This is a genomic window from Pseudomonas sp. PSKL.D1, assembly GCF_028898945.1.
GTDB lineage: Bacteria > Pseudomonadota > Gammaproteobacteria > Pseudomonadales > Pseudomonadaceae > Aquipseudomonas.
Map to the genome: position 1 here is coordinate 2666418 of NZ_CP118607.1, position 57671 is coordinate 2724088.

Consider the following 57671-nt stretch of genomic DNA (forward strand, 5'->3'; position numbering starts at 1 on the left):
GGCGATCGACATCGACGGCGTTGGGCGCAGGTAATGCGGGTACAGCACCTCAAGGAAGGACTCGACGATTTCCGGAAACTCGTCATCGAGCTTCTTGTGCACGCGCGCAGACAGGAACGAGAACGCCTCGATCAGGCGCTCGGTATGCGGGTCTTCGCAGTTGTCGCCTTCAATCAGCAGCCGAGAAGCAATTTTCGGGTACTGGGCGGCAAACTCCTGGCCGAGGAAGCGCAGGTGCGACAGTTCCTTTTCGTAATAGGGCAGCAGTTCGTCGAGCATCAGTTGAGGTTCTGCACTTTGTATTCCTGGGTGTTGACCTGCAGCACGGCGTCAAACGACACCTGGCGGCTGATGTCCTGCAAACGCAACACGGCGTCTACGCGGAAGGTCAACATGCGGTGGCCATCCTGCTGGGCCAGCAGCTGCACGCGCACCCGGCGAAAACGCCGGTCGCCGGTGCTGATCGCCCGCTCCAGCTGTTGCTGGATGAGCCGGCGATCATGGGGGTCGAGCACGCTGCGGCTGATGAAGTCGGGCATGCCGTATTCAAGGATGGAACCCTCCAGCTGTTTAAAGCCTTCGAGCTCCTCGGCCACCAGGGACTGGCGAGTGTTCACCAGCACCTCGAGGTCGCGCACGATGCTGGCCTTGTACTCGGCCAGCGAGCAGGTGCGCTGCACAGCCGGCTCGGCCGACTGGAACGGGCGATCGTCCAGCAGTCGGTCAAGCAGCGAGGGCAGCAAGCGGGCCTGGTTACTCATGTGTCATCCCTGTACACGGTGCCTGAATCAGCCGCGAGCGCCTTGCGGCAGCTCGGCAACCAGGCGCAACGAGGCGGTCAGTTCATCCAGCTGGTAGTGCGGGCGCAGGTAGGTGACGGCCTTATACACGCCTGGCTTGCCTGGCACTTCGAACACCTCGGCGCGGGCTTCGCGCAGCGGGAACTTGGCCTTGGCCTCCTGGCTGGCGGTGTCGTCGAGCAGCACATAGCTGGCCAGCCACTGGTTGAGGAAACGCTCAACGTCCATGCGCGAGGCGAAGCTGCCGATCTTGTCGCGCATGATTGCCTTCATGTAATGGGCAATGCGCGATGTGGCGAAGATGTACTGCAGTTGCGCCGACAGGCGTGCGTTGGCGTTGGCGATGTCGGTGTTGTACTGCTTTTGCTTCTGCGCCGACTGGGTGCCGAAGAACGCGGCGTAGTCGGTGCCCTTGCAGTGCACCAGGGGGATGAAGCCCAAATCCGACAGCTCTTTTTCGCGGCGGTCGGTGATGGCGATTTCGGTCGGGCACTTGAGGGCGATTTCGCCGTCATCGGTTTTGAAGGTGTGGGTTGGCAAACCTTCAACCAGGCCACCACCTTCGACGCCGCGAATGGCCACGCACCAGCCGTAGCGGGAAAACGCGTCGGTCACGCGGGTGCCCAGGGCGTAGGCGGCGTTCATCCACAGGTACTTGTTGTGGTCGCGGCCGTCGACGCTTTCGACGAAGTTGAATTCTTCCACCGGCGCGGTATCCGGGCCATAAGGCAGGCGGCCGAGCACGTGGGGCAGGGTGAGGCCGACATAGCGCGAGTCTTCCGAGGCGCGGAACGACTTCCACTTGGCGTATTCGACGGTGTCGAAGATTTTGGCCAGGTCACGCGGGCCGGACATTTCGGTGAACGAGTCCCAGCCGAACAGCTCCGGCGAGGCTGCCGAAATGAACGGCGCGTGGGCCGCGGCGGCCACGTGCGAGATCTCTTCGAGCAGGTACATGTCTTCGGGGCTGCGCTTGAACTCGTAGTCGCCGATCAGCATGCCGAACGGCGCGCCACCAAACGTGCCGTACTCTTCTTCGTACACCTTCTTGAACAGCGCGCTCTGGTCGAATTCGCTGGCGGCCTTCAGGTCGCGCACCAGGTCTTTCTTCGAGGCGTTGAGCAGGTGGATTTTCAGCGTGGTGCTGGTTTCGGTCTGGTCGACCTGGTACTTCAGGCCGCGCCAGGAGGCTTCCAGCTGCTGGAATTCACGGGCGTGCATGATCTCGTTCATCTGCTCGGAGAGCATCGAGTCGATCTCGGCAATGCGCGCGTCGAGCACGGCGATCAGGTCTTTGCTCGGGGTCATTTCGCCCTCGAGTACCTGGTTCACCAGTTCGCCGATCAGGTCGCGGGTGCGGTTGCGCTCGGTGTCGGAGCGGGCCACACGGCTTTGCGAAATGATGCTGTCGAGCAGCGAAGCCTGCGGGGCGAAGTTTTCCACTTCGACCAGGTCGGTGTCCTGTTGCGGCAGTGTTTGCTTGTCGGTCATCGTCTGGCTCCTGCTTACTCTTTGCCGTCGGCGGGGGCGGCGGCTTCGCGGCCGAATTCCTTGCCCAGGGTTTTCAGTTTTTCGGTGTTCTGCAGCACGTCCATCAACAGCTCTTCAAGCTTGTCGTTACCGCCCATCTTGTTGCGCAGGTCGGCCAGCTTGTTGCGCACTTCCAGCAGCTTGCGCAGCGGCTCTACCTGCTTGACCACGTTTTGCGGCTCGAAGTCTTCGAGGCTGTTGAAGTTCAGCTCCACGCCCAGCTGGGTGCCGTTTTTGGCCAGGGTGTTGTCGACGCGGTAGGTCAGGCGCGGCTTGATGCCCCGGAGCACGCCGTTGAAGTTGTCGCGGTCGATGAAGACGAACTTGCGGTCCTTGAGCTTGGGCAAAGGCTCCAGCGGGTTGCCGGAGAAATCGCCCAGCACGCCGACGACGAAGGGCAGCTCCTTTTTCTCGATGGCATCGCCGATGTCCACGTCGTAGGTGATATGGACCCGAGGGGCGCGAACGCGGTCGAGTTTGTGCTGGGTGCTTTCCTTTTTCGCCATCGTGTTCTCCAGTGCGAGCAATTCGCTGCGAATCAGTGCGCGGCCCGTTACCGGGCGCTGCGCGTTACAGGCCTTCGATCGTCAGCAGCAGGCGCTGACGGATGTCGTCGTTCATTTCCAGAATGTTGTCGCGGCCCACCAGCTCTTCGAAGCTGGTGTTGCCGGCAATTTGCGTGCTGCTGCGAATGACCGAATCGTCGGGCAGTTGCGAGCGTACCGGCGAGCTGATGACGCAGAACGGCAGGTCGCCAAAACCCTTCAGGCGCTCGAAGCTCAGGCCGTAGCGCAGCCCTTCGAACAGGCGGCCCAGGCCCGGCGATTTGCTCAGGCAGTAGAACAACACCAGGTAGTGCACCACGAAGCGGTACAGCTCGGCGCTGCTGCGGTTCGGGTCTTTGATGACGTTGCGAAACTGCGCCAGGTCGAAGGCGTGAAAGCCCACCACCCAACGGGTGGGGCTGGTGATGCGGATGACCTGGCCGCTGGGCTGGAGCACTTTGTCGTACTCCAGCGGGAACAGTTCGGGGGTGGTGCTGATCAGGTTAAGCGGCACTTCAAGCTCGCTCACCAGCTGGAAGGGTGCGGCCGAGCCAATGCGCTCGTAGAGCTCGATCAGGGACTGGAAATGCCCTTGGGTTTCGCGCCCGCTGCTGCGCTGGGCGCCTTGCAGGTATTCGCCAAACAGGGTTTGCGGACGGATCAGCGGTGCCACGGTGGCAAGGTAATCCGCCGCCTGCGCCTTCAGCGCATCGGAGATCGCCCGCGTCTGGCTACGCAGCTTGATCAGTGCTTCGACATCGAATGTCTGTGTCATCGGTACATCGTCCATGAGCCTGCTTGATCGTCCTGAAACGCCAGTGGCGTGGACCTGAAAATCGCACCTAATCGGCTGCGGCAATTTGAGTGCTGGCACATGAATATCGAGTTGCCAGCAATGCCGAGTAGGGCACCCCGCTTTGGAAGAAGTTCCGGCGAGGGCGGCGATTTTTTCCCTGTTTTGTGATGCTGCGCAATGATGGCGCGATGCTATTGAGTGCCTGTTTCGGCTATTGGAGATAGGGGATTGCCCCCTAAAAACGGGGCGTTCGAGTGTTAAGAACGGTGAAGAAATCGTTTAGAAAAGTTTTTTTCAAAAAGTGAACCAGGTCGCATTTTCTGCCGCGTGGAAATAGCTTTCGCTTGTAATCGCAATGATGGCAATGCGACGGAATGCGCCGTACGTATGGTGTGCTCGCGTAGTTAACGAGCACGCGTTTGGATAGTTGCACCTGATGCGAAGATGCTTCTGGGTACCACTGCATTGCGCAAAATCCGAACACTTGCACATGGCCATTCGGGCTGCGCTGTCGCACAGGGAGCTGCGGCCACAAGCGTGTCGCGTACCTTGTAGATACTCTGTTGGCGGTCAAGCTTTTCTCAGGTGTTCAGCGCTGAAAAGCTTGGCCGTATCAAATGGCTCATCTCCACGCATGCATGCCCAGATGCCTGTCAGGTACTTACGCATGACGGCAGCGATGGCCTGCATTTTCTTCTTGCCCCTGTTGACCAGCGACTCGTAAAAAGCCCTCGCATAAGGGTCGCAGCGCACCGCGGTCAAGGCAGGCATGTACATGGCTGCCCGCAGGTACGCATTCCCACTTTTGCCGAGTCTGCCGGGCTTATCAATGCTCGTCCCCGATTGTGTCTGTCGAACATCGAGTCCCGCGTGGCGAGCTACCTGCGAGGACTTGAGCATTTGAGGAAGGGTGGTCAGTTCAGCGAGTGCAGCAAGTGCCGAGACTTCTCCCATCCCGGGACCTGCAAGTAGCTGCTTGTACTGCCGAGTAAGCGTCGGACACTGGGCGATCAGCTCGCGACCTGCCTTACGGAAGCGCTCAATTCGATTATCCAGTGAAACAATCGCTTCCTCTTGATCCTCGATCAGCATCGACACGGTCGTAGCCGTTGCCTGTAATGCATGCAGCTCGTTTTTTGCCCTGGTGCGGTGTCCCACCAATCGATTGATATGTCGACCCAGAGCTCGCAGCTCAAGCTGCACAGGGTTTGGGGGTGTCCACAAGCGTGGTGTCATACGCTCGCCGTACTCGGACAGCAGTTGAGCATCTATTGCATCGGTCTTGCTGTTCACCAGCATCAGTTTGGCGAAATTGTGGAAGCTCTTGGGGTTGATCACTGAAACAGGGAGATCGGCCGCATGTAGCTCAAGGGCCAAGTCCAAGTAATAGATCCCGGTCGCCTCCATCACGATCGACTTGGGCTTGAGTGCCAGCAGCTTTTTTACTGCAGCCTTACGGCCTGCCGGTGTTTGAGCGATATCCCACTGACCGGCAGGACGCCCATCTTTGCGCACCCCGGCGATCGAAGTACGTGAGCCGATATCGAGACCAACCCAGACACTCATTCTTCCCCCTCCCAAGCGAGTTAGGTAACAATGGCCTCCGGTTCCCCGACCTCGAACTTCATGCCGCTGCAACCTTGTAATGCGAAGTCCGACTTGTCGGCTTCTCGATACTCTTCGTAGTGGGCAATGAGGCGGGGGGCCTCTCTACATACAAGGTCAGGGCCATCCCTGCCTTCAGGAGCGGTCGGCCTCCCCGGAAGTGCTTCTTCAGCCTGACGAGCATAACCACTCTCGCCAGGCCAGACACAACATACAAGGAGCGGCTTCAGCCGCGATCACCGGCGTAGCCGGTGCCATGCACCGCGTCGCTTGTCTCGCGGATAAATCCGCTCCTACAGGGATCGCGCCAGTTTGTGAAAAATGAGCAAGACAGTTGCTCACAGTGCAGTTCCATCAGGGCGGATTTGACCGCGACCACCAGCACAGCCGGTGCCGTCCCACCACGCTAGTTCTCCGCCTCTCGTTGCGAGGAAAGGGGACGTTCAGCAAAATGGCCCCATGGACGAAAGCAACGCACAGCAAGGAGTCAGCATGATCGACCTGAGAAGCCCTGATACCACCCTGAGCGAGTATGCCCAACGCTACCGCGACCTCATGCCGGAGATATCGCCGCAACTGCAGCAGCGCATGGAATACATGCCCAACCCTGACGCAGCCCGGTTGCCGCGCATCAAGCCTGCCTGGCTCAACGACAGGCGCTGCACCCTCACCGACGAGCAAGCGCTCGACCGCGCACAAGGCGCGCTGCTGGGTTTGGCGATCGGCGACGCGGTAGGCACCACCCTGGAGTTCCAGCGCCGCGACCAAGGCCAGGTCAACGACATGGTCGGTGGCGGCCCGTTCCGCCTCGCGCCCGGCGAGTGGACCGACGACACCAGCATGGCCCTGTGCCTGGCGGACACCTACGCCGCCAAAGGCAAGTTCGACTACGCAGCCTTCGCCGATGCGCTGGTGCGCTGGTATCGCCGGGGCGAGAACAGCGTCAATGGCCGCTGCTTCGACATCGGCAACGTCACCCGCAATGCTCTGGAAGCCTGGGAAACCCACGGGCTTGGCTGGCTGGGTAATCGCGAAGCCTCGACAGCGGGTAACGGTTCGTTGATCAGGCTGGCGCCCACCGCCATTTTCCGCCGCCATTCGCTCTCGGCCACCTGGCGCGAGTGTGATGTCCAGAGCCAGGTGACCCATGCCGCGCTGGAGGTGTTGCAGTGCTGCAGCCTGTTCGGCGCGCAGTTACACCTGGCGCTCAACGGCGCGGGCAAGGAGGAGGCGCTGTCAGCCCAGGTACGGCCGCTGCAGCCACGGCCGATGATCATCAATGCGGGGGAATACAAGCACAAGACCCGCGAGCAGATTCGTTCTTCGGGGTATGTGGTCGACACGCTTGAGGCTGCCCTGTGGGCCGTGTGGCACACGGACAATTTCAAGGATGCGATCCTGCTGGCGGCCAACCTTGCTGATGATGCCGACAGCGTCGCGGCGACGGCCGGGCAGATTGCGGGTGCGTTGTATGGGGTATCGGGCATGCCACGTGAATGGGTGGCCAAGGTGGCGTGGTCACAACACATACGGGACCTGGCAAGCCGGGTATTCGAGCTGGCGCCGCAGGGCGATGAGCTTGACGATATTGTTTACGACAGCAATTGACAGTACTTGGGTATGGCAGGCCATGGATGGGTGGAGTAGTTACACATGTTCACGCTCGAACGGTTTTTCTCTCGAATATACGGATTTGTTTACCTGGCGCTTTTGGTGACTGTTTTCACCTATGGCGTAGGCCCGAAGTGGAGTGTCATTCCGGCGCTGATACTTTTCATGATATTGATCAAACACAGTTTCAAATGTGCATATCTGTCAGAGCGCTTCAGTGACTATGCCGTGCAGTGCCTATGGTTCAATCTGAGTGTGAGCCCGCTTTTCGCGTACCTGCTGACGCTTGCGATCACTTACAAGAAACTCAAGTTGGGTGCTTTGGAGTCATTGGCCCTCAGTGCGCTCCCGCTGTTGCTGGTGGCGCTGGCCTACGGGCTCGCCTGGGTGTGCGCGGGGAAAGTGGACACGCTGGTCGTGCAAGGAGATCGGATCGAAGTGATCGAGCGGGAACACAGCGGTGCGCCGTGGATGGGAGGTTTCGGCGCGGCACTCGGTGGCCTTATGTATCCAATCGTACAGACGTACAGTGAATCCATGCTGATACTGGTCTACGTGCTGATGGCCTGCGGGCTATACATGGTGTATTACCATCGACAGAACATTGCATCGTTCAAGGCACTGCGGGCGCGTGAGCGCCGGGAGAACAAACACTATACGTTCATGGAACTCGAGCACCTGCGGTCATTGCGCGCGCGGTCTTGGGTGGGGCGGGGCCTGGCGCTGGTGAAAAGGGTGGCGGGGCGTAGGAACGGTTGATTGCGGGGCCATGGAGTTCGTCTGATTGCGCTTCAAGCTTCCAGGTCCAACGTTACTGGTGTGGGTTGTCGCAGTGCCCCGTGACGTTTCGCTAGATGCCGGTGCCGCGACGGGTCCCTGGTTTGATGATCAACAGTTCATCCATCTCCCTGTGGCGACATTTGATGACAAATGCAAGTGCCGCATCAGGGGCATTCAGAAAACGTTCGAACGCTTCAGCGTCAATCGCATAGTACTCTTCGTAATCAACCAAGCCATTGCTGACAGGGAAAGACACGAAGTGCTGCTCGGCTTCTTCTTCGATGCCGATGGAGAACATGTGCTGCCGGCTGACGAACATGTCTTTGAATTTCATCGGATTCTCATTAGAGGGCGTAGGATTCATTGGGCGCCTCAAAATCGTCAGCGTCACCCGCAGCGTCCTGAAAGCACTGCATTGCTGCAAGCATTCTTACTGTCGCCCATCGGCCTGCATGCACAAAATTCGATCACCAACGCGCTTGCAGGGTTGATCGTGGTCATTGTACAAGTCAGGCTTGAAGCAATATTGTGGATTGTTGACCCAGTATACTTTCCAGGCTGAGCCTGATATCAGAAGTTTTTGGCACGGGGTGTACCCCTTTGCCCACAAGCCAAGCGTCACCAGTACTGCCAGCGCCGGTGCAATACAGATCATTGACCACAGTGTCAATTTATAGGAGGTGTGTTGAAATCGGAATAGGCGGGAACGGGGCGGCGGGTCAAATTTTTGCGCGTGCCAGCATGCATGTGCTGACGTAATGACAATAATTGGGGTAACCGTGCACATGGCAATAAGCATAAAGCCCAGATAGGGCGTCACCACGATAGGGGCATTATTCAAAAGGTTTCCAAATAATGGCAATACATCGCTTACCAGCCAATAAGCGGACAGCAAGCCTAATGCCAAGGTCGCTAAGCCCGTTGTAAAAGCGACCAAGCGAAATAGGAGCGCAGAACGCTCGTGGAGTTGGTGAGGTCGTGTCGTCATGGTTAAAACTTGGGTAAGTTGAAAGTTGGAAGTGATGGCAGTGACGGAAGCTCGGGTACCGAGGGCCATCCAGGCAGATTGAGGTCGCCAGGCTGGAGCTTTTTCAACGCCCAGCGCTTGGCGTCGTCGTAAAGTTTTTCTGCAATCTGGCCAGCTATATTGCTGACTTTTTCCTCTGCGTACCTCTGCATGTCATCGACGCTGATCCGGCTGGCCTGCTGGTGCAAATATTCCAAGTGGTCTACGGCGTATCGGAGGCCCGCTTTAACCGAATTTTTTATTCCATAATGGGTATCAAGTTCGTTCAGGCCCCAACCTACTGCAAATACAACGGCAGCCCCCAGGATCACGGGTGCGGCGGCAAAGGTAGTTAATGCGCCAATGGCCAAACCGAACGCATACCCGACTGCCGTAGCGATACCGGCTTTCACCAGTTCTACTCCAACCCCGCCGAACAAATCGCTCATCACGTGTTCATCAGCAAACATCCATTCAACGACTTCAATGGCGACCGCAACATAGCAGGAAAATTTAAAGCCTTTGATGGACGAGCCGCGCACGCCGTACTTGCCGATCCCCATACTGATCAACTTGGCGTTCTGCAGGCCGTAGCGCGGTGCATTAAGCGTTTTCCTGAGGCCTGGGTAACCCGTAAGGATCACGTACTGTTTACCGTTGCGTACCGTGTAACGCACTCTTGTTTGAATGCCATTCATGTCGCGAATGAAGCCGACCGTTTTTTTTGCGTCCCAAGCGGCCATGGCCGTGGGTACGCCCCATGTCGTGTTGACAAAGGTATGGGGGTAGCCATTCCAGGTAGATTTTGCGCCCTGCCACGCGCCGGTCAGCATATCGCCTTCTGTGCGTGCACACACTTGTGGCGATTGTGTGGCGCTGTGCGTGTGGGTTGATAGCAGCGCCTGAGCGTGGAAATCCTCAGCCGGCATGATCACCATTTCCAGCTGATTCTGGTCCATCTCCCTGTCCAGTTGGTTCAGCTGACTTTCACTCACGCTCATGGCGACGCTCCCTGTTCTCTGCTGTGTACTGCCTCATGGCCAAGGTCAGGGAGCCTACACCCCAGACCTTCGCCAGATCAAACCAAGAGACATATTCCGATGTAATTAATCGCAGAACTGTCTACTGATACTCAGCCCCTGATGGTGCTGTTGCCAGCGGCATTTGTCATTGTCGTGCGGCGGTATGGCTTACGGCCATCATTTGACAGCTCGCGCCGAGCACGTTTTCATGGTGAGCTTTCCAGCTTGATGCAGGATGCATTGATATGATTACGGACGCCCTCGAGTCGATGCTCAGCCAGCATCAACGTCTGTTCACCTTCGACTCACCATTGCCCCCCGAACAAGAGCTGCAACTTCTTAGTTTCAGTGGCCGTGAGGCGATTTCTGAGCTGTTCAGTTTCCAGGTACAGCTCATATCCCAAGATGCTCGCATCGAGCTGAAGAAACTCATCGGCAAGAAAGTCACGATGGGGGTTGCCCTCTCCGATGGCACTACCAGGTACATCAGTGCGCACGTCTCGGACTTCGTGCACACGGGTGCTGACGGTGGCCTTGCCAACTACACAGCTGAACTTGTGCCGTGGATCTGGATTCTCAGCCGCCGCCGCGATTCGCGAATCTTCCAGGACAAGACCACCGAGCAGATCGTCAAGGAAGTCTTCGCCTACTACCTGACCTTGGCCGAGCATGAGTTCCGCCTCAGTCAGCCGCTCAAGCCAATCAGCTACTGCACGCAATATCAGGAGTCGGACCTGAACTTCGTGCTGCGACTGCTTGAACAGGAAGGGCTGTTCTTCACCTTCGAGCACTCCAAAGATGGCCATCGCATGATCATCAGCGATGACAGCAGCATGCTCCCGCAGCTTGGGCGCCAGCCGGTGATCCGTTACCACAGTGCATCGGTTACCGAGACCGCAGACTCGATCACGGCATGGTCTTCTGCGAGACGGATGCAGCCAACGGGACTGGCGCTCAAGTCATTCGACTACAAGCAACCTGGCAATCCGCATCTGGTTCAGATGAACTCCGTCAACCAGCAGGGCGAGGTCGGCCAGTATGAGGTCTTCGAATATGAAGGCCTCTATGGCTACGCTGATTCCGACGAAGGAATGCGCAAAGCTCGGCGTCGACTGGAAGCGATGGAGGTGGACGGCAAGACCTTTCATGGTGGGAGCAACTGCCGAGCCATGGAGCCTGGTCATTACTTCGAGCTGAGCCAGCATTACGACCACGACAATGACGCCCCGGATGATCGGCAGTTTCTGCTGCTGTCGGTGAACCACTGGGGTCAGAACAATTACGCCAGCGACGGCGAAGCGGGTTACCGCAACAGCTTCAGCTGTATCCGCCGGAAAATCCCTTACCGTCCTGCGTTGCACACGCCGAGGGCGGGCATCAGCGGGCCGCAGACCGCCATCGTCGTCGGCCCGCCCGGCGAAGAAATCTACACGGATGAACTCGGCCGGGTGAAGCTGCAGTTCCACTGGGACCGCAACGGCGAATTCAACGACCAAAGCTCCTGCTGGGTACGCGTTGCCCAGTCCGGCGCCAGCGGCGGCTTCGGCAGCATCCAGATCCCCCGTGTGGGCGACGAAGTGGTGGTGGTATTCCTCGACGGCAACCCCGACCGGCCGTTGATCATGGGCAGCCTGTACAACAGCAGCAACACCCCACCGTGGTCGCTGCCGGCGAACAAGACCCAGAGTGGCTTCCTAACGCGTTCGATGAAAGGCGACGGCGGCACCGCCAACTTCTTTCGCTTTGAAGACAAGGCCGGCGCCGAGCAGATCATCATGCATGCCGAGCGCAACATGGATACCGAGATCGAGCTGGATGAGACCCACGATGTGGGGAACGATCGCACGATCACCGTGGGTGGCACACACACCGAAACGGTCAAGAAAGACACTGTCGTGCAGGTGACCGAGGGTTCTTACACCCTGCAGGTCGACAACCAGTTCATCCAGGTGGCGGCCAAGCAGCACATCATCCTGCAAGTGGGCGACAGCAGCATCACGCTCACCCCTGAAGGCGTCGAGATCAAGGGCAAGGTCATCCTCACCACCAGTACCGATACCACCAAGATCACCGGCGCCGCAGTGCGGATCAACGACTGAGGCCAGCGCCATGTACAAACCCTCGATCTACGACCGTATTTCGGCCAGGCGCGAAGCGGAGGAAGAGGCGCAGCGGTTGGCCAAGCTGGAAGCGGCCGCACGTGCTGCCGAACCTGTGCCCGAGCCGGAGCCAGTGCCTGTCGCGCTGCAAGAGGTCGCCAGCAGTTTCACCTTCGGCGGGTTCAACCTGCAGTTTCCGCAAGGGTTTCGTTTTCTCGACATACAGACCACCGTCGAGCATGAAGGCGCACCGGTTACCTTGAGCATTCGTCGCCGCAATGCGCGCCCGGCGCACACGCTGGAGCAGCTATTCGACGAAGCCATCGAAGCCCTGCGCGAACGCAACCCGAAACTGCGGGTGATCCGCCAGCGGGATTGCCATGTGGCCGGCAGCCCGGCCAAGGTGCTGGACTTTCACTTCAGTGTCGGCCATGAACCCCGCCATGGGCGGCTGGTCGGTGCACTTGTGCCCGTCGAAGGCAGCGCGTCACCGCAATGGCTTGATATCGCCAGCGTGATCGACCCGACCAACCCTGCGCTCAGCCAGTGGCTGGTCGAATTCGACCGCATGCTCGACGGCTTCGCGCTGCGCTGACCCCCATTTTGCTATCAGGAATTTTCATCGCATGGATTACGAGTTGCAGGAGGGCAGCATCGCGCTGCCAGAAGGTTTCGAGGACCGCACGGTCAACATGTTCGTCCTGGGCGCCAGCGTGCCCGCACCCTTGAGCATCACCATCTCGCGCGACACCTTGCTGCCGGGCGAAGCCCTGCAAGCCTACGTCGAGCGCCAGATCAAGATGCTGACCTCGAAACTGCGCGGCTACACCCGCCTGGGCAGCAAGGCCGTTGCGCTATGCGCCAGCGCGCCCATAGCCGGCATCCAGAACGATGCCTATTACGTGAACCAGGGCCGCCCGCTGTACCAGCGCCAGGCCGCGTTCATCATCAGCCCCGGGCGTGCGCTGATTTTTTCGACCACGGCGCAGGCCGACTTCAGTGCCCAGCAGAACCAGGACTGGGACAACCTGTTGGCCAGCTTCACGCCACGTAACCCGGTAGTCACCGGCGCCGAGCCCGGCGAACAGGAGTAACCCCTCATGTTCGAAGCGGCCAGGTTCGGCGACGACATATCGCACACCAGCGCGCTGGGGGGCTTCCTGATCGGAGCCGCCCTGGGCATTGCGCTGGTAGCCACGGTGGCCATCGCCACCTTCACCTGCGGGTTTGGCGTGGCCTTGCTGGCCGGCCTCGCAGCTGGTATCGGAGGCAGCTTGCTGACCGCTGCCGGAGAGGCGATAGGCAGTATGTTCTCGTCCCCCTCAGGGACGATAACCACTGCCTCGCCCAACGTCTTCATCAACAGCCGCAAGGCCGCACGGGTCGAGAAAAGCATCGGCGCCTGCGACAAGCACCCCGGCCCGGTGCAAATCGCCGAAGGTTCGACCAACGTCTTCATCAACAGCGTGGCGGCGGCGCGCAAGGGCGACAAGCTGACCTGCGGTGCGACCATCAGCGGTGGCTCGGACAACGTCATCATCGGTGGCGGCACTTACCGTTACCTGCCAGTGGACGACGAAATCCCGCAATGGTTGCGCACCACCGTGGATGTGCTGATGGCCATTGCCGGGGCCGCGGGCGGTATTGCCCAGTTGATCAAGGCGGGCAGCCAGGCCGGCATGAAAGCCATCATGCCCTGCGCCCTGAAGTTCACCGCCGGCTTCGTCGCCGGTGAAGTGGCCAGCCGCTACGTGGTCGAACCGGTCGCCCGCCGGGCCATCGGCGGCCTGGTCGGCAACCCGGTCGACCTCACCACCGGGCGCAAACTGATCCCTGATGAAATCGACTTCAGCCTGCCCGGCCTGATGCCCATCGAGTGGTCGCGCTTCTACGCCAGCGACCTGACAGTAAACAGCGTGCTCGGCCAAGGCTGGGTATTGCCGTGGGAGCAATGCCTGCGCCGCCAGGGTGCATTTATTTACCTCACCGACAACCAGGGGCGTGAAGTCCCGTTCGTGACCCTGCAACCGGGCGAGCGCATCTACAACCCGCACGAGCAGGTGTACCTGGTGTGCACCGAGGGCGGCCACTACCTGCTGCAAACCCTCGACAACCTGTTCTTCTATTTCGGCGAAGTGCCCGACACCAACACCGACGTGCCGCTGCAACGCATCGAAAACGCCCTCGGCCACTTCCTGCACTTCACCCGCACGGCAAAGGGCACGCTCACCGACATCAGCGCCACCGGTGGCACCCGTGTGCACCTGCACTACGACCACCCATTGGGCCGCCTGACCGACATCAAGCGCGTGGTCGACGACCAGGCCGTCGAAACGCTCACCCAGTACCGCTACGACGAACACGGCCAGCTGAACGCGGTGATCAACCGCAACGGCGACACCGTGCGCAGCTTCAGCTACGCCGAAGGCCTGATGGTCAGCCACAGCAACGCACTGGGCCTGGGCTGCCACTACCGCTGGGAAACCCTCGGCGACAAGCCCCGGGTGGTCGAGCACTGGACCAGCGACGGCGAGCATTACCAGTTCCGCTACGACCCGGACGCGCGCACCAGCTGGGCCACCGATGTCCTGGGCCGCGAATTGGAGGTGCAGTACAACGCCGACCACCGCGTGATCGCCAGCCGCGACTACGGCGGCGAGCGTTTTGCCATCGAGCTGGACGAGCAGGGCAACATGGTCGGCCTGGCCCTGCCGGACGGTAACCGCCTGCAATTCAAGTACGATGAATTCGCCCGCCTGCTCGAAGAAACCGACCCGCTCGGGCGCAAGATCGCCTATGAGTACCACCACCTGACCACGCTGGTGACCCAGGTCACCTACCCGGACGGCAGCACTTGGCAGGCGCGCTACGACGACAAAGGCAACCTGCTCGCCGAAACCGACGCCCTCGGCCAGATGACCGAGTACCTCAACAGCGACGACGGCCTGCCGCACACCATCATCGACGCCACCTACAAGTCCAAGTACCTGTGGTGGAACACCCTGGCCCAGGTCGAGCGCTATCAGGACTGCTCCGGCAAAAGCACCCACTACCGCTACGACGACCGCCAGCATTTGGTCGCCGTCACCGACGCCCTGAACCAGACCACCACCCTGGAGCGCAAACCCGACGGCGAAGTGCTGCGCATCAGCCACCCGGACGGCACGGCGGAAACCTTCAGCTACAACGTCTACGGCCAGGTGCTGAGCCACACCGACGGCAAAGGCCAGACCACCCGCCTGCTGCGCACCGCCCGCGGCCTGCCGAGCAGCCGCCAGGACGCCAAAGGCCAGCGGGTACGCTACGAGTACGACAAGGCCATCCGCCTGACCGCGCTGGTCAACGAAAACAACGCGGCCTACCGCTTTGCTTACGATGCGTCGGACCGCCTGAGCGAAGAAGTACGGGTCGACAACCTCACCCGACGCTTCACCTACAACGCCGGCGGCCACCTGACCCGTCTGGACGAAATCGGCTACGGCGAAAATGCCGAACGGCCGGAGCGCAGTACCGACTTCGAGCGCGACCCAATCGGCCGCCTGATCGCCAAACTCAACCAGGATGGCCGTCAGGATTTCCAGTACGACGTTGCCGACCGCCTGCTGAGCATCCACCGGCAACCCACCGGTACGGCCAAGCAACTGGGGATTACCGAGGAAACGCTCCAATACACCTACGACGTGCTCGGACGCTTGACCGAGGAAATCACCCCCGACGGCGTCCTGAAGTACGAATATGACCCACTCAGCAACCTGACCACGCTGACCCTGCCGGACGGCCGCAAGGTCAACCACCTGTATTACGGCAGCGGGCACCTGCACCAGCTGAACGTGGACGGCCAGGTGATCAGCGACATGGAGCGCGATGACCTGCACCGCGAGGTGTATCGAACGCAGGGCAAGCTCACCAGTTGCTTCGGTTACGACGCCATGGGGCGCAAGGCGTGGCAGTTTGCATCAACGTTGCCGGCCGACAAGCTGTCGCAGGTGCACAACACCGGCATCAACACCTCGTTGCTGGTGGAGCATGCCTACAACCCGATTCACCGCCGCTACCAGTACGACCCGGCAGGTGAACTGGTGCGCACGCTGGACAAGCTGCGCGGCGAGATCAAGTACGACTATGAAGCCAACGGCCAGCTGCGCAGCCGAGATACCGGCTCATTGATCGGTAGTGAAGAATTCCGCTACGACGCAGCGGCCAACCGGCTGGACTTCAACGCGCGTCAGTTTGAAAAGGTCAAGGACAACCGGATCAAGCAGTGGCGCGATCAGGAATACCGCTACGACCCGTGGGGCAACCTGATCGAGAAGCGCTCGGGGCACAGCAAGCTGCAGCACTTCCGGTATGACTGCGAGAACCGGTTGGTGCAGGGCGAGACGTGGGTGGCGGGGAAGCTGGAGAGCACCGGGCATTACCGCTATGACAGCCTCGGGCGGCGGGTGGCCAAGCACGTTGAGAGAAACGGGCAGGTCGAGCAGAAGCGCTTCCTGTGGCAGGGGCTGCGGATGCTGCGGGAGGAGACGCCCGGGCAGAACATCCTGTACCTGTACGAGCCGGGGAGCTATGCGCCGTTGGCCCGACTGGATCAATCGGAAGGGGAAGAGCAGAAGGTCTACTACTTCCATACCGACCAGATTGGTACGCCGCTGGAGCTAACCGACAGCGATGGCAAAATTGTTTGGCAGGCGACATATCGGTCGTGGGGTGCGATTGAGAGTTTGTCAGTCAGTGAGATTGAACAGAACCTGCGTTGTCAGGGGCAGTACCACGATTTTGAGACGGGGCTGCACTACAATGTGTTTCGGTATTACGATCCTGAAGTCGGGCGATTTGTTACGCAAGATCCTATAGGATTGCAAGGGGGTTACAATCTCTACGATTATGCTCCCAATACATTAACTTGGATCGATCCATTCGGCCTCTGCAAGAGTGCAGCAAGCGGTGACAAAGGACGAACTAAAGCGATGCATGACCTGGAGCGTAACGGCTTCAAGATTGTTGCTGAAGAAGTAACTATGAAAGTCAATGGGAGTAGAGTAAGAGCGGACTTTGTCGCTAGGGATGCTCAGGGAAATCTTCATGTATTTGAAGTCAAGCACGGGACGGGATCACTCACTAAAAATCAGAAAGCTGCAGGTGTGTTTGACATGAGTAATCCTGCCAATACAACGCAGCACCTCGGGGGTGGCGTAATAACGCCATCAAGCGGAACTGCGGCAAAACTAAAAGTTGATACTAAAAGTGCACGCGGAAAACTCCTTGGCGGCAAAGGAGCGGTGCATGATGCAGTATTTAATGTACTTAAATATCGGTGACTTATGGGTTCTGAGAATCGCTCGCATTTTGAGGCTGTGCTGCTGGAAGAGCTAAAAACTACTGCTATGCGGTTTAAAGGGGTTGTTGCATCCAAGAATAAGTTGAAGTTCAAGTATGAGAAAAAAATCGTAGCTGAGCTTTTCTTTGAACATCTTGCTCGCGTAGACGCATATGTGCTCGGTGGCATGGTATATGGCGGGCAAATTTTTGAGTGTGCCTCTAATTTTACGCCTCCTTACAAGAGTAATCTTTTTAACGAAAGTTGCTTTTCATTTATTTCTTCTGGGGAGCATTATAAGCGTTTCGGCAGAGAGGCTGGCGGCGCGATAAAAACGCCTGAGCCTCATGTTGCTAAAGAGGTTTGCGCACAAATTGTTGCTGTGCTGGAAGAGTTTTATATTCCACGAATTTTGGCTTGTATTACACCGTCGGAACGGACTGTGGACGATGTTCTGTCTGACCCTGATGAGTACGCTTACCCGGCGGTTTTCATACATTGTGCCGTGAAAATTGGCGAGTTGGCAATCGATAAGGCTTGCATAAATGAGGCGTTGGCCTCGAAGAAAGTTGTAAAAAATAAAGCTTATGATACTTCGTTGCTTGCGGATCTGGAGTGAGGGTTTCTGTATTGTGCTAGCAAGTAAGGCAGATAAGGTTAATTGGTGTTTCGATGGTCCAATGATTTGGTTTGGCCATGCTTTGTTTTTCGCTTCATTGAGTGCAGATGTGTGATGTGTTGATTTGATATTTATTTGAGCGACGGCAGATAATTTTAATTATTAATCTATAATTAAGACTTGCTCTTTAATAATGTGCGATTTACTCTGGCTTTATTAAATTTTTCTATAGAGCCAGAGCCAGAGCCAGAGCCAGAGCCAGAGCCAGAGCCAGCTTTGACATTGGATTTAATTCAGATTCGCAAACGGTCAAAGAGCGCGGCTGGACGAAATCGGCTACGGCGAACACGCCGAGCGCCCCGAGCGCCCCGAGCGCAGCACCGACTTCGAGCGCGACCCAATCGGCCGCCTCACCGCCAAACTCAATCACGATGGCCGTCAGGATTTCGAGTACGACATCGCCGACCGCTTGCTAAGCATCCACCGGCAGCCTACCGGTACGGCCAAGCAACTGGGTATTACGGAAGAAAAGCTGGCCTACACCTACGACCTGCTCGGACGGCTAACTCAGGAAATAACCCCCGACGGCGCATTGGCCTACGAATACGACCCGCTCAGCAACCTGACCACCCTGACCCTGCCGGACGGCCGCAAGGTCAACCACCTGTACTACGGCAGCGGGCACCTGCACCATCTGAACGTGGACGGCCAGGTGATCAGCGACATGGAGCGCGACGACCTGCACCGCGAGGTGTATCGAACGCAGGGCAAGCTCACCAGTTGCTTTGGTTACGACGCCATGGGGCGCAAGGCGTGGCAGTTTGCATCAACGTTGCCGGCCGACAAGCTGTCGCAGGTGCACAACACCGGGATCAACACCTCGTTGCTGGTGGAGCATGCGTATAACCCGATTCACCGCCGTTACCAGTACGACCCGGCCGGGGAATTGGTACGCACGCTGGACAAGCTGCGTGGCGAGATCAAGTACAGCTACGAAGCCAACGGCCAGTTGCGCAGCCGCGACACCGGCTCATTGATCGGCAGCGAAGAGTTCCGCTACGACGCGGCAGCGAATCGCCTGGACTTCAACGCGCGGCAATTCGACAAGGTCAAGGACAACCGGATCAAACAGTGGCGTGACCAGGAATACCGCTACGACCCGTGGGGCAACCTGATCGAGAAAAGGTCGGGGCACAGCAAGCTGCAGCACTTCCGTTATGACTGCGAGAACCGGCTGGTGCAGGCCGAAACGTGGGTGGCAGGGAAGCTGGAGAGTACCGGCCATTACCGCTATGACAGCCTCGGGCGGCGGGTGGCCAAGCACGTTGAGAGAAACGGGCAGATCGGGCAGAAGCGTTTCTTGTGGCAAGGGTTGCGGATGCTGCGGGAAGAGACGCCCGGGCAGAGTATTTTGTACTTGTACGAGCCGGGGAGCTATGCGCCGTTGGCGCGGGTCGATGCCAAGGAAGGGGAAGGGCAGCGGGTTTACTACTACCATACCGACCAGATTGGCACGCCCCTGGAGTTGACGGACAGCGATGGCAGTATCGTCTGGCAGGCCACGTATCGGTCGTGGGGAGCGATAGAGAGTCTGCCCGTGAATGACATTGAGCAGAATCTACGCTTCCAAGGGCAATACTTCGACGACGAAACCGGCCTACACTACAACACGTTCCGCTACTATGATGCCGAAGTGGGGCGCTACCTCAGTCATGACCCTGTAGGTTTGCTGGGCGGCTTCAACCTCTATCGATATGTTTCCAATCCACTAAGCAGCATTGACCCATGGGGATGGTGCGAAAAAAAGGGAATGGGAGTGAGTAAGTCGGGGCATCACGTACCCTCCGTACGAAAATCTAAAGGGCGGCCATTTGCAGTATCCAGATCAGACAAAACCCGACCTACACTGTTCCCGAAAGGGGATAATCCGGAGCATGATCACTGGTTATTACATGAGGCAGAGAGAGGCCCAATAGGCCCCCGACAAGGTGATTTCCCTGGTACAGATGATCAACTATTCTCTGCATATCGTGAGGCTTATAAAGACTTGGATCATATAAAAGTGGACGTGGTTTCTCCAAATGGTACTCACGTGCTGGGTGAAAATGTGACACCTCGAGCGGCGGTGGATCTGATTGAAAACTGGCTGAAGGAGAGTGGGTTGAGATGATGAATTATTCATTTTTAGATATTAAGAAGAAAATTGAGCAAGTCGATTTTTTTGAAGTTGTTGTATCCAGTGTAAGGGATTGGGATGAAGCGCTAGATGAGCGCGATAGTGATGATTTTGATGTTGCGTGGACGAACGCTTTTGAGGAGATGAAAGCATTAAGTTACTCGTCTGATACCGATGAGCAATCCTCTAAGTGTGTTCGAGAATTTGTATTCAAAAAAATCTATTCACTGACCGGAAGTGCTGAGGTCTCTGGTTATATTTCCGATGATATAGGGCTTGTGGTTGATGCAGCTTTGAAGTCGTGTGATAGTGAATGGGTGGAAAATATTTTTGAAGTTTACTGCTCTGGGCGCTTCCCAGTTTAGCAGTGTGGTGGTTTTTTAAGTTTTACTGGTGAAAATTTGGATGAATTATAAAGCTCGATTGATAGTGCGCGTAGCTAATGTTCCAGCTTGGCTGTGACTGTATTATGCAATGGTAATGTTTTGATTGGTTGCAAATTGATCTTTAAAATCTCATGAGTGATTGGCTGAGACGAAAGTTTCAGCCAGTCAAATTCAGCTTCGGCAACGCCCTCTGTCTGGGCATTCATGATGGTTTGCCGCACAACATCATCAATGCCAACTTCAAGTCCAAGTACCTGTGGTGGGATGCCCACACCCAGGTCGAGCGCTTTGACCACTGTTCGGGCAAGAGCACCCTCTACCGCTACGACGACCGCCAGCATTTGGTCGCCGTTACGGACGCGCTAAACCAGACCACCACGCTGGAGCGCAAACCCGACGGCGAAGTGCTGCGCATCAGCCACCCGGACGGCACGGCGGAAACCTTCAGCTACAACGTCTACGGCCAGGTGCTCAGCCACACCGACGGCAAAGGCCAGACCACCCGCCTGCTGCGCACCGCGCGCGGCCTGCCGAGCAGCCGCCAGGATGCCAAGGGCCAGCGGGTGCGCTACGAGTACGACAAGGCCATCCGCCTGACCGCGCTGGTCAATGAAAACAACGCGGCTTACCGCTTTGCCTATGACGCCTCCGACCGGCTGAGCGAAGAAGTGCGGGTGGATAACCTGACCCGGCGCTTCACCTACAACGCCGGCGGCCACCTGACCCGTCTGGACGAAATCGGCTACGGCGAAAACGCCGAACGGCCGGAGCGCAGCACCGATTTCGAGCGCGACCCCATCGGCCGCCTGATCGCCAAACTCAATCACGATGGCCGTCAGGATTTCCAGTACGACATCGCCGACCGACTGCTGAGCATCCACCGCCAGCCAACCGGCCTGGCCAAGCAAGTCGGTATTACCGAAGAAACGCTGGCCTACACCTACGATTTGCTCGGACGGTTGACCGAGGAAATCACCCCCGACGGCATCCTGAAGTACGAATACGACCCGCTCAGCAACCTGACCACGCTGACCCTGCCGGATGGCCGCCAGGTCAACCATCTGTACTACGGCAGCGGCCACCTGCACCAGCTGAACGTGGACGGCCAGGTGATCAGCGACATGGAGCGCGACGACCTGCACCGTGAGGTGTACCGCACGCAGGGCAAGCTCACCAGTTGCTTCGGTTACGACGCCATGGGGCGCAAGGCGTGGCAGTTTGCTTCAACGTTGCCGGCCGACAAGCTGTCGCAGGTGCACAACACCGGGATCAACACTTCGTTGCTGGTGGAGCATGCGTATAACCCGATTCACCGCCGTTACCAGTACGACCCGGCCGGGGAATTGGTACGCACGCTGGACAAGCTGCGTGGCGAGATCAAGTACAGCTACGAAGCCAACGGCCAGTTGCGCAGCCGCGACACCGGCTCATTGATCGGCAGCGAAGAGTTCCGCTACGACGCCGCAGCGAATCGCCTGGACTTCAACGCGCGGCAATTCGACAAGGTCAAGGACAACCGGATCAAGCAATGGCGCGATCAGGAGTATCGTTACGACCCGTGGGGCAACCTGATTGAGAAAAGGTCGGGGCACAGCAAGCTGCAGCACTTCCGTTATGACTGCGAGAACCGGCTGGTGCAGGCCGAGACATGGGTAATGGGGAAGCTGGAGAGTACCGGGCATTACCGCTATGACAGCCTCGGGCGGCGGGTGGCCAAGCACGTTGAAGTGAAGGGGCAGATCGAGCAGAAGCGCTTCCTATGGCAAGGGCTGCGGATGCTGCGGGAAGAGACGCCCGGGCAGAACATCCTGTACCTGTACGAGCCGGGGAGCTATGCGCCATTGGCTCGACTGGATCAAGCGGAAGGGGAAGCGCAGAAGGTCTACTACTTCCATACTGACCAGATTGGGACGCCGCTGGAACTGACGGACAGTGACGGTGAGATCGTGTGGCAGGCGACGTATCGGTCGTGGGGAACGGTAGAGAGTCTCGCAGTCGGTGAGATTGAGCAGAACCTGCGTTTTCAGGGGCAGTACCACGATGCTGAAACGGGGCTGCACTACAACACGTTCAGATACTACGATTCTGAGGTTGGTAGGTTTGTGACGCAGGATCCTATTGGGATAGCTGGTGGAGATAATTTATATAAATATGCTCCGAGTCCAGTTGGATGGATTGATGTACTAGGGCTGTCATGTAATTCTGACGCTAAAATGCTTCGAAAAAACCTAGGTGCGAGTCCTCAAGGTGGAGGACAGTATGATGCGCACCACATTGTAATGTCGAACTCTAAGGATTTGAGAATGGATGCATTGAGGGAGAAAATGGAAGGGTTCGACATAGATATAAATGATAAGAGGAATGGGATCTGGCTGCCAAATACTGAGGCGGCTAGAGTTCCTGGGACTACTGCTACGCCGCACAAAGGAGCAGGTGTCCATGGGAATGCTTACAAACAACACGTATTTGATAAGCTCTCATCAACGAATACTCGGGATGAGTTTTTGAGCGCTCTTTCGGATATCAAGCAATCGCTATTCGATGGCGTTACATTTAATACGGCTAGGTAAAAATATGACGATAGAAAGCTTAGAGCGCTTTAAGGAAGAAATTACGGGGAAGTTGCGGGATAGCTCCTTCACTTCTACTTTTTTAGCTTGTGAAACTGATTTCACTAGTATCGCATGGTCAAAAGGTCCAGCTTTTAATTTAATACCATTCGAATTAGAGATGTCCGGGGTGGCCCCGTGTAAATTAACAAGCAAGGAGCCGTTGGCGAAGAAGTATGTTCATAAGCATTGCTATCATGAAGGCAGGCTTTTCAAGGTTGATATTTATGATGCTAAAGGTCAGGTTTATGAGTGGGAATATTATATTTACGGTGAGGGGCGAGTATATTCTTTGAAGATTAATCGTCATAATGAAATTGGTTGGTTGAAGGCTGTGGATCTGCAGGAGGGGCAGGTGGTTAGGGCCTGTCGGGTAGATTTTGACTCTGAGTTTTGGACGTTTGGTTATGAATGGGATAATGGTCGCCTGCAAGAGATTTTGACGCTTTCGTCGAATAGCCTGCCAGGCGTTAAGCTTTATCCGTCCTTTGTAAGTGATAATGTAATCGAAAGTTTGTATTTCTTGAGAGGGGATCAAAAAGTTCTTGTGTATAGTGCGTAGCTTATCTTTTGTTTTATTGTTAATCTGCTTCTGTGTTTGATGTGTTGGGCGTTTTAAGCGATTTCAGAGTTGGAGTTATCTCTGTACTAGTCCGATCTTTAACAATCTAGAGATTGGGTCTGAGGAGTATTGCTTAGACCCAAAGCTATTAACTGACTCGGTTGGGTAGCCAAGTCACCCACCCAGATGGCAGCGCCTAGGAGGCATGTCATGGTGGCAAGTGCAACCTGCTGGCCGAGTACCTCAACAGCGACGACGGCCTGCCGCACACCATCATCGACGCCACCTACAAGTCCAAATACCTGTGGTGGAACACCCTGGCCCAGGTCGAGCGCTACCAGGACTGCTCCGGCAAAAGCACGTACTACCGCTACGACGAGCGCCAGCACCTGGTCGCCGTCACCGACGCGCTGAACCAAACCACCACGCTGGAACGCAAACCCGACGGCGAAGTGCTGCGCATCAGCCACCCGGACGGCACGGCGGAAACCTTCAGCTACAACGTCTACGGCCAGGTGCTCAGCCACACCGACGGCAAAGGCCAGACCACCCGCCTGCTGCGCACCGCCCGCGGCCTGCCGAGCAGCCGCCAGGACGCCAAAGGCCAGCGGGTGCGTTACGAGTACGACAAGGCTATCCGCCTGACCGCGCTGGTCAACGAAAACAACGCGGCTTACCGCTTTGCCTATGACGCCTCCGACCGGCTGAGCGAAGAAATGCGGGTGGACAACCTGACCCGGCGCTTCACCTACAACGCCGGCGGCCACCTGACCCGGCTGGATGAAATCGGCTACGGCGAAAATGCCGAACGGCCGGAACGCAGTACCGACTTCGAGCGCGACCCCATCGGCCGCTTGGTCGACAAACTCAACCAGGATGGCCGGCAGGATTTCGATTACGACATCGCCGACCGACTGCTGAGCATCCACCGCCAGCCCACCGGTACGGCCAAGCAACTGGGTATTACCGAAGAAACGCTGGCCTACACCTACGACGTGCTCGGACGGTTGACCGAGGAAATCACCCCCGACGGCGTGCTGAAGTACGAATACGACCCGCTCAGCAACCTGACCACCCTGACCCTGCCGGACGGCCGCAAGGTCAACCACCTGTACTACGGCAGTGGCCACCTGCACCAGCTGAACGTGGACGGCCAGGTGATCAGCGACATGGAGCGTGACGACCTACACCGCGAGGTGTACCGCACGCAGGGCAAGCTGACCAGTTGCTTCGGTTACGACGCCATGGGGCGCAAGGCGTGGCAGTATGCCTCGACCCTACCGGCCGACAAGCTCTCGCAGGTGCACAACACCGGCATCAACACCTCGTTGCTGGTGGAGCATGCCTACAACCCGATTCACCGACGTTACCAGTACGACCCGGCCGGGGAATTGGTGCGCACGCTGGACAAGCTGCGCGGGGAGATCAAGTACAGCTACGAAGCCAACGGCCAGTTGCGCAGCCGCGATACCGGCTCATTGATCGGTAGTGAAGAATTCCGCTACGACCCGGCAGCGAATCGTCTGGACTTCAACGCGCGGCAGTTTGACAAGGTCAAGGACAACCGGATCAAACAGTGGCGTGACCAGGAATACCGCTACGACCCGTGGGGCAACCTGATCGAGAAAAGGTCGGGGCACAGCAAGCTGCAGCATTTGCGCTATGACTGCGAGAACCGGCTGGTGCAGGCCGAGACATGGGTAATGGGGAAGCTGGAGAGTACCGGGCATTACCGCTATGACAGCCTCGGGCGGCGGGTGGCCAAGCACGTTGAGAGAGACGGGCAGGTCGAACAGAAGCGCTTCCTGTGGCAAGGGTTGCGGATGCTGCGGGAAGAGACGCCCGGGGAGAGCATCCTGTACCTGTATGAGCCAGGGAGCTATGCGCCGTTGGCGCGGGTTGACAGCCAGGAAGGGGAAGGGCAGCGGGTTTACTACTTCCATACGGATCAGATTGGTACGCCGCTGGAACTGACGGATAGCGACGGCAAGATTGTCTGGCAAGCGACCTATCGGTCGTGGGGGACGATTGAGAGCCTGTCGGTCGATGAGGTCGAGCAGAATCTGCGCTTCCAAGGGCAGTACTCGGATGATGAAACGGGACTGCACTACAACACCTTCCGATTCTATGATCCTGAATGTGGGAGATTTATTACTCCAGATCCAATTGGGTTGGATGGAGGTGATAATCTCTACCGGTATGCGAACAATCCGATCAATTGGATCGATCCCCTTGGCTGGGTTCATGAATTAACCTCCGGGTACAATGTTTATGGGTTGTTCGATAAAGGTGCTGATAAACCATACTATGTGGGGATCACTGATGACCTCTCCCGTCGTAGGGGCGAACATGCAGGAACGGGGAGGTTAAGTCCGGGCGCAAAAATGGTGCCTCTCGATAAAAATATTACCTATGGGGAAGCGCGAGGTTTTGAACAGGCCTACATCGAACACTATGAAACAAAAACAGGCGTGATTGGGGAGGAAATTTCGCGCAAAAATAGAGGGAACAAAATTAACTCTTACGATCACGCGAATACGACGAGAGCTCCAGCTCGCCAAGCTAATTTTGAAAATAACTTCAACAGTAAGACAAAAGCGTTGAAAGGAGGTTGTGGATGAGTACGTTTGAGGTGTATGAGTGGGACAAAAAAATTAAGACAAGTCTGAAGAAAATACGAAGTGGGGACATTTTCTGCTTTGCACTGAGTGGCCAAAAATTTGGTGTAGGTCGTATCATGACAAGAAATAGTCTTGGTCATGTGGCAGAGATTTTTGAACAAAAACTCAGCCGTCCTGTCGTTAAATCACTTTCCTTTAGTCGAATGGGTGAACCTGTTATTTTGGACTCGTATTCGCTTTTCGATCGTAAAGCTGAAGGTGATTGGAGGATTGTCGCTCATGATCTGGATTATCAACCACCGAGCGATGAGTCTGTGCGATTTGTATACGGTGTTGCCAATAATGTAAGGCTTGTTGATATCTTCGATGATGAGACGAATTTGATTGGGAGTAAAGGTGATTATCCAGATTACTCCCCAATGGGGGATGAGGATGTGAAAGAGCATTTTAATATGTAGCTCCGTACTTAGGTCCGTTCTTTAATAATTTCGATTGCCTCTGGCTCCGTTGATGTTTAAATGGGGCCAGCTCTGACATTTTTTTCTGACTCATAGGTTGCGACTTCTCCTCCTATGAGTGCATGACGCTACCTGCGATTTGGTCGGCAACCCGGTCGACCTCACCACCGGGCGCAAACTGATCCCCGATGAAATCGACTTCAGCCTGCCCGGCCTGATGCCCATCGAGTGGTCACGCTTCTACGCCAGCGACCTGACAGTAAACAGCGTGCTCGGCCAAGGCTGGGTATTGCCCTGGGAGCAGAGCCTGCGCCGCCAGGGTGCATTCATCTATCTCACCGACAACCAGGGGCGTGAAGTCCCGTTCGTGACCCTGCAACCGGGCGAGCGCATCTACAACCCGCACGAGCAGGTGTACCTGGTGTGCACCGAGGGCGGCCACTACCTGCTGCAAACCCTCGACAACCTGTTCTTCTACTTCGGCGAAGTGCCCGACACCAACACCGACGTGCCGCTGCAGCGCATCGAAAACGCCCTCGGCCATTTCCTGCACTTCACCCGCACGGCAAAGGGCACGCTGACCGACATCAGCGCCACCGGTGGCACCCGTGTGCACCTGCACTACGACCACCCATTGGGCCGCCTGACCGAAATCAAACGCGTGGTCGACGACCAGGCCGTCGAAACACTCACCCAGTACCGCTACGACGAACACGGCCAACTGAACGCGGTGATCAACCGCAACGGCGACACCGTGCGCAGCTTCAGCTACGCCGAAGGCCTGATGCTCAGCCACAGCAACGCACTGGGCCTGGGCTGCCACTACCGCTGGGAAACCCTCGGCGACAAGCCCCGGGTGGTCGAGCACTGGACCAGCGACGGTGAGCATTACCACTTCCGCTACGACCTGGACGCGCGCACCAGCTGGGCCACCGACGTGCTCGGCCGCGAACTGCACGTGCAGTACAACGCCGACCACCGCGTGATCGCCAGCCGCGATTACGGCGGCGAACGCTACGCCATCGAGTTGGACGAGCAGGGCAACATGGTCGGCCTGGCCCTGCCGGACGGCAACCGCCTGCAATTCAAGTACGACGAGTTCGCCCGCCTGCTCGAAGAGACCGACCCGCTCGGGCGCAAGATCGCCTATGAGTACCACCACCTGACCACGCTGGTGACCCAGGTCACCTACCCGGGCGGCAGCACTTGGCAGGCGAGCTACGACGACAAAGGCAACCTGCTGGCCGAAACCGACGCCCTCGGCCAGATGACCGAGTACCTCAACAGCGACGACGGCCTGCCGCACACCATCATCGACGCTACCTACAAGTCCAAGTACCTGTGGTGGAACACCCTGGCCCAGGTCGAGCGCTACCAGGACTGTTCCGGCAAAAGCACGTACTACCGCTACGACGACCGCCAGCATTTGGTCGCCGTCACCGACGCGCTAAACCAGACCACCACGCTGGAGCGCAAACCCGACGGCGAAGTGTTGCGCATCAGCCATCCGGACGGCACGGCGGAAACCTTCAGCTACAACGTCTACGGCCAGGTGCTCAGCCACACCGACGGCAAAGGCCAGACCACCCGCCTGCTGCGCACCGCCCGCGGCCTGCCGAGCAGCCGCCAGGACGCCAAGGGCCAGCGGGTACGCTACGAGTACGACAAGGCCATCCGCCTGACCGCGCTGGTCAACGAAAACAACGCGGCCTACCGCTTTGCCTATGACGCCTCCGACCGGCTGAGCGAAGAAATGCGGGTGGACAACCTGACCCGATTGGACGAAATCGGCTACGGCGAAAATGCCGAACGGCCGGAGCGCAGTACCGATTTCGAGCGCGACCCCATCGGCCGCTTGGTCGCCAAACTCAACCAGGATGGCCGTCAGGATTTCCAGTACGACGTTGCCGACCGCCTGCTGAGCATCCACCGGCAGCCCACCGGTACGGCCAAGCAACTGGGTATTACCGAAGAAACGCTCCAATACACCTACGACGTGCTCGGACGCTTGACCGAGGAAATCACCCCCGACGGCGTCCTGAAGTACGAATATGACCCACTCAGCAACCTGACCACGCTGACCCTGCCGGACGGCCGCAAGGTCAACCACCTGTACTACGGCAGTGGCCACCTGCACCAGCTGAACGTGGACGGCCAGGTGATCAGCGACATGGAGCGCGACGACCTGCACCGTGAGGTGTACCGCACGCAGGGCAAGCTCACCAGTTGCTTCGGTTACGACGCCATGGGGCGCAAGGCGTGGCAGTTTGCTTCAACGTTGCCGGCCGACAAGCTGTCGCAGGTGCACAACACCGGGATCAACACTTCGTTGCTGGTGGAGCATGCGTATAACCCGATTCACCGCCGTTACCAGTACGACCCGGCCGGGGAATTGGTACGCACGCTGGACAAGCTGCGTGGCGAGATCAAGTACGACTATGAAGCCAACGGCCAGCTGCGCAGCCGTGATACCGGCTCATTGATCGGTAGTGAAGAATTCCGCTACGACGCAGCGGCCAACCGGCTGGACTTCAACGCGCGGCAGTTTGACAAGGTCAAGGACAACCGGATCAAGCAGTGGCGGGATCAGGAATACCGCTACGACCCGTGGGGCAACCTGATCGAGAAAAGGTCGGGGCACAGCAAGCTGCAGCATTTCCGCTATGACTGCGAGAACCGGCTGGTGCAGGCCGAGACGTGGGTGATGGGGAAGCTGGAGAGTACCGGCCATTACCGCTATGACAGCCTCGGGCGGCGGGTGGCCAAGCACGTTGAGAGAAACGGGCAGGTCGAGCAGAAGCGCTTCCTGTGGCAGGGGCTGCGGATGCTGCGGGAAGAGACGCCCGGGCAGAGTATTTTGTACTTGTACGAGCCGGGGAGCTATTCGCCGTTGGCCCGACTGGATCAATCGGAAGGGGAAGGGCAGAAGATCTACTACTTCCATACGGATCAGATTGGGACGCCGCTGGAGCTGACCGACAGCGAGGGCAGTATCGTTTGGCAGGCGACGTATCGGTCGTGGGGGGCGATTGAGAGTTTGGCTGTTCGAGAGGTCGAGCAGAATTTGCGCTTCCAAGGGCAATACTTGGATGGCGAAACCGGGCTTCACTACAACACTTTCCGTTACTACAATCCCGAGGTGGGGCGTTTCGATACGCAAGATCCAATCGGTCTGACTGGCGGAGCAAATCTATATCAGTATGCGCTAAATCCAACTGCCTACATAGACCCACTGGGGCTTTCCTTTGGCTCAGGCAAGGGAACGCATAATGCTATTGCTACACTGTATGATAGCAACGGTAATGTAAAAGCAACTGGCATTTGGCAAAGTGGTAACATGACACCCGATGAGGCAGCACTTGGCTTCCCCAAGAGCACTCTTGCTACCCACACAGAGGCGAGGATAACCCGAGAGTTGAGTCCACAAGCAGTGCCAGGCGATAGGCTAGTTATTGAAGGTGAATATCCGCCGTGCAACAGTTGCAAGGGCAAGATGAACGCGTTTAAAGGCGCGACCGGCGCCGATGTAGAGTACAGGTGGCCGTCGAGTGATGGCGCGTCAACTGAAGTTTGGAACGGTAAAGCCAAGAAGACACAAAAAATATCTGGGTCTGGATGTAGTTAAAATTGAGGGTTCTATGAATGTTTTCGAAGCTTCTAGCATAAAATGTTACGAAGAAGATGGGGTGCTCGTTGTTGCTGTTGGCGATGACCCTGTCGATCCTCGCAATTATATGATCATTACCCGCTTGGATGATGAGGATAATTTAACTGTTGATGATGGTATAGGGTTTCAGACTGCAGATGCACAGTATGAAATGGCGGGCGCCATTAAGAAAGTTTTGTTAGATGAAAATGGATTGAGGGTTGACGTGAAGCCAGAGTTTGTTGGTCATTTTGGAGGGGTGACTACTTGTGCTAAGTTTAATAATCAAACTCTATGCCAACATGCGCATATTGCTTACCTGCGAAATGCATTGCGGGCTATATTTGATGGAAGTAAAATCGAATTTGTTTGCTAAGGCGTGATAACTGATGACTCTCAGAAATCTGGTCACACTGAAACTGGATGATCAGGCAATCAGCGACATGGAGCGCGACGGTATGTGCCACTAGCAGGGCAAGCTCACCAGTCGCTTCGGCTATGACGCCATGTGCCGCAAGGCGTGGCAGTTTGCGTCAACGCTGCCCGCCGACAAGCTGTCGCAGGTGCACAACACCGGCATCAACACGTCGTTGCTGGTGGAGCATGCATATTACCCGATTCACCGACGTTACCATTACGACCCAGCCGGTGAACTCGTCCGCACGCTGGACAAGCTGCGCGGGGAGATCAAGTACGACTACGAAGCCAATGGCCAGCTGCGCAGCCGCGATACCGGCTCATTGATCGGCAGTGAAGAATTGCGCTACGACCCGGCAGCGAATCGTCTGGACTTCAACGCGCGGCAGTTTGACAAGGTCAAGGACAACCGGATCAAGCAGTGGCGCGATCATGAAAACCGCTACGACCCGTGAGGCAATTCGATCGAAAAAAGCTCGGAGCATAAGTGGGTTCACGGCAAGGGCTGTAGATACTACGTGAAGAACCGCCTAGGCAGAATATCCCAGAAATGTTAAGACAGGAGTGTATTTTATGACTGATAGAAAATTCGTGGATGCGATATTTTCAGAGCTTTTCGAAAATAATTTCGTGCAGTACAAGAACTCACTCACAAAGCCAGTTAATGGCGAAACGGATCCATATGCCAGAGCGCGGAGCTCGCTAGCGCTTTTGAGTGATGATCAAAAGATGGATGTTGTAAATTTTCTTCGGGTAGTTATAGCGGACACTGCATCTGTTTTGCTCGGCACCCTGGATGGTGTTCATTTTCCTGATAATTTTGAAGGTGAAATTCAAGTAACTTTCAATGGCGAGGAAATTCAAGGGGATTTGCAGGATATGTTTATAGAAAGAGCTCAAGAAGATGGAGTCTATAATTAGTGTTTCAGCTCTCTTGCGATCCGCTGTATCTGAAATGTTGATTTTTGATGAGCAAAATATTGATCTTAAAATCTTGTAGATGATCGGCTGAGACGAAAGTCTGGCCAATCAGTTTCGGCCAAGATAACGACCTCGTTCCGGGCCTCCACATGCCTATGCCATGGCGGAGCTCCTTGGCTCAAATCCTTTTGAAAGTATCCCATAGCAATTGCCGGATCTCATCAAGCTCGATATTAGCCGCAACCCGCTCGGCTGCGCTCCCAGCGTCAACATAAACATCCGAGAACCCGCATTTCGTACCTGCCAAGGCTCTATACGTGGCAGCTGCCTCTTCCCAGGCTTTGCCCGCTTGAGTGGATGAGGCTTGGAGTTTGTTGATAATCGAGTCTATCCCGCCATCGAAGTTGTAGCAGCGCTCCTGATGATAAATGGCTTTTAGCGTTTCCAGCCTTTTGATGATTTCGTCGCGTTTCATCACTGTCAATCTCTTTTGGCACATTCTGAGCGCTCAGGACTTGCACATTTTCCGTTGAAGCATCTGAAGCGCTCGCGAACGTCGGCCGTCATTAATGCCTGAACACCTGATTATGCATCGATCCAACACGCTTGGGTTTCAACCATTCCCCCCGATTGCGCGTCAAGCCCTTAAGGGCTCGGCCTGTTCGTTGTAGGCTACCTCCAAACTCGGCCACGCCACAGATTCAATTTAACCAAGGATCCCCATGCCCCCAAGGACGACCAAACGCCCCACCAAACCCAAACACCCCGGCGGCGCCGTCCACGACCACCTCGTGGAAATGGACTTCTGGGTAAAATGCGCCTACCTCTTCACCCCCGCGTTCCTCGCGCTATTGGCAGGCACCCACGCCATACTCCTGGCGATGTTCATCTACCCGGTCATCAGCGCGGTCTACTTCATCCTGCGCCACCGCTACCTGAAAAACGCACCGCCCGACCTGCTCAAACACGTAGTGCCCTGGAGCCACATCTACGAGGGCCGGAGCATTTCCATGATCATCCTGATCCTGTGGGCGATGGCCTGCGCCTACGGCCTGTTCAACCATTTCCGCTAGCCATCGCAAATTCGGTTCCACACTGCGGAACCACATTCGTTTGTACTCCCTCGCCACTCGCGTTTATCTGTGGCCAAGCACGACCTGCCTTACCCGTCGTGATCTCACAGCGAACAACAAGAACGGGACCACCCGCGCGAGGAGATTCCACATGCAGCACCATCAGCACATCCTGGCCTGGCTCAACGACGTGGCCAGCGACCTGCACGCCATCCGCCACGATATCCACGCCCACCCTGAACTCGGTTTTGAAGAAAGCCGCACCTCGGCCCTGGTGGCCACGCTGCTGCAAAAGTGGGGCTACGAAGTGCACACCGGCATCGGCAAAACCGGTGTGGTCGGCGTACTGCGCAATGGCAGCAGCCCGCGCAAGCTGGGCCTGCGCGCCGACATGGACGCGTTGCCGATCCACGAGGCAACCGGCGCTGCCTATAGCAGCCGCCACCAGGGGTGCATGCACGCCTGTGGCCACGACGGGCACACCACCATGCTGCTGGGGGCGGCGCGTTACCTCGCGGCAACACGGCAGTTTGATGGCACGCTGACGCTGATCTTCCAGCCGGCCGAAGAGGGGCAGGGTGGGGCCGAGGCGATGCTGGTCGATGGGTTGCTGGAGCGCTTCCCGTGTGATGCGCTGTTCGGCATGCACAACATGCCGGGCTTGCCCGCAGGCCATTTGGGGTTCCGTGAGGGGCCGATGATGGCCTCCCAAGATTTGCTGACGGTCACCATCGAAGGTGTTGGCGGCCATGGCTCGATGCCGCACCTGACCGTCGACCCGCTGGTGGCGGCGGCCAGTGTGGTAATGGCGCTGCAAACGGTGGTGGCGCGCAACATCGATGCGCAGGAAGCAGCGGTGGTGACCGTGGGCGCGCTGCTGGCCGGTGAGGCGGCGAACGTGATCCCGCAGCAGGCGCTGCTGCGCCTGAGCCTGCGTGCGCTGGACGCCAAGGTGCGGGCGCAAACGCTGGAACGCGTGCGGGCCATCATCACCCAGCAGGCCGAAAGCTTTGGCTGCACCGCCACCATCGAACACCGCCCGGCCTACCCGGTGCTGGTCAACCACGCGGCGGAAAATGCCTTTGCCCACCAAGTGGGTGTCGAACTGCTGGGCGCCGACGCGGTGGACGGCAACACCCGCAAGCTGATGGGCAGCGAGGACTTTGCCTGGATGCTGCAGCGCTGCCCCGGCGCGTACCTGTTCATCGGCAATGGTGTGCAGCGGCCGATGGTGCACAACCCCGCCTATGACTTCAACGACGACATCCTGCTGACCGGCGCCGCCTACTGGGGCGCGCTGACCGAGAGCTGGCTCAAGCCGGCCTGAGTTCTTCATTCACGACTGCCGCCAGGCCCCGGGCGCACTCGCGCCTGGGCGATCACTCAACAGGTTTGTGGAGAATTCCCCATGCAGATTGCACACACAGGCGCGTCGCGTACCCGGCAAGTGGTCGCGGCGGTCATCGGCAACGCGCTGGAGTGGTATGACTTTATCGTGTACGGCTTTCTGGCCAGCATCATCGCCCGCCAGTTTTTCCCTTCCGACGACGAGTACGCATCGCTGCTGATGGCCCTGGCCACCTTTGGCGTGGGCTTTTTCATGCGCCCGGTGGGCGGGGTGTTGCTGGGCATGTACTCCGACCGCAAGGGCCGCAAGGCGGCCATGCAGATGATCATCCGGCTGATGACGGTGTCCATCGCCATGATCGCCTTTGCCCCGAATTACCTGGCCATCGGCATGGGCGCGCCGCTGCTGATCGTGGTGGCGCGCATGCTACAGGGCTTTGCCACGGGCGGTGAGTACGCCAGTGCCACGGCGTTTCTGGTGGAAAGCGCACCGGCACACCGCAAGGGCCTGTACGGCTCGTGGCAGTTGGTGGGGCAGTGCCTGGCGGTGTTTTCGGGGGCGGGCATGGTCGCGCTGGTCACCCACCTGTGCAGCCCCGAGGCGCTGGACAGTTGGGGCTGGCGTATTCCGTTCGTGATCGGCTTGCTGATCGGCCCGGTGGGGCTGTGGATTCGCAAGCACATGGAAGAGCCCGAAGAGTTTCTGGAAGCGCGCGCCCAGGCCAAAGGCCAGGCACCGGGCCTGCTGCAGGTGCTGCGTGAGCACCGGCGCAGCCTGCTGGTGTCGATGGGGCTGGCCTGTGGCGCAACGGTGTCGTTCTACGTGGTGCTGGTGAACATGCCGACCTTTGCCCACAAAAACCTCGGCCTGCCGCTGGACCAGGTGCTGCTGGTGCAAATGCTGGCGGTGGGCCTGATGACCGTGGTCATCCCCTTTGCCGGGGCGCTGTCGGACAAGCTGGGCCGTCGGCCGGTGCTGATGGCCTTCACCTTGGCGTTTTTCGTGATGGTTTACCCGCTGTATGTGTGGGTGGCTGCCGCGCCGTCCATTGAGCGGCTGCTGGTGATGCAACTGCTGCTGTGCACGGCCATTGGTGGCTTCTTTGGCCCGGCACCCACTGCGCTGGCCGAGCAGTTCCCGGTGGAGGTGCGCTCCACCGGTGTGTCGGTGGCCTATAACGTGGCGGTGATGGTGTTCGGCGGCTTTGCCCCGCTGATCGTCACCTGGCTGAGCAAAGTGCTCGGCACCCCGGTGGCGCCCTCGTTCTACGTACTGTTCGCCTGCCTGCTGACGCTGCTGGGCACCTATTGCCTGAAAGAGGCGCCGCGTGCCGGCAAGGCCGGCGCCTTCAACCTTGGAGTAAAACCGTGAAGCCATTAGCCATCGACCCGATCGTTGCCCTGGATGCCGAGGCGTTGTCACAGGCCATCCATGCCCGTGACGTGTCGTGCCGGGAGGTGATGCAGGCCTACCTGGCGCACATCGAACGGTTCAACCCGCAGGTGAATGCGCTGGTGTCGCTGCGCGACCAAGGCGTGCTGCTGGCCGAGGCCGAGGTGTGTGACCGCGAGCTGGCGGCGGGCCAGTCGCGGGGCTGGATGCATGGCATGCCCCAGGCGATCAAGGACCTGGCCGCCACGGCCGGGCTACGCACCACGCTGGGTTCGCCGCTGTTTGCCGAACACGTGCCGGCGCACGATGCCATCAGCGTGGCCCGTGTGCGGGCCAGCGGGGCACTCATCGTGGGCAAAAGCAACGTGCCGGAATTCGGGCTCGGGTCGCAAAGCTACAACCCGTTGTTCGGCACCACCACCAACGCCTACGACCACAGCCGGGTGGCCGGTGGCAGCAGCGGCGGCGCGGCGGCTGCACTGGCCATGCGCCTGCTGCCGGTGGCCGACGGCAGCGACATGATGGGGTCGCTGCGTAACCCGGCGGCGTTCAACAACGTGTACGGCCTGCGCCCGTCCCAAGGCCGTGTGCCGTATGGGCCGGCGCCGGAGCTGTTTGTGCAGCAACTGGCCACCGAAGGGCCGATGGGCCGCAGCGTGACGGACGTCGCCCGGCTGCTGACGGTGCAGGCCGGGTACGACGCGCGGGCGCCGCTGTCGCTCAACGATGGCCAGCCAGACTTTGCCGCTGGCCTGCAGCGTGACTTCAAAGGCGCGCGTATTGGCTGGCTGGGCGACTACAACGGCTACCTGCCCATGGAGGACGGCGTATTGGCGCTGTGTGAAACGGCGCTGGCCGATTTTGCGGAACTCGGCTGCGAAGTCGAGGCGTGCCAGCCGGGCTTCGACCTGGCAAGGCTGTGGCAATGTTGGCTCACGCACCGCCACTTCCTGGTGCATGGCAACCTCGGCGCGGTCTATGCCGACCCGGCAAAGCGCGCGCTGCTCAAGCCCGAGGCGCAGTGGGAGGTGGAGGGCGGCCTGCAGTTGCGTGCGGCGGATGTGTACCAGGCTTCGGTGGACCGCAGTGCGTGGTACCAGGCGTTGAACAGCCTGTTCCAGCGTTACGATTTCCTGCTGTTGCCGTCGGCCCAAGTGTTCCCTTTCGACGCACAGCAGCCGTGGCCACAGGTGGTGGGTGGGCGCAGCATGGACACCTATCACCGCTGGATGGAGGTGGTGGTCGGCCCGACACTGGCCGGCTTGCCCAGCATCAGCGTGCCGGTGGGTTTCAACGCCGCCGGGCTGCCGATGGGCCTGCAAATCATAGGCCCGGCGCAAGCCGACCACGCCGTGTTGCAACTGGCCTACGCCCATGAGCAACTGACCCGCTGGGTGCAGCGTTGCGCCCCGGCATGCCTGCAAACGCAGTAAAGCGCTGGGCAGGCCCGTATCTTGCTGGGCATGATGACCATCCACGCACAGACAGGGAGGTCAAACCCATGGGTACAACGGCAGAAGGCGGTGGCGTGCGCTCGGTGGAGCGGGCCCTGGAGATTGTCGAACTGCTCGGTGAGCACCAGGCCCTGGGGCTGGAGGAGCTGCATTACCTCACCCACCTGCCCAAGGCGACGGTGTCGCGCATGCTGGCGACACTGCAGGAGCAGGGCTGGGTTTACCGTGGCCTCAGCGACCGCCGCTACCGCTTGTGTGCTCGCCGCCTGTTTGGCGACCGCCAGCAGCGCTTCAAGCGCCAGCTGGTGGAGCGGGCTGCACCGTTGCTGCTGGAGCTGAGCGAACGCACCGGGTTGGTGGTGGACCTGTCCTGCTTCGATGGCCAGCGGCTGGAAGTGATGGAAAGCGCCATTCCGCAGGTGCTGCGCAAACGCTACCCGACCAACTGCCAGATCGTTGGGCAGCATGCCAGCCTGTTTCACTCGGCCATGGGCCGCGCGTGCCTCAAAGAACTGGCGGCGGAGGAGGTGCAACGCCTGGCCGCGCAAGAGCGCCAAAGCGATGAAGCCTGGCAGCACGGTATCGAAACGGACGCCCTTAACGGCTTTGGTCAGCGCACGGAAGGCCATTGGGAATATCCCGTGCGTTTACCGTTTCTGATCCGGGCCATTGCCTTGCCGGTGCGGGCAGAAGGGAGGTTGGCCGGGAGCATCGCCTTGCACTGGCCGGTGGACCAGGCACCCGTGGAGCGGGTGTTGGGGCTGCATCTGAACAGCTTGGCGGCGACGGTGGGCGCGGTGCAGCATGCGTTGGTGAACTAGGTAGCCCGCAAAGCTATACCTAATGTCAGCCCCCTGACAAAAGACCCAAACCCCATGCTGGCCGTCGAACAGCTGCACAAATCCTACTCAACCGCCCAAGGCCCGCTGCAGGTGTTGCGTGGCGTAAACCTCACCCTGGCCCGTGGCAGCAGTCTGGCGCTGATGGGGGAGTCCGGCAGCGGCAAAAGCACCTTGCTGCACCTGCTGGCCGGCCTCGACCGTGCCGACAGCGGGCGCATCCTGATCGACGGCCAGCCGCTGGACAACCGCGGCGAAACCGCGCTGGCCCGTTGGCGGCGGGAGGGCATCGGCCTGGTGTTCCAGCAGTACAACCTGATCAGCAGCCTCGACGTGGCTGCCAACCTGGCCTTTCAGGCGAGGCTGGCGGGGCGCCATGACCCGGTGTGGGCCGCGCACCTGGCGGCGCGCTTGGGGCTTGGCGACCTGCTGCAGCGTTACCCGGAGCAATTGTCGGGTGGCCAGCAGCAGCGCCTGGCCATTGGCCGGGCGCTGGCCGGGCGGCCCGGGCTGGTGCTGGCGGATGAACCCACCGGCAGCCTGGACGAAGCCAGCAGTGACGAAGTGCTGGCGTTGTTCCTGCAACTGGTGCAAGAGGCCGGCAGCAGCGTATTGATGGTCACGCACAGCCCGCGCTTGGCTGCGCGCCTGCAACAGCGCTGCGTGCTGCATCAGGGGCAAGTGGCCGCATGAACCGCTGGTTACTGGCGCTGCGCGCACTGGGCAGCCATTGGTGGCGGCACCGGCTGCAATGCGTCGGCATCTTCACCGGTTTGTGGTTGGCCACTGCCTTGTGGGTGGGCGTGCAGGCGCTCAATACCCAGGCACGCAGCAATTACGCCCAGGCCAGCGCATTGCTGGGCGGGCCGGGCAGCCCGCAGTGGGTGGCCCGTGACGGGCAGCGTTTTGATCAGGCCTTGTATGTGCAACTGCGCCGGCAAGGCTGGCAGGGCACGCCGGTGCTGGAAGGGCGCGTGCGCGTGGCGGGCGAGCCACAGCAATCGCTGAGGCTGATTGGCGTTGAACCGCTGAGCCTGCAACCGGGCATGGCGGTAGCCGGCGCAAATCTGGAAGCATTCGACCTGCAAGCGTTTATAGGCACGCCCGGGCAGGCGTGGGTCGGCCCGGACACTTTACGCCAGCTCAATGGCCGTGCTGGCCAACAGCTGGCCACGGTGGACGGGCAATTACTGCCGCCCTTGACGCTTAACGAGCAACTGCCACCGGGGGTGGTTGTGGTCGATATTGGCAAGGCGCAAACGCTGCTCGGGGCTCCGGGCCAACTGACGCGGCTGATCGGCAGTGCAGGGCAGCCAGTCCCGGCCCCGCTGGCCGAGCACTTGAAGCTGCAGCCACCCGGTGACGAACAGGACTTGCAACGCCTGACCGAAAGCTTTCACCTGAATCTCACCGCACTTGGCCTGCTGGCGTTCGTGGTCGGCCTGTTCATCGCCCATGCGGCCATTGGCCTGGCACTGGAGCAGCGCCGGGGACTGATCCGCACGTTGCGTGCCTGTGGCGTCAGCCTGAACGTGCTGCTGGCCGCGCTGGCACTGGAGCTGGGCCTGTTTGCGCTGGCGGGCGGCGTGGCAGGGGTGGCCGCTGGCTACCTGATGGCGTCGTGGCTGCTGCCTGATTATGCATCCGGCCTGCACGGGTTGTATGGCGTGCAGGTCGCCGGGCACTTGCACCTGCCGCTGCACTGGTGGTTCACCGGCCTGGCGGTGAGCCTGTGCGGTGCGCTGCTGGCGGGGGCGGGCAGCCTGTTGCGTGCGGCGCGCCTGCCATTGCTGGCGTTCGCGCAGCCCCAAGCCTGGCGCCTGGCGCAACGGCCCTGGCTGCGACGCCAGGCGTTGGCCGGGCTGGTTTTGCTGGCTGCTGCCTTGGCCTGCGCTTACCTGGGCAACAGCTTGCCGGTAGCGTTCACGTTGTTGGCTGCCTTGTTGCTCGGCGCCGCATTGTTGTTACCGGGGCTGCTGGCGGCCCTGCTGGCCGGGCTTGCCCGCTTTACCCGCCGCCCCCTTGCGCAATGGTTCGTGGCCGACTGCCGGCAACAGTTGCCTGCGTTGAGCCTGGCACTGATGGCTTTGCTGCTGGCACTGGCCGCCAGTGTCGGGGTGGCGGGCATGACGGAAGGGTTTCGCCGCACCTTCATTGGCTGGCTCGACCAGCGCCTGGCCGCAGACCTGTACATCACGCCCCGGGACACGGCCCAGGCGCTGCTGATCGAGCAGGCCATGCGCCATGACCCTGCCGTGCGCGCCGTGCTGCCCAGCTGGCGTGTGGAGTGGCGCGTGCAGCAATGGCCGGTGCAGGTTCAGGGCGTGATTGATCACCCTTTTTATTGCGACCATTGGCCATTGCTTGAGCAGGCGCCGGATGCCTGGCTGCAATGGGCGACTGGTAGCGGGGTGATGGTCAGCGAGCAGCTGGCACGGCGTCTTGGGCTAGGCATCGGTGACCGCTTGCCATTGCCCGGCGAGCCACCGCAGGCGATGACGGTGGTTGGCATTCATGCCGACTACGGCAACCCCAAAGGCCACGTGCTGGTAAATGCCGGCTGGTTGCACCGCCACGCGCCGGGCGCCAACCTCACCGGGCTGGGGTTGATGCTGCAAGCCGGGCAGGCTGCAAGGGTCGGTGAGCAGCTGCGCCAACGCTTCAACCTCGACGAACAGCAGGTCGTCGAGCAGGCCACGCTCAAGCGCTGGTCGACACAGGTGTTCGGCCGCACCTTCGCGGTTACCGCCGCCCTCAACAGCCTGACCTTAGGGGTGGCGGGTGTGGCCTTGTTCATCAGCCAGCTCACCCTTGGCCAGCGCCGGCTGGGCCAGTTGGCACCGTTGTGGGCGTTGGGCGTGCCGCGGCGCTGGCTGGCGTGGCTGTGCCTGGGGCAAACGCTGATGCTCAGTGCGTTCACCGTGTTGCTGGCAATCCCGTTGGGCCTGTTGCTGGCGTGGTGCCTGGTAGCGGTGGTCAACGTGCAGGCTTTTGGCTGGCGCCTGCCGTGGCATGTGTTCCCCGTGCAGTTGGCCCAGCTGGCCGTGCTGGGCCTGGTGACCAGCCTGCTGGCCAGCGCCTGGCCGCTGTGGCAGCTGGCGCGCAGCCAGCCGGCGGCTTTGTTGCGGCAGTACGCCAGTGAACGTTAAGGCCGCGTGGCTGCTCGCCTGCCTATGGCTTGCGGGGTGTGAGCCACCTGCGCCGCCGGCCCAGAGCTATGCGGGCCTGGGGGCAGACGCGGCCGATTTCGAACAGGTCATTCCCAACGTGCCACTGGTGTTCCCCCATGACCACGGCGCCCACGACGGTTACCGCATCGAGTGGTGGTACGTCACCGCCAACCTTGCCGATGCCCAAGGCCGTGACTGGGGTGTGCAATGGACGCTGTTCCGCTCCGCCTTGCGCCCCGGGCCGGATGTACCAGGCTGGGCCAGTTCCAACCTGTGGATGGGCCACGCGGCGTTGACCGGGCCCGGCAGCCATCAGGTCAGTGAAACGCTGGCGCGCGGCGGTATCGGCCAGGCGGGTGTGGTAGCCCAACCCTTCCATGCCTGGATCAACGATTGGGCACTGCAAGGTGTCGATGGCATTGGGCGATTACAGGTAAACGCCAGCGGCGAGGGATTCGCCTACCGCCTGACGCTCAACAGCAACCGGCCATTGGTGCTGCACGGCCAGCAGGGATACAGCGAAAAGTCCGGCAAGGGGCAGGCCTCGTACTACTACAGCCAGCCGTTCTACACCGTCAGCGGCGAGGTGGAGCGAAACGGCCAGCGCATACCCGTCACCGGGCAGGCCTGGCTTGACCGGGAGTGGAGCAGCCAGCCCCTGGCGCCAGGCCAAAGTGGCTGGGACTGGTTTTCGCTGCATTTGAGCAACGGGGCCAAGCTGATGTTGTTTCAAGTTCGGGAGGACCGGGGCCACCCTTACCGCGCCGGCACCTGGGTCAGTACCAAAGGCGAGGTGCGGCCGCTCCAAAACACGGAAATCGAGCTGTTACCGCTGGCTTACACGACTCAGCAAAACGGCAAACGCCTTCCAACCCGTTGGCAGGTACGGTTACCTGCCGAGCATGTGGATGTGCAGGTCGAGGCAGTGCAGCCCAATGCATGGATGGGCACCCGCTTCCCGTACTGGGAAGGGCCGGTGCGCATCAGCGGTAGCGCACAGGGCCGAGGTTATCTGGAAATGACCGGCTACTGAGGCCTGGGCCTGGCAAACATCACCCGGCGCGCCCTGGATGGTCTAGTCTGAAGGGGGCTTGTTCCTGCATCGAACCGCTATCTGACAAAAATATCAGTAGCAGCAGTTCCGGGAATGGCGCATAACTGATACGTGCCAAGGCTCCTCAATCGATGAGGTTTGGGTAACGTTCACTTAACTGCAGCACGCTGCTTGCGTTTGAGGATTTACCGCATGTCCAACAGACAGAACGGAACTGTTAAATGGTTCAATGATGAAAAAGGGTTTGGTTTCATTACTCCCGAGGGTGGGGGTGACGACCTGTTCGTGCATTTCAAGGCAATTGAATCAGACGGTTTCAAATCGCTGAAAGAAGGCCAGAAGGTTTCCTTTGTTGCCGAGAAAGGGCAGAAGGGTATGCAGGCTGCCCAGGTGCGTCCCGCCTAAGCCGGGACAGCGTCAACCAGAAGGGGCCATTGCGGCCCCTTTTTGCATCTTAGCGCTGCCCGTCGCCGTTACCCTCCGACCCACTGCCATCCATGCCGGGCAGGTCACGCTCGTCTGCCTTGCGCTCTGGGGTCATTTTCTTCTCGTCGCCTTGAACCCGAGGGTCGGTATCCCGAGGCATCGGCTTCTCGATCGGGTTGAGCGTGCTGTCCACGCCAGGTTTGGGCGCCGGGTTGTGCGGGTCGTCGGGGTAGGTCGGCCCGGTGCCGACGGCAAAGGCCAACGGTGAGGCCAGCAGGGCGGCCAAAAGCAAGGCTGGGCGGTGCATGGGGCAGGCTCCTTGTGTGGGTAAGGCTCATATTTGCATTGGGCCTTACCCGACGTGCCAAGGTGCCATCACCCCGATCAGCGGTTACACCACGGTCGACAGCAACATGATGAAGATGATGCCGACCACCGACAGGATGGTTTCCATCATGCTCCAGGTCTTGAAGGTTTCGGCCACCGTCATGTTGAAGTACTGCTTCACCAGCCAGAAGCCGGCGTCATTGACGTGGGACAGGATCAGCGAGCCGGCGCCGGTGGCCAGCACCAGCAACTCGCGGTTGACCCCAGGCACCAGGTCGATCACCGGTGCAACGATGCCCGCGCCGGTGATGGTGGCTACCGTTGCCGAGCCGGTTGCAATACGGATCACCGCCGCCACCAGCCAGGCCAGCATGATCGGCGAGATTTCTGCCTGCACGGCCATTTGCCCGATCACGTTGCCAACACCGGTGTCCACCAGCATCTGTTTGAAGCCACCGCCGGCACCCACGATCAGCACGATGGCGGCGGTTGGCGCCAGGCTCTGGTCGAGCATCTTCATGATTTGCTGGCGGCTGAAGCCACGCGCCGAGCCAAAGGTGTAGAAGGCCAGCAGCAATGCGGCAAGCAGGGCGGTGATCGGGTGGCCGATGAGGTCCATCCACTGGCGCACGATGTGTTCGGCCGGCAGTACCACGTCCGCGAAGGTTTTCAGCAGCATCAACACCACTGGCAGCAGTACGGTCACCAGGGTGATGGTGAAGCTGGGCAGGTTGTTCTGGTCGGACTCTTTGGCAATCTGGTCCATCAGTTCTTGCGACGGGTTGCCGGGGATGTAGCGGGAGATGAAGTTACCGAACAGCGGCCCGGCGATCACGGCAGTTGGCAACGCCACCAGCAGCCCGTAGAAGATGGTTTTGCCGATGTCGGCGTGGAAGATGCCGATGGCCAGCAACGGGCCCGGGTGCGGCGGCACCAGGCCGTGGACCACGGACAAGCCGGCCAGCAGCGGGATGCCAATCTTGATCAGCGACACGCCCGAACGCCGGGCGACGATGAACACCAGCGGGATCAGCAGTACGAAGCCGATTTCGAAGAACAGCGGGATGCCCACCAGGAAGGCCGCGAACATCATGGCCCAATGCACGTTCTTCTTGCCGAAGGCGCGGATCAGGGTTTGCGCGATCTGGTCGGCACCGCCGGAGTCGGCCATCAGCTTGCCGAGCATGGTGCCCAGTGCCAGCACGATGCCGACAAAGCCGAGTACGCCGCCGAAGCCGTCCTGGAACGACTTCATGACCTTGGCCACCGGCATGCCGGAGGTCAGGCCGAGAAAGCCCGCGGCAATGGTCAGGGCGACGAAGGGGTGAACCTTGAAATGGGTGATCAGCAGGATCAGCCCGACGATGGTGACCAGGGCGTCGAGCAGCAGGTAGGTGTCTGTAGCCAGTCCGAACATGGTTTTTATGCCTCGGTCTTATCGTTGTTTTTGGCGTTGCGTGAATGAATGTTAGGCGCTTTACGGTGTAAAGACAGCGCTGTCTTTGGTGAGCAGGGAAACCGCGCAGTCAGGCGGTCTGCGCCAGCGCCCGCTCACCGTGGGGCTTTAGCCAGGTGTCTACGGCCAGGGCGAGCGCCTTGAGCGGTTGGGTCGCATCCAGCGCCAGCGTCAGCGGTTCACCGTGGGGCGCTTCGAGTGCGGCGAACTGGCTGTCGATCAGGCTGGCAGGCATGAAATGGCCCGGGCGGGCGAGCACGCGCTTCTCGGCTTCGGCAGGGGTGAGCTCAAGAAACACGAAAACCAGGCCAGGCATGGCGTCGCGCAGCGTGTCACGGTAGCGGCGCTTGAGTGCGGAGCAGGTGAGCACTGGGCGCTCGCCGGCCTGCATGCACGCTTGAAGTTCCTGGCCCAGGCGTATAAGCCAGCCAGCGCGATCATCATCATTCAACGGGATGCCGGCGCTCATCTTGGCGATGTTGGCGGCAGGGTGGAAGGCATCGCCCTCGATCAGGCGACCGCCGCTTTTGTCGACGATGGCCTGGCCGACCGAGCTTTTGCCGCAGCCAGCCACGCCCATCACCACAATGGCGGACAGGGGAGAATTCATCAGTACCTCCTGCGGGTTGAGACAGCGCTGTCTCGTAATCAACGAAACGCCGCCTTCCCGGTGTTATTGGTCTTGTCCTTACGCAGTATGGACGCCTGGCAGTGTGCATGTACGTGCCGCTAACAAAGATTACATTGCCTGCGTCCTGAGACAGCGCTACCTTAGTGGCCGTTCCCTTTCCTGGCAAGTAGTAAAATTACAACATCCATGTCCCGTACAGGCTCGCGCACCACCGGTCGTCCCACTCTGGCAGAGGTTGCCAGGCTTTCCGGGGTTTCCCCGATTACCGCTTCCCGCGCCTTGCGCGGCGTCAGTACCGTGGCCCCGGAGCTGGTGGAAAAAGTGGTCGCGGCCGCAGCCGCCCTGGGGTATGTGGCCAACCCGGCTGCCCGGGCACTGGCTTCGGCCCGCAGCCATTCGGTGGTGGTGCTCATCCCCTCGCTGTCCAACCAGTTGTTCATCGACACGCTGGAGGCCATTCACGAGGTGATGCGCCCGCGTGGGCTCGAGGTGCTGATCGGCAACTATCACTACGATATTGCCGAAGAAGAGAACCTGATCCGCAATTACCTGGCCTATCAACCGTGCGGCATGCTGCTGACCGGTTTCGACCGCAGCGACGCTTCGCGGCAGATGCTGGCAGCGAGCGGCGTGCCTTGCGTGCACATGATGGAACTGGGCGGGGAACCGGGGGCGTTGTCTGTCGGTTTTTCCCAACAGCAAGCGGGGCGGGCGGCTGCACAGCACCTGATCGAGCGGGGCCGGCGGCGCCTGGCATTCATCGCTGCGCAGCTTGACCCCCGCGTGATGCAGCGGGCCGACGGGTTCCGTCAGGTGTTGGTTGAAGCGGGCCTGCAGGCCAATGAACTGGAAATCCTGGCACCCGAGCCATCTTCGATTGCCTTGGGTGGGCAACTGTTCAGCCAGCTGCTGGCCCAGGCGCCGGACGTGGATGGCATTTTCTTCTGTAACGATGACCTGGCCCAGGGCGCGGTGCTGCAGGCATTGCGCCAAGGCATCGAGGTGCCTCGGCAAGTGGCGATGGTGGGTTTCAACGACTTGCCGGCCTCGGCGCACATGGTGCCGCCACTTACGTCCATCCGCACGCCCAGGGCTGCCGTTGGCCGGGGGGCGGCGCAAGCGTTGCTGGCGCTGCTTGATGGCAAACGGGTCCCGCAGGGGCAGCAAGACCTGGGCTTTGAGCTGATGGTGCGCGAAAGCTCCTGACGGCTTATAGCGCCTGGCTAACGAACTAACCAATAAGTGATAGCAGTGTGCTTGCATGGCACCAAGGCCGATCTATGCTCAGGAAACCCTGCGCACAAAGGACCCTGGCGCCATGTTCGACTTTCACCGCAAGTCTGATTTGCTCGAAATTCAGCGTACCCGCCATGCGTTGGCCGAGGCCCAGGCCAAGCTTGCCGCGATCAGCCGTTCCATGGCGATGATCGAGTTTGCCCCTGATGGCACGATCCTCGATGCCAACCCGCAGTTCTGCCAGGCCATGGGCTACAGCGCGGATGAACTGCGCGGCAAGCATCATCGGCTGTTCTGCGACCCGACCTATGCCAAGTCCGCCGAGTACCAGCAACTGTGGCGTGAACTGGGGGCGGGCAAGGCTATCAGCGGCACCTTCGAGCGCATCGACAAAGAAGGCCGTGAAGTGTGGCTGGAGGCCAGCTACATGCCCGTGCTGGACGAGCAGCAACAGGTCATCAGCGTGATCAAGGTGGCGGCTGACATCAGCCAAAGGGTGAAGGATGAGCACGAGAGCGAAAGCCTGCTCAAGGCCATCGGGCGTTCGATGGCGGTGGTGGAGTTCACCCCGCAAGGGCGCGTGATCAAGGCCAACGCGAACTTCCTGGCCACCATGGGTTACCAGCTTGAAGAAGTGACGGGCCGCCACCACGGGTTGTTCTGCCTGCCCCATGAGCGCGAGTCGGCGCAGTACAGGGAATTCTGGGCGTCGCTCAACCGTGGCGAATATCACTCGCACCGTTTTGAACGAGTGAACAAGCAGGGCCAGACGGTTTACCTCGAAGCCTCCTATAACCCGATCTTCGACAGCAAAGGCCGGCTCTACAAGGTGGTGAAATTCGCCAGCGACATCACCGCCCAGGTCAGTACCCAGCAGAGCGCTGCCGAGGCTGCCCACGCAAGCTCCGTGCAAACCGATGCATGCGCGCGCAAGGGCAGCGAGGTGGTGCAGGAGGCGGTGCAGGTTATCGGGCAGATTTCCCAGGAGCTCAACGACGCCGCCCGCAGTATCGACGCCGTCAGCAAGCAGTCGGACGTGATCGGCCAGATCGTCCTGACCATACGGGGCATCGCCGACCAGACCAACCTGCTGGCCCTGAATGCCGCCATCGAGGCGGCGCGGGCCGGGGAGCACGGTCGGGGCTTTGCCGTGGTCGCCGACGAAGTACGCAGCCTGGCGGCACGCACCAGCAAGGCGACCCTGGAAATCGTCGATGTGGTGCGCCAGAACCACGACCTGTCACTCACCGCCGTGGCCAGCATGCAATCGAGTTTGTTACGCACCGATCGGGGCGTTGCGCTGGCCAACGAAGCCGGGACGGTGATCATGGAAATCCAGCAGGGCTCGCGCCACGTGGTCGATGCGATCAGCCAGATCAACTCGACGTTGCAATTGCACTGAGGGTTTCGGCCAGCTCACGCTGCAGGGCCTGCAGGCTGTGTTCCAGTTGCAGGCGCAGTGCATCGGTGGGTTCGCCGTGCTGTTGGGCGTGCTCAATGGCTTCGCAGTCTTTCACCACTCCCCGCACCTTGAGCATTTTGGCGCCGCCCTTGATGCGGTGGGCCAGGCTGCGCAGCGCTTCAAGGTCGGCAGCAGGGCCGAGCGCGCGCAAGGCGGCCAGGTCTTCGCCCGCACTTTGCGACAGTTGCTCAAGCAGGTAGCGCGTCAGCTGTTCGTCATCCTGAGTCAAGTGACGCAACTCGTTCAGGTTGAACCCGCTTGACCGGGGAGGTGCAGCGGGCTGCGGTTGCCCGGCCGACGGCAGGTGAGCCTTTAGGGTGCGCAGGCCGATAGGTTTGAACAGGCATTCGTCCATGCCGCTGGCCAGGCAGCGTGCACGCTCCTCGGCCTGTGCATTGGCGGTGACGCCGATGATCCGGCAGGCGGGCAAATTGCGCTCATGCTCCAGCTGGCGGATTGTGCGCGTCAGCGCGTGGCCGTCCATCACAGGCATGCTGCAGTCAGTGATCACCAGGTCAAAGGCCATTTCCTGCCAGAGTTTCAGGGCTTGTTCACCCTGTTCAGCCAAGGTCACCTGATGGCCCAGCGTGGTCAGCTGCTTTTGTAGCAACAGCAGGTTGGCGGGGTAGTCGTCCACCACCAGAACATGCAGCGGGCCACCTTCGCTGCGCGGGGTTTCCCTTTCATCTTCGGCGGGAGCAGGGGCCTGAACGGTAGCCACTTGCAGTTGAACGTGCACGCGTGTACCCACACTTTCAACGCTCTGCAGCTCCAGCGTCCCCCCCATCAATTCGGCCAGGCTGCGGCTGATCACCAGGCCCAGGCCGGCGCCTTGCCGTGCGCGTGGGCCTTCTGCCTGCACGAAAGCGTTGAAAAGGCGCGCCTGGTCGGCAGCGCCAATGCCAATGCCGGTATCACGCACGCTCAGCGTCACACGCACAGTACCGTCCGCTTCCACGGGCGCCAGGTGCAGATGGGTTTGCACCTCACCCCGGTCCGTGAACTTGATGGCATTGCTAAGCAGGTTGGACAGGATCTGCTTGATGCGCAGCGGGTCGGCCAGCACCCAGACCGGCCCGTCGGGGACTTCACTCTGCAAGTGCAACCCTTTGATCCGCGCGTTGCCGTCGAATACCCGCACAGTGCCGCGCACCAGTTCGACCAGGTCGGTAGCTACCGGTTGCAGGGTCAAGTGGCCGGATTCGATGCGTGATATGTCAAGAATGTCGCCGATCAGGCCCAGCAAGCCGATGGCCGATTCATGGGCGGTTTGCAGGGCCCGGGCATCGCAATGGCCGTCGCGGCTGTCCTCCAGGGCCAGCTCCAGTAGGCCGATCACCGCATTCATTGGCGTACGGATTTCGTGGCTCATCGTGGCCAGGAAGGTGCTCTTGGTGTGGCTGGCCTGCTCTGCATCGTCCTTGGCCTGGCGCAGTTGTTCAAGCAAACCGCGGCTGAGCGCCAGTTGTGCCTGCAGGGCCCGTTGGGCCTCGGTGCGCTGGTGAATGAGCTTGCGCAGGTAGCTGTTCCAGAACACCACACCGGCCAGCAACAGGGCAGACAGCACCAGCACCTGCAACACCAGCGTGCGGTAGTTGCGCCAGGGGCTGTCGCTGACCAGCGCGCTGGTACGCCAGCGGGTGATCAGTTGGTCCAGCTCTTCAGGCGGTATGCTCAACAGCGCCTTGTCCAGAATCGCCTGCAGTTGCGGCTGGCCGGGTGCCACCGCAAAGGCGGCGACGGCGGGATCTTCGCCCAGGACACTGGCAATGCGCAATTGGTCCTTGAACACGTGGTTGATGTAGTACGTAGCATTGATCAGGCTGCTGTAGGCCACGTCTGCGTTACCATTGGCCACGGCTTCCATCAGCCCCAGCGGGTTGTTCGCCTCGACCACCCTGGCCTTGGGGAACTGGCGTTCGATATCGCTGCGCAGCGGGGAGCCGCGCAACAAGGCCACCCGTTGCCCATCAAGGTTGCGGGTTTGCTGTGGCCAGGTGCCGTCGCTACGGGTAACCAGCACGCGCGGGCTTACCAGATAGGGGCGGGTGTAGCGCACTTGCGTGGCGCGTTCGGCGCCATAGCCCAAGGCACCTATCATTTGGGCTTCGCCCCGGGCCACCTGTTCGATCATGCGTTGTACGTTGTCCCGCTCGACAAACGTGAATTGCAGGCCCGTGCGCAGGGTGATCTGCTTGAGCAAGTCGATGGTGATGCCGTTGGCCCGCTGCTGGTCGTCATTGAAAGTCAGCGGTGCCAGCGCACTGTCGAACAACACACTGACGGTGGGGTGCTCCTTGATCCAGGTTTCTTCTTCCTCCGACAGCACAGAAAGGTGGCGCTCCAGCAGCAGGCTGGTGTTGCCGCTGGTCCAGCGACGCAGGATGCTCAGGCGTTCGCTCTCGGTAATGCGTGACAACGCGGTGTCGACCAAGCGGCGCAGGCGGGGGTTATCGTTGGCCAGGGCGAAGGCGAAGCTGCCCGGTGGCACCTGGCAAAAATGGTCGATTTTCATGGTGCCCTGGTAACTTTTGCCAATCAGGTAGTCAGTACTGATGGCATCGCCCAGGTAGGCGTCGGCTTCGCCCAGTTCGACGGCTGCAAGGCCGGCCAGCGTGGAACGGTACAGGCTCAACTGCGCGTTGGGGTACAGGTTGCGAACCGTTGTGGCTGGCAGGTAATGGTCGACCATCGCCAGGCGCAGGCCTTCCAGTGCCCGGTTGTTCTTTAGTGAAAGGCCTTCACGGGTCACGATGACCGGAAGGTCGTCCGCATAGGGCTGGCTGAGGCTGAGCTGGGCGTCGGCCGCCTCAAAACCGTTGGAACTACCGAGCAGGTCGATCCTGCCCTCGCGCAAGGCGTTGATTGCCTCGTGACGGCTGGCAAAGCGCTGCACTTCGATTTCGACCCCCAACTGATCGGAAATGAGCCCGGCAATGTCGGCGCTCAGCCCCTCGTAATCGGCGGGGCTGATGTTGATTTCGAAAGGTGGGTAGTCTGGCCGGGAGCTGCCTAGCCGCAACACCTCACGCCGCTCAAGCCATTGCCTGTCCTGGGCATCCAGGCGCAAGGGCTTGGTCGCGCTTACGGCCCTTGCCAGCAAGTGGCGTGGCTCGGCATCGGTCTGAGCTGCCAGCTGGCTGCTCAGGCCGAGTGTGAGCAGGAGCACGGCGAGGAGGCGCATCATGGCGGCGAAGCGCCTATTGCACGTTGTTTCGCTTGGCCAGGTCTACCATTTCCACCAGCGATTCGGTCTTGAGCTTGTCCATGATACGGCCCCGGTAGGTGCTGATGGTTTTGGCGCTGAGGTTCATGCAGGTGCCGATGTTTTTGTTGTTCTCACCCCGGGCGAGCCTGCGTAGCACTTCCATTTCACGGTTCGACAGGCTGCCTAACCGGGTATTCTCGCTCTCCAGCGTGTTGCTGTTGACCGACATCTGCGGGAACGTGGAGTAGCCTTTGATCAGTGCCTTGAGGGCAAAAATCAGCGCGTCGTGGTCTTCGTCCTTGGTCACGAAAGCACCGATGCCGGCATCCAGGCAGCGGCGTACGTAAAGGTCGGTGGCTTGCCCGGTCAGCACCATGATCTTGGGGGAGGGCTCTAGTTGCTGAAGGCGTTTGATCACTTCCATGCCATCCAGGCCTGGCAGGCCGATATCCAGGACCACCACATCGGGGCGCAGTTCACGCGCCACCTGCGCCACTTCACTGCCATTGCCCACTTCGCCAACGATACGAAAACGTTCACGCTCGAGCAGCACGCGCAAGGAAATTCTGACAATGGGGTGGTCGTCGACGATCAGCACGGTTGTCATGTTTAAAGCTCCTGTCGGAAGATGGTCCGTTTCCTTGTGTTTATCGGAAACATGTCTGCAAGGACTTTCTGTCGCGCAGCACGATACGACCATTCCGGACCTTTGGTAATGGCGAGTATAGATCTGTTGAATGTCCGCAGGCGTGTTGGGGAAAATTCCTACAAAAAGCAGGCTACAGGCGCCGTCACCCTTGCAGTGACGGTGCCTTGGGGAGGTCGGTCAAGCGCACGCGTTGTGGGCTTTGACCACGCGCTGTGTAGAAGCAGGGTTATTGGCCAGCGCCTGGCCTACGCGTGTGGGGCGGGCCGTGAGCTGCCCGCCGCAGTTGGGGCAGCGGCCCTGAAAACGGGTTTGCGCGCAGTTGCGGCAGAAGGTGCACTCGAACGAGCAGATCAACGCATCGGGGCTGTCACCCGGCAGGTCGACATCGCAGCATTCACAGTTGGGGCGTAGCGCCAGCATGGGCAAGACTCCTGGTTGTCGTGAGAAGTTGAGTCTGCAATGTGACCCGTGCCGGTGGCAACGGTCATTCACTTGGCCGATAAAGGTGCGCGTGGCCAGCGCGGTACAGCGCCGATGCCGCGAACGGCGCGTCGCCCAGCACATGGCCCACCAGAATCAGTGCGGTACGGCGAAAGCCTTTGGCGGCCACCCCGGCAACGATATCGCCCAACGTGCCGCGCACCCAGTCCTGGTCCGGCCAGGTGGCCCTGTGCACCACGGCGATCGGGCAGTCGGCGCCATAATGCGGCAGCAGTTCTTCCACGATGCGTGGCAGGTGCTTGACCCCCAGGTGAATGGCCAGCGTGCTGCCATGCCGGGCCAGATCGCCCAGTTGCTCGCCGGGCGGCATGGGCGAGCTGTCGCCGAAGCGGGTGAGAATCACGGTTTGGGCAATGTCCGGCAACGTCAGCTCGCAGCCGAGCAGGGCGGCGCTGGCAGCGGTGGCGGTCACGCCGGGGATGATCTGGTAATCGATACCCAGCGCTTGCAAGTGGCGGATCTGTTCACCGATGGCGCCGTACAGGCTTGGGTCGCCACTGTGTACACGGGCCACATCCTGGCCTTTGTCATGGGCCGTGCGCATGGCGTCGATGATCTGTTGCAGGTGCAGTTCGGCACTGTTGATGACAACCTCGGCCTGATGGCCTTCCAGTACTGCCGCCGGTACCAGCGAGCCTGCATAAATGATCACCGGGCACTGGCGTATCAGGCGTTGCCCCTTGACTGTGATCAGTTCGGGGTCGCCGGGGCCGGCGCCGATGAAATAGACGGTCATGGAAAGTCTCTTGCAGGGGAGTGGAGTAAGGCGATTATCCGCCGTAGGCCAGGGCGAGGGTAGCGGGGCCAAGGGTTTGTCGCGTCACCAGCAGGTGGCTTGCGGGGTGTTGCTGCCGCGCCAGTGCAAGCGCACTGCTTTCGGCAACGCCCCAACAACCACTGTTGGCGTAGGCAACCGCCGAGCGGTGGCTGAGCTGGGGTTCGAATGCCAGCAGTTGAGCGGCACTGAATGTGACCAATGGCAGGGCGAAATGCCGGGCCAGTTCCAGCAGGCCCGGCTCATCGGCCTTGAGGTCGATGCTGGCGATGCCTTGCAGCGCGGTCTGCGACAGGCCGTGATGTTTCAGGGCCTGTCGCAGCAAGGTGTCGAGTGTCTTGGCCGGGCAGCCTCGACGGCAACCAAAGCCCGCGTACAGGTTTTGTATCGTCACGCTTGGCTGGCGCGGCGATACAGCCAGGCGCTGAGCAGGCCCAAGGCTACCCAGAAGGCGGCATTGGTGACCCAGGAGGCGATCATGAACTGGGTTTCCAGGGCTTCGGGCGCCAGGCTTTCATGCACGTCCGGTTGAGGCGCGCCGATGATGTGGGGAATCAGCAGCAGCACCGCACCCAGTGCCTTGAACAGCCAATGCCGGGCAAAAACCAGCAGCGCCAGGCCCGCGGCGGTGGCGGCGGCGGTGCCTGCCCACCAGCTTTGCCGTTGGCCCAGGTCGGCGGCGGCGGTGCCGGGCAGCTCGGGTGGCAGGCCCAGCGTAGGGGCCAGGCAGAACACTGCGAAGCCGGCCAGGCCCCACAGGGCGCCGGTGCTGACGCGGCCAGGCTCGCGCAGGCTGTAGAGGGCTGCCAGAATCAGTGCAAAACCGACCGCGACCACCAGGTTGCCGCCTGTTGTAGACAGCACGCGCTGCCAGCCGTCTTCCGGCGCCCAGGCTTCTGGGCTGTGTTCATGGGCGGCTACGGCTTCGTCCCCGTGGCTGTGATGTTCGGCGGCAGGGGCTGCGCTCTCGAAGGTTTCCGCTTCCAGAATGAGCGGGGCCACCCAGAAGCTTTGCAGCAGCGTCAGCAGCAGTGCGGCCAGCAGGCCGCTGAACCCGGCGGTGCGGGCGATACGCGTGATCATGGTCAGGCCTCAGTGGCAGGGGAAGGCGGCGCTGTGGCGGGTGTCGTGGGCAGCGTTGTGTACGGCTTCGATGTGCGAGAAGCCGGCAAAGTAGACCAGGCACAGGCCCAGCAGGCTGGCGCCGACGGCGATGACCAGGCGTTGGCTGAGGGTGACGGGGGTGGTGATGCTGTGTTTGGCGCTGGTGATGGGCATGGCGCAGTCCTCTGCTTTGCTTTTCTTGTGGGCAAATGGTGGCAGCAGACACGCGCGGCAGCCCCGGGTGCAGGGCACCCGAGGGTATGCGACAGCGCCCGCCCACCGCGGGGTGTTCATTGAACGCCAGGCCGGTCTCCGGGCTTGCGAGGAAGGAGAGGGGCTCCTTGGCATGCATCGCCTTCCCATGCCGTACTGCGTGGCACAGTGGTTGTGATGCATCGCTCGCTTACCGTTGCGGGGGCAGCACCGGGTTTGTCCGGCCCTGAATGTGGGCCTGCGACGCACCGGTTTCCCGTTTCACCCCCGATGGGGGCACCTGAACGCAGGGTGTAAGGAGAGCACGGGGCACGATTTCCGTCAATTGTGCGATGCGATCGAGTGCGCGTAGCGCCAAGGCCTTTGTTTTTGCTTTTTGCTTTTTGCTTTTAAGCGCGCGGTAATTCAGGCGCCGCAGATTGCGACTTCAGGAGGCTGAACGCAGGCGTCTGGAGGGCCAGGGTGCGTAGCACCCCTTCGGCGTTAGCCGAAGGCGCGAGATGTAGGCTTGCGTAGCAAGTCGTAGGCCGCGCGGGCCTGGAAGGCGCCGGAGTGAGGGGACCCCGGAGCGCAGCGCAGGGGCCGGATGATGGGAGCCGGGGTTTTTGGTTACTTTTTGCCCAGTCAAAAAGTAACCCGCCGTAAGGGCGGAAAGGTGAGTGTGCGCCGGTGCTGCAGCTGAGGATTGACGCGGTATCAATGCCCACGTGCCTTAATCTCTAAGCCAGAAGCCAGAAGCCAATACAATTGTTTTGACAGCACCGTTAGCATTCATTGGCGATGGCGACGCCAAGTCACCTTTCCGCCCTTACGGCGGGTCACTTTTTGTCAAACGCGACAAAAAGTAACCAAAAAACGCTGGCTCCCGTCATCCGGCCCCTGCGCTGCGCTCCGGGGTCCCCTCACTCCGGCGCCCTCCGGGCCCGCGCGGCCTACGGTTTGCTACGCAAACCTACATCTCGCGCCTTCGGCTAACGCCGAAGGGGTGCTGCGCACCCTGGCCCTCCAGACGCCTGCGTTCGGCCTCCTGAAGTCGCCGTCCGCGTCGCCTGAACTACCGCGCGCTTAGAAGCAAAAGCAAAATCGGGTTTGGGTTACGGCAGCATATTCATGCCCATTCAGTTGAGGTGGTTTATACACTCGTGATCCTCTTGCTTCTTGCTTCTTGCTTCTTGCTTCTTGCTTCTTGCTTCTTGCCTTTGCCTTTGCTTTTGCTTTTGCTTTTAAGCGCGCGGTAGTTCAGGCGACGGAGATTGCGACTTCAGGAGGCCGAACGCAGGCGTCTGGAGGGCCAGGGTGCGTAGCACCCCTTCGGCGTTAGCCGAAGGCGCGAGATGTAGGCTTGCGTAGCAAGTCGTAGGCCGCGCGGGCCTGGAAGGCGCCGGAGTGAGGGGACCCCGGAGCGCAGCGCAGGGGCCGGATGATGGGAGCCGGGGTTTTTGGTTACTTTTTGCCCAGTCAAAAAGTAACCCGCCGTAAGGGCGGAAAGGTGAGTGTGCGCCGGTGCTGCAGCTGAGGATTGACGCGGTATCAATGCCCACGTGCCTTAATCTCTAAGCCAGAAGCCAGAAGCCAATACAATTGTTTTGACAGCACCGTTAGCATTCATTGGCGATGGCGACGCCAAGTCACCTTTCCGCCCTTACGGCGGGTCACTTTTTGTCAAACGCGACAAAAAGTAACCAAAAAACGCTGGCTCCCGTCATCCGGCCCCTGCGCTGCGCTCCGGGGTCCCCTCACTCCGGCGCCCTCCGGGCCCGCGCGGCCTACGGTTTGCTACGCAAACCTACATCTCGCGCCTTCGGCTAACGCCGAAGGGGTGCTGCGCACCCTGGCCCTCCAGACGCCTGCGTTCGGCCTCCTGAAGTCGCCGTCCGCGTCGCCTGAACTACCGCGCACTTAGAAGCAAAAGCAAAAGCAAAAACAAACGCGCATGTAACGGCACAAAGCGGTGTATCGCAGGGCGCAGTGGGCGAACAGGGCCCGCACTCCAGCACGCCAACAGTTGACCACCCGCCACCCCCCGCGTAGCCTTGCCAGTTCGAGGTTCTTCGGCCCAGCCGAAGCTAAGACGGGAACGCGGTCAATGCCGCGGCTGCCCCCGCAACTGTAAGCACCCCAATGGATCGACAGAGCCACTGCGCCCCGCGCGGGAAGGCGTCATCCCTCCGGCACCGCAAATGCCGGATTGGTGCAAGCCAGGAGACCTGCCTCGTGACGATTTCGACTTTCAACCGGGCGGGGTGATCCGGTGGCGAACACGCCCGGCCAGGCTGGCCCGCGGCTGTCGTGCCGCATGCCCGCGCCAACCTGCCAAGGGCACCGCGCATGAAAACACTGGCCAAACTCCCCGTCACCATCGTTACCGGCTTCCTCGGTTCGGGCAAAACCACCTTGCTGCGCCATATGCTCGACAACGCCCAGGGCCGCCGCATCGCGGTCATCGTCAACGAGTTCGGCGAACTCGGCATCGACGGCGAAATCCTCAAACAGTGCAGCATCGGCTGCACCGAAGAAGAAGCCAGCGGCCGCGTGTACGAGCTGGCCAATGGCTGCCTGTGCTGCACCGTGCAGGAAGAATTCTTCCCGGTGATGCGCGAACTCGTCGCCCGCCGTGGCGATTTGGACCACATTCTGATCGAAACCAGCGGCCTGGCCCTGCCCAAGCCCCTGGTACAAGCCTTCCAGTGGCCCGAAATCCGCAATGCCTGCACCGTCGACGCGGTGATCACCGTGGTCGACAGCCCGGCCGTGGCTGCCGGCACCTTCGCCGCCTACCCGGACCAGGTCGATGCCCAGCGTAAACTCGACCCCAACCTGGACCACGAGTCGCCACTGCACGAACTGTTCGCCGACCAACTGGCCAGCGCCGACCTGGTGGTGTTGAACAAGGCCGACCTGATCGACGCCGAAGGCCTGGCCAAGGTGCGCGCCGAAGTGGCAGAAGAACTGCCCCCGGCGGTTAAAGTGATCGAGGCCAGCAGCGGCAAGCTGCCCCTGGAGGTGCTGCTGGGCCTGGGCGCGGAATCGGAAGCCCACATTGACGGCCGCCGCACGCACCACGACTCGCACCACGATGGCGATGACCATGACGACCATGACCACGACGCCTTCGATTCCATCTCCATCGACCTGCCCGAGGCCGATGAAAGCCTGCTGCTCGACGCCCTGACTCAGCTGGTTGTGGAGTTCGGCATCCTGCGTGCAAAAGGCTTCGCAGCCATCCCCGGCAAGCCGATGCGCCTGCTGGTACAGGGTGTGGGCACGCGTTTCGACAAGCACTTCGACCGCGCCTGGCGCCCTGACGAGCCGCGTATCACCCGCCTGGTGCTGATCGGCCAGGACCTGGACGCCGCCCAACTGGAAGCGCGCCTGCGCCAAGCCCTGGGCGCCTGACCCATGCACCTGCTGCGGACCCAGCCCGGCGGCTTTGTGCCGGACGACAGCATTGCCGACCTTGGCCAGACACCCGCCGAGCTGGTGATTCTCTGCAGCGGCGATTCGCACCTGGCGTTGCTCGCCGAAACGGCCGAGCAACTGCCGGACGATTACCCCAGCCTGCGCCTGGCCAACCCTATGCAGGTGCAGAACCATGCCTCGGTCGACCTGTATGTCGACCAGGTGCTGCGCCACGCCAAGGTCATTCTGGTGTCGTTGCACGGCGGCGTCGGTTACTGGCGCTATGGCGTTGAGCAACTGGTGGAATTGGCTGCCCGGGGCGTGCAACTGATCCTGGTGCCCGGTGACGACCGCCCCGATCCCGAGCTGACCGGCCTGGGTAACGTACGGGGCGAGGCGGCCGAACGCCTTTGGCATTACTTGCGCCA

45 protein-coding genes, 6 pseudogenes and 2 riboswitches (2 of these 53 cut by a window edge) are annotated in these 57671 nt (G+C 60.1%); of the genes and pseudogenes, 31 read left to right on the top strand and 20 right to left on the bottom strand.

The window, feature by feature from the left end; genetic code table 11:
- The 6 genes from tssF to PVV54_RS11835 all read right to left on the bottom strand — a co-directional run.
- A protein-coding gene (tssF, locus tag PVV54_RS11810; RefSeq protein ID WP_274910110.1) for a type VI secretion system baseplate subunit TssF crosses the window boundary here: on the bottom strand, positions 1-279 show its beginning. It extends 1542 nt beyond the left edge of the window; 279 of the gene's 1821 nt are visible here — the first part of the coding sequence; the start codon lies at positions 277-279; the stop codon falls past the left edge of the window.
- Positions 279-761, bottom strand: coding sequence for a type VI secretion system baseplate subunit TssE (tssE, locus tag PVV54_RS11815; RefSeq protein ID WP_274910111.1), 483 nt, complete (start codon positions 759-761; stop codon positions 279-281). The genes tssF and tssE overlap by 1 nt, the downstream gene beginning before the upstream one ends.
- A 27-nt stretch (positions 762-788) precedes the next feature.
- The gene (gene tssC, locus PVV54_RS11820) at positions 789-2291 is read right to left on the bottom strand and encodes a type VI secretion system contractile sheath large subunit (RefSeq protein WP_274910112.1); all 1503 of its coding nucleotides are present in this window, start codon (positions 2289-2291) and stop codon (positions 789-791) included.
- Between the two features lie 14 nt (positions 2292-2305).
- Positions 2306-2836: a type VI secretion system contractile sheath small subunit gene (tssB, locus tag PVV54_RS11825; protein WP_274910113.1), complete on the bottom strand. Its 531-nt coding sequence runs from the start codon at positions 2834-2836 to the stop codon at positions 2306-2308.
- A gap of 64 nt (positions 2837-2900) precedes the next feature.
- Positions 2901-3650 carry a hypothetical protein gene (locus PVV54_RS11830; protein WP_274910114.1) on the bottom strand — a complete coding sequence of 250 codons (750 nt, stop codon included), beginning with the start codon at positions 3648-3650 and terminating at the stop codon, positions 2901-2903.
- Positions 3651-4241: 591 nt separating this feature from the next.
- Positions 4242-5237 carry an IS110 family transposase gene (locus PVV54_RS11835; RefSeq protein WP_274907733.1) on the bottom strand — a complete coding sequence of 332 codons (996 nt, stop codon included), beginning with the start codon at positions 5235-5237 and terminating at the stop codon, positions 4242-4244.
- A gap of 531 nt (positions 5238-5768) precedes the next feature.
- Here PVV54_RS11835 and tri1 point away from each other — a divergent pair.
- Positions 5769-6884, top strand: a complete 1116-nt coding sequence (gene tri1 / locus PVV54_RS11840) for an ADP-ribosylarginine hydrolase Tri1 (RefSeq protein ID WP_274910115.1) — start codon at positions 5769-5771, stop codon at positions 6882-6884.
- 45 nt (positions 6885-6929) lie between these two features.
- Positions 6930-7646, top strand: a complete 717-nt coding sequence (locus tag PVV54_RS11845) for a hypothetical protein (protein WP_274910116.1) — start codon at positions 6930-6932, stop codon at positions 7644-7646.
- A 91-nt stretch (positions 7647-7737) separates the two neighbouring features.
- On the opposite strand, the gene PVV54_RS11850 is transcribed toward PVV54_RS11845, so the two are convergent.
- From PVV54_RS11850 to PVV54_RS11860, 3 genes are all read right to left on the bottom strand, one after another.
- The gene (locus PVV54_RS11850) at positions 7738-8001 is read right to left on the bottom strand and encodes a hypothetical protein (RefSeq protein ID WP_274910117.1); all 264 of its coding nucleotides are present in this window, start codon (positions 7999-8001) and stop codon (positions 7738-7740) included.
- 96 nt (positions 8002-8097) lie between these two features.
- Entirely contained in the window at positions 8098-8655 is a 558-nt protein-coding gene (locus PVV54_RS11855; protein WP_274910118.1) for a hypothetical protein, read from the bottom strand.
- 2 nt (positions 8656-8657) lie between these two features.
- Positions 8658-9674 carry a hypothetical protein gene (locus PVV54_RS11860; RefSeq protein WP_274910119.1) on the bottom strand — a complete coding sequence of 339 codons (1017 nt, stop codon included), beginning with the start codon at positions 9672-9674 and terminating at the stop codon, positions 8658-8660.
- 266 nt (positions 9675-9940) lie between these two features.
- Between PVV54_RS11860 and PVV54_RS11865 the strand changes: the two genes are divergently transcribed.
- The 15 genes and pseudogenes from PVV54_RS11865 (at position 9941) to PVV54_RS11935 (ending at position 31526) form a co-directional block, all read left to right on the top strand.
- Positions 9941-11794, top strand: coding sequence for a type VI secretion system Vgr family protein (locus PVV54_RS11865; RefSeq protein ID WP_274910120.1), 1854 nt, complete (start codon positions 9941-9943; stop codon positions 11792-11794).
- Between the two features lie 10 nt (positions 11795-11804).
- Positions 11805-12389, top strand: coding sequence for a hypothetical protein (locus PVV54_RS11870; RefSeq protein ID WP_274910121.1), 585 nt, complete (start codon positions 11805-11807; stop codon positions 12387-12389).
- Between the two features lie 31 nt (positions 12390-12420).
- Entirely contained in the window at positions 12421-12888 is a 468-nt protein-coding gene (locus PVV54_RS11875; RefSeq protein ID WP_274910122.1) for a DUF1795 domain-containing protein, read from the top strand.
- 6 nt (positions 12889-12894) lie between these two features.
- The gene (locus PVV54_RS11880; RefSeq protein WP_274910123.1) at positions 12895-17112 is read left to right on the top strand and encodes an RHS repeat-associated core domain-containing protein; all 4218 of its coding nucleotides are present in this window, start codon (positions 12895-12897) and stop codon (positions 17110-17112) included.
- Positions 17113-17115: 3 nt separating this feature from the next.
- A complete protein-coding gene (locus PVV54_RS11885) occupies positions 17116-17730 on the top strand; it encodes a hypothetical protein (RefSeq protein WP_274910124.1) in 615 nt (204 codons plus the stop codon).
- A 307-nt stretch (positions 17731-18037) separates the two neighbouring features.
- Positions 18038-19900 (top strand): annotated as a pseudogene (locus tag PVV54_RS11890) (RHS repeat-associated core domain-containing protein); the annotation flags it as partial.
- Positions 19897-20271: a hypothetical protein gene (locus tag PVV54_RS11895; protein WP_274910125.1), complete on the top strand. Its 375-nt coding sequence runs from the start codon at positions 19897-19899 to the stop codon at positions 20269-20271. The pseudogene PVV54_RS11890 and the gene PVV54_RS11895, both read left to right, overlap by 4 nt.
- A gap of 215 nt (positions 20272-20486) precedes the next feature.
- Positions 20487-22862: pseudogene (locus PVV54_RS11900) on the top strand (RHS repeat-associated core domain-containing protein); the annotation flags it as partial.
- A 4-nt stretch (positions 22863-22866) separates the two neighbouring features.
- On the top strand, positions 22867-23463 hold the full coding sequence (locus PVV54_RS11905; protein ID WP_274910126.1) for a hypothetical protein: 597 nt from the start codon (positions 22867-22869) through the stop codon (positions 23461-23463).
- 152 nt (positions 23464-23615) lie between these two features.
- Positions 23616-25700: pseudogene (locus PVV54_RS11910) on the top strand (RHS repeat-associated core domain-containing protein); the annotation flags it as partial.
- A gap of 380 nt (positions 25701-26080) precedes the next feature.
- Complete coding sequence (locus tag PVV54_RS11915) at positions 26081-26542, top strand: phosphotriesterase (RefSeq protein WP_274910127.1); 462 nt, start codon at positions 26081-26083, stop codon at positions 26540-26542.
- Positions 26543-26660: 118 nt separating this feature from the next.
- The gene (locus tag PVV54_RS11920; RefSeq protein WP_274910128.1) at positions 26661-30167 is read left to right on the top strand and encodes an RHS repeat-associated core domain-containing protein; all 3507 of its coding nucleotides are present in this window, start codon (positions 26661-26663) and stop codon (positions 30165-30167) included.
- A 13-nt stretch (positions 30168-30180) separates the two neighbouring features.
- Positions 30181-30564 carry a hypothetical protein gene (locus PVV54_RS11925; RefSeq protein ID WP_274910129.1) on the top strand — a complete coding sequence of 128 codons (384 nt, stop codon included), beginning with the start codon at positions 30181-30183 and terminating at the stop codon, positions 30562-30564.
- Between the two features lie 25 nt (positions 30565-30589).
- A pseudogene (locus PVV54_RS11930) lies at positions 30590-31144 on the top strand (type IV secretion protein Rhs); the annotation flags it as partial.
- Between the two features lie 34 nt (positions 31145-31178).
- On the top strand, positions 31179-31526 hold the full coding sequence (locus PVV54_RS11935) for a hypothetical protein (RefSeq protein WP_274910130.1): 348 nt from the start codon (positions 31179-31181) through the stop codon (positions 31524-31526).
- A gap of 178 nt (positions 31527-31704) precedes the next feature.
- On the opposite strand, the gene PVV54_RS11940 is transcribed toward PVV54_RS11935, so the two are convergent.
- Positions 31705-32001: a hypothetical protein gene (locus PVV54_RS11940; RefSeq protein WP_274910131.1), complete on the bottom strand. Its 297-nt coding sequence runs from the start codon at positions 31999-32001 to the stop codon at positions 31705-31707.
- 247 nt (positions 32002-32248) lie between these two features.
- Between PVV54_RS11940 and PVV54_RS11945 the strand changes: the two genes are divergently transcribed.
- The 9 genes from PVV54_RS11945 (at position 32249) to PVV54_RS11985 (ending at position 42261) form a co-directional block, all read left to right on the top strand.
- Positions 32249-32599 (top strand): hypothetical protein, encoded by a 351-nt coding sequence (locus PVV54_RS11945; RefSeq protein WP_274910132.1) that lies wholly within the window; start codon positions 32249-32251, stop codon positions 32597-32599.
- A gap of 151 nt (positions 32600-32750) precedes the next feature.
- Complete coding sequence (locus PVV54_RS11950; protein WP_274910133.1) at positions 32751-33926, top strand: M20 aminoacylase family protein; 1176 nt, start codon at positions 32751-32753, stop codon at positions 33924-33926.
- A gap of 81 nt (positions 33927-34007) precedes the next feature.
- Positions 34008-35318, top strand: a complete 1311-nt coding sequence (locus PVV54_RS11955) for a citrate-proton symporter (protein ID WP_274910134.1) — start codon at positions 34008-34010, stop codon at positions 35316-35318.
- Entirely contained in the window at positions 35315-36772 is a 1458-nt protein-coding gene (locus PVV54_RS11960) for an amidase (RefSeq protein ID WP_274910135.1), read from the top strand. Before PVV54_RS11955 ends, PVV54_RS11960 begins: the two co-directional genes overlap by 4 nt.
- 68 nt (positions 36773-36840) lie before the next feature.
- Complete coding sequence (locus PVV54_RS11965) at positions 36841-37614, top strand: IclR family transcriptional regulator (protein ID WP_274910136.1); 774 nt, start codon at positions 36841-36843, stop codon at positions 37612-37614.
- Between the two features lie 54 nt (positions 37615-37668).
- Positions 37669-38325 carry an ABC transporter ATP-binding protein gene (locus PVV54_RS11970; RefSeq protein WP_274910137.1) on the top strand — a complete coding sequence of 219 codons (657 nt, stop codon included), beginning with the start codon at positions 37669-37671 and terminating at the stop codon, positions 38323-38325.
- Positions 38322-40781: an ABC transporter permease gene (locus PVV54_RS11975; protein ID WP_274910138.1), complete on the top strand. Its 2460-nt coding sequence runs from the start codon at positions 38322-38324 to the stop codon at positions 40779-40781. The genes PVV54_RS11970 and PVV54_RS11975 overlap by 4 nt, the downstream gene beginning before the upstream one ends.
- Entirely contained in the window at positions 40771-41835 is a 1065-nt protein-coding gene (locus PVV54_RS11980) for a lipocalin-like domain-containing protein (RefSeq protein WP_274910139.1), read from the top strand. Before PVV54_RS11975 ends, PVV54_RS11980 begins: the two co-directional genes overlap by 11 nt.
- Positions 41836-42048: 213 nt before the next feature.
- A complete protein-coding gene (locus PVV54_RS11985) occupies positions 42049-42261 on the top strand; it encodes a cold-shock protein (protein ID WP_274910140.1) in 213 nt (70 codons plus the stop codon).
- A gap of 49 nt (positions 42262-42310) precedes the next feature.
- Here PVV54_RS11985 and PVV54_RS11990 read toward each other — a convergent pair whose 3' ends face one another.
- The 3 genes from PVV54_RS11990 to PVV54_RS12000 all read right to left on the bottom strand — a co-directional run bounded on the left by PVV54_RS11990 (position 42311) and on the right by PVV54_RS12000 (position 44675).
- Positions 42311-42589: a hypothetical protein gene (locus PVV54_RS11990; RefSeq protein ID WP_274910141.1), complete on the bottom strand. Its 279-nt coding sequence runs from the start codon at positions 42587-42589 to the stop codon at positions 42311-42313.
- Positions 42590-42673: 84 nt separating this feature from the next.
- Complete coding sequence (locus PVV54_RS11995) at positions 42674-44026, bottom strand: GntP family permease (protein WP_274910142.1); 1353 nt, start codon at positions 44024-44026, stop codon at positions 42674-42676.
- A 109-nt stretch (positions 44027-44135) separates the two neighbouring features.
- The gene (locus PVV54_RS12000; RefSeq protein ID WP_274910143.1) at positions 44136-44675 is read right to left on the bottom strand and encodes a gluconokinase; all 540 of its coding nucleotides are present in this window, start codon (positions 44673-44675) and stop codon (positions 44136-44138) included.
- A 207-nt stretch (positions 44676-44882) separates the two neighbouring features.
- Between PVV54_RS12000 and PVV54_RS12005 the strand changes: the two genes are divergently transcribed.
- From PVV54_RS12005 to PVV54_RS26600, 3 genes and pseudogenes are all read left to right on the top strand, one after another.
- On the top strand, positions 44883-45902 hold the full coding sequence (locus tag PVV54_RS12005) for a LacI family DNA-binding transcriptional regulator (RefSeq protein ID WP_274910144.1): 1020 nt from the start codon (positions 44883-44885) through the stop codon (positions 45900-45902).
- 112 nt (positions 45903-46014) lie between these two features.
- Positions 46015-46797, top strand: a pseudogene (locus PVV54_RS26595) (PAS domain-containing protein); the annotation flags it as partial.
- Between the two features lie 111 nt (positions 46798-46908).
- Positions 46909-47334, top strand: a pseudogene (locus PVV54_RS26600) (methyl-accepting chemotaxis protein); the annotation flags it as partial.
- Here the strand turns inward: PVV54_RS26600 and PVV54_RS12015 are convergent.
- From PVV54_RS12015 to PVV54_RS12045, 7 genes are all read right to left on the bottom strand, one after another.
- On the bottom strand, positions 47309-50581 hold the full coding sequence (locus PVV54_RS12015; RefSeq protein ID WP_274910146.1) for a transporter substrate-binding domain-containing protein: 3273 nt from the start codon (positions 50579-50581) through the stop codon (positions 47309-47311). The pseudogene PVV54_RS26600 and the gene PVV54_RS12015 sit on opposite strands and share 26 nt — an antisense overlap.
- Positions 50582-50594: 13 nt before the next feature.
- Positions 50595-51209 carry a response regulator transcription factor gene (locus PVV54_RS12020; RefSeq protein ID WP_274910147.1) on the bottom strand — a complete coding sequence of 205 codons (615 nt, stop codon included), beginning with the start codon at positions 51207-51209 and terminating at the stop codon, positions 50595-50597.
- Between the two features lie 219 nt (positions 51210-51428).
- Complete coding sequence (locus PVV54_RS12025; RefSeq protein WP_274910148.1) at positions 51429-51671, bottom strand: DUF1272 domain-containing protein; 243 nt, start codon at positions 51669-51671, stop codon at positions 51429-51431.
- Positions 51672-51735: 64 nt separating this feature from the next.
- Entirely contained in the window at positions 51736-52488 is a 753-nt protein-coding gene (gene cobM / locus PVV54_RS12030) for a precorrin-4 C(11)-methyltransferase (protein ID WP_274910149.1), read from the bottom strand.
- A 34-nt stretch (positions 52489-52522) separates the two neighbouring features.
- Complete coding sequence (locus PVV54_RS12035; RefSeq protein ID WP_274910427.1) at positions 52523-52915, bottom strand: cobalamin biosynthesis protein; 393 nt, start codon at positions 52913-52915, stop codon at positions 52523-52525.
- A gap of 2 nt (positions 52916-52917) precedes the next feature.
- Complete coding sequence (locus tag PVV54_RS12040; RefSeq protein ID WP_274910150.1) at positions 52918-53610, bottom strand: CbtA family protein; 693 nt, start codon at positions 53608-53610, stop codon at positions 52918-52920.
- 9 nt (positions 53611-53619) lie between these two features.
- A complete protein-coding gene (locus tag PVV54_RS12045; RefSeq protein ID WP_274910151.1) occupies positions 53620-53805 on the bottom strand; it encodes a CbtB domain-containing protein in 186 nt (61 codons plus the stop codon).
- A gap of 112 nt (positions 53806-53917) precedes the next feature.
- A riboswitch (cobalamin riboswitch) is annotated at positions 53918-54143 on the bottom strand.
- 1728 nt (positions 54144-55871) lie between these two features.
- Positions 55872-56073, top strand: a riboswitch (cobalamin riboswitch).
- Between the two features lie 99 nt (positions 56074-56172).
- Here PVV54_RS12045 and cobW point away from each other — a divergent pair.
- Together cobW and cobN are read left to right on the top strand one after the other, a co-directional pair.
- Positions 56173-57240 (top strand): cobalamin biosynthesis protein CobW, encoded by a 1068-nt coding sequence (gene cobW, locus PVV54_RS12050; protein ID WP_274910152.1) that lies wholly within the window; start codon positions 56173-56175, stop codon positions 57238-57240.
- Between the two features lie 3 nt (positions 57241-57243).
- Positions 57244-57671: the 5' end (the start) of a cobaltochelatase subunit CobN gene (cobN, locus tag PVV54_RS12055; RefSeq protein WP_274910153.1), read on the top strand. The gene runs 3334 nt beyond the window's last position; 428 of the gene's 3762 nt are visible here — the first part of the coding sequence; it begins with the start codon at positions 57244-57246; its stop codon lies off the right edge, out of view.

Excerpts from the sequence above, each read along its gene's own strand:
- tssE (WP_274910111.1), bottom strand. The coding sequence starts at position 761 with ATGAGTAACCAGGCCCGCTTGCTGCCCTCGCTGCTTGACCGACTGCTG.
- tssC (WP_274910112.1), bottom strand. The coding sequence starts at position 2,291 with ATGACCGACAAGCAAACACTGCCGCAACAGGACACCGACCTGGTCGAA.
- tssB (WP_274910113.1), bottom strand. The coding sequence starts at position 2,836 with ATGGCGAAAAAGGAAAGCACCCAGCACAAACTCGACCGCGTTCGCGCC.
- PVV54_RS11830 (WP_274910114.1), bottom strand. The coding sequence starts at position 3,650 with ATGACACAGACATTCGATGTCGAAGCACTGATCAAGCTGCGTAGCCAG.
- PVV54_RS11835 (WP_274907733.1), bottom strand. The coding sequence starts at position 5,237 with ATGAGTGTCTGGGTTGGTCTCGATATCGGCTCACGTACTTCGATCGCC.
- tri1 (WP_274910115.1), top strand. The coding sequence starts at position 5,769 with ATGATCGACCTGAGAAGCCCTGATACCACCCTGAGCGAGTATGCCCAA.
- PVV54_RS11845 (WP_274910116.1), top strand. The coding sequence starts at position 6,930 with ATGTTCACGCTCGAACGGTTTTTCTCTCGAATATACGGATTTGTTTAC.
- PVV54_RS11850 (WP_274910117.1), bottom strand. The coding sequence starts at position 8,001 with ATGAAATTCAAAGACATGTTCGTCAGCCGGCAGCACATGTTCTCCATC.
- PVV54_RS11855 (WP_274910118.1), bottom strand. The coding sequence starts at position 8,655 with ATGACGACACGACCTCACCAACTCCACGAGCGTTCTGCGCTCCTATTT.
- PVV54_RS11860 (WP_274910119.1), bottom strand. The coding sequence starts at position 9,674 with ATGAGCGTGAGTGAAAGTCAGCTGAACCAACTGGACAGGGAGATGGAC.
- PVV54_RS11865 (WP_274910120.1), top strand. The coding sequence starts at position 9,941 with ATGATTACGGACGCCCTCGAGTCGATGCTCAGCCAGCATCAACGTCTG.
- PVV54_RS11870 (WP_274910121.1), top strand. The coding sequence starts at position 11,805 with ATGTACAAACCCTCGATCTACGACCGTATTTCGGCCAGGCGCGAAGCG.
- PVV54_RS11875 (WP_274910122.1), top strand. The coding sequence starts at position 12,421 with ATGGATTACGAGTTGCAGGAGGGCAGCATCGCGCTGCCAGAAGGTTTC.
- PVV54_RS11880 (WP_274910123.1), top strand. The coding sequence starts at position 12,895 with ATGTTCGAAGCGGCCAGGTTCGGCGACGACATATCGCACACCAGCGCG.
- PVV54_RS11885 (WP_274910124.1), top strand. The coding sequence starts at position 17,116 with ATGGGTTCTGAGAATCGCTCGCATTTTGAGGCTGTGCTGCTGGAAGAG.
- PVV54_RS11895 (WP_274910125.1), top strand. The coding sequence starts at position 19,897 with ATGATGAATTATTCATTTTTAGATATTAAGAAGAAAATTGAGCAAGTC.
- PVV54_RS11905 (WP_274910126.1), top strand. The coding sequence starts at position 22,867 with ATGACGATAGAAAGCTTAGAGCGCTTTAAGGAAGAAATTACGGGGAAG.
- PVV54_RS11915 (WP_274910127.1), top strand. The coding sequence starts at position 26,081 with ATGAGTACGTTTGAGGTGTATGAGTGGGACAAAAAAATTAAGACAAGT.
- PVV54_RS11925 (WP_274910129.1), top strand. The coding sequence starts at position 30,181 with ATGAATGTTTTCGAAGCTTCTAGCATAAAATGTTACGAAGAAGATGGG.
- PVV54_RS11935 (WP_274910130.1), top strand. The coding sequence starts at position 31,179 with ATGACTGATAGAAAATTCGTGGATGCGATATTTTCAGAGCTTTTCGAA.
- PVV54_RS11940 (WP_274910131.1), bottom strand. The coding sequence starts at position 32,001 with ATGAAACGCGACGAAATCATCAAAAGGCTGGAAACGCTAAAAGCCATT.
- PVV54_RS11945 (WP_274910132.1), top strand. The coding sequence starts at position 32,249 with ATGCCCCCAAGGACGACCAAACGCCCCACCAAACCCAAACACCCCGGC.
- PVV54_RS11950 (WP_274910133.1), top strand. The coding sequence starts at position 32,751 with ATGCAGCACCATCAGCACATCCTGGCCTGGCTCAACGACGTGGCCAGC.
- PVV54_RS11955 (WP_274910134.1), top strand. The coding sequence starts at position 34,008 with ATGCAGATTGCACACACAGGCGCGTCGCGTACCCGGCAAGTGGTCGCG.
- PVV54_RS11965 (WP_274910136.1), top strand. The coding sequence starts at position 36,841 with ATGGGTACAACGGCAGAAGGCGGTGGCGTGCGCTCGGTGGAGCGGGCC.
- PVV54_RS11970 (WP_274910137.1), top strand. The coding sequence starts at position 37,669 with ATGCTGGCCGTCGAACAGCTGCACAAATCCTACTCAACCGCCCAAGGC.
- PVV54_RS11975 (WP_274910138.1), top strand. The coding sequence starts at position 38,322 with ATGAACCGCTGGTTACTGGCGCTGCGCGCACTGGGCAGCCATTGGTGG.
- PVV54_RS11985 (WP_274910140.1), top strand. The coding sequence starts at position 42,049 with ATGTCCAACAGACAGAACGGAACTGTTAAATGGTTCAATGATGAAAAA.
- PVV54_RS11990 (WP_274910141.1), bottom strand. The coding sequence starts at position 42,589 with ATGCACCGCCCAGCCTTGCTTTTGGCCGCCCTGCTGGCCTCACCGTTG.
- PVV54_RS11995 (WP_274910142.1), bottom strand. The coding sequence starts at position 44,026 with ATGTTCGGACTGGCTACAGACACCTACCTGCTGCTCGACGCCCTGGTC.
- PVV54_RS12000 (WP_274910143.1), bottom strand. The coding sequence starts at position 44,675 with ATGAATTCTCCCCTGTCCGCCATTGTGGTGATGGGCGTGGCTGGCTGC.
- PVV54_RS12005 (WP_274910144.1), top strand. The coding sequence starts at position 44,883 with ATGTCCCGTACAGGCTCGCGCACCACCGGTCGTCCCACTCTGGCAGAG.
- PVV54_RS12015 (WP_274910146.1), bottom strand. The coding sequence starts at position 50,581 with ATGATGCGCCTCCTCGCCGTGCTCCTGCTCACACTCGGCCTGAGCAGC.
- PVV54_RS12020 (WP_274910147.1), bottom strand. The coding sequence starts at position 51,209 with ATGACAACCGTGCTGATCGTCGACGACCACCCCATTGTCAGAATTTCC.
- PVV54_RS12025 (WP_274910148.1), bottom strand. The coding sequence starts at position 51,671 with ATGCTGGCGCTACGCCCCAACTGTGAATGCTGCGATGTCGACCTGCCG.
- cobM (WP_274910149.1), bottom strand. The coding sequence starts at position 52,488 with ATGACCGTCTATTTCATCGGCGCCGGCCCCGGCGACCCCGAACTGATC.
- PVV54_RS12040 (WP_274910150.1), bottom strand. The coding sequence starts at position 53,610 with ATGATCACGCGTATCGCCCGCACCGCCGGGTTCAGCGGCCTGCTGGCC.
- PVV54_RS12045 (WP_274910151.1), bottom strand. The coding sequence starts at position 53,805 with ATGCCCATCACCAGCGCCAAACACAGCATCACCACCCCCGTCACCCTC.
- cobW (WP_274910152.1), top strand. The coding sequence starts at position 56,173 with ATGAAAACACTGGCCAAACTCCCCGTCACCATCGTTACCGGCTTCCTC.